This is a genomic window from Halorubrum sp. Ea1 (assembly GCF_002252965.1).
Taxonomy (GTDB): domain Archaea; phylum Halobacteriota; class Halobacteria; order Halobacteriales; family Haloferacaceae; genus Halorubrum.
Genome location: NZ_NHPG01000130.1, coordinates 1 through 57671, shown reverse-complemented (window position 1 = coordinate 57671; position 57671 = coordinate 1). Strand labels below are relative to the sequence as shown.

The 57671-nt window shown below is 67.7% G+C and carries 46 protein-coding genes and 1 tRNA gene (1 of these 47 running past the window's edge); 18 read left to right on the top strand and 29 right to left on the bottom strand.

Features of this window, described 5'->3' with window-relative positions; translation table 11 throughout:
* The 3 genes from gdhB to DJ73_RS16275 form a co-directional block, all read right to left on the bottom strand.
* Positions 1 to 491, bottom strand: partial view of a glutamate dehydrogenase GdhB gene (gdhB, locus tag DJ73_RS16280; RefSeq protein WP_394338327.1) — the 5' portion only. 853 nt of this gene lie to the left of the window's left edge; 491 of the gene's 1344 nt are visible here — the first part of the coding sequence; its start codon is at positions 489 to 491; its stop codon lies beyond the left edge, outside the window.
* Positions 488 to 631 (bottom strand): rubrerythrin-like domain-containing protein, encoded by a 144-nt coding sequence (locus DJ73_RS19935; protein WP_141212022.1) that lies wholly within the window; start codon positions 629 to 631, stop codon positions 488 to 490. The genes gdhB and DJ73_RS19935 overlap by 4 nt, the downstream gene beginning before the upstream one ends.
* 149 nt (positions 632 to 780) lie before the next feature.
* Positions 781 to 3654, bottom strand: a complete 2874-nt coding sequence (locus DJ73_RS16275) for a bacterio-opsin activator domain-containing protein (protein WP_094558486.1) — start codon at positions 3652 to 3654, stop codon at positions 781 to 783.
* Between the two features lie 197 nt (positions 3655 to 3851).
* On the opposite strand from DJ73_RS16275, the gene DJ73_RS16270 reads away from it, so the two are divergent.
* On the top strand, positions 3852 to 4556 hold the full coding sequence (locus DJ73_RS16270) for a DUF1405 domain-containing protein (RefSeq protein WP_094558485.1): 705 nt from the start codon (positions 3852 to 3854) through the stop codon (positions 4554 to 4556).
* 108 nt (positions 4557 to 4664) lie between these two features.
* Here the strand turns inward: DJ73_RS16270 and DJ73_RS16265 are convergent, their stop codons facing one another.
* A complete protein-coding gene (locus tag DJ73_RS16265) occupies positions 4665 to 5939 on the bottom strand; it encodes an RNA-guided endonuclease TnpB family protein (RefSeq protein WP_094558491.1) in 1275 nt (424 codons plus the stop codon).
* A 318-nt stretch (positions 5940 to 6257) separates the two neighbouring features.
* Here DJ73_RS16265 and DJ73_RS16260 point away from each other — a divergent pair, with 318 nt between their 5' ends.
* Positions 6258 to 7502 (top strand): nitrate/nitrite transporter, encoded by a 1245-nt coding sequence (locus DJ73_RS16260; RefSeq protein ID WP_241881496.1) that lies wholly within the window; start codon positions 6258 to 6260, stop codon positions 7500 to 7502.
* 415 nt (positions 7503 to 7917) lie between these two features.
* Here the strand turns inward: DJ73_RS16260 and DJ73_RS16255 are convergent.
* Together DJ73_RS16255 and DJ73_RS16250 are read right to left on the bottom strand one after the other, a co-directional pair.
* Positions 7918 to 7990, bottom strand: a tRNA-Arg gene (locus DJ73_RS16255).
* 53 nt (positions 7991 to 8043) lie between these two features.
* The gene (locus tag DJ73_RS16250; RefSeq protein WP_094526592.1) at positions 8044 to 8325 is read right to left on the bottom strand and encodes a twin-arginine translocase TatA/TatE family subunit; all 282 of its coding nucleotides are present in this window, start codon (positions 8323 to 8325) and stop codon (positions 8044 to 8046) included.
* A gap of 160 nt (positions 8326 to 8485) precedes the next feature.
* On the opposite strand from DJ73_RS16250, the gene DJ73_RS16245 reads away from it, so the two are divergent.
* Positions 8486 to 8953 carry a redoxin domain-containing protein gene (locus DJ73_RS16245; RefSeq protein WP_094526593.1) on the top strand — a complete coding sequence of 156 codons (468 nt, stop codon included), beginning with the start codon at positions 8486 to 8488 and terminating at the stop codon, positions 8951 to 8953.
* A 6-nt stretch (positions 8954 to 8959) separates the two neighbouring features.
* Here DJ73_RS16245 and DJ73_RS16240 read toward each other — a convergent pair whose 3' ends face one another.
* The 4 genes from DJ73_RS16240 to DJ73_RS16225 form a co-directional block, all read right to left on the bottom strand.
* On the bottom strand, positions 8960 to 11038 hold the full coding sequence (locus tag DJ73_RS16240) for an AMP-binding protein (RefSeq protein WP_094558490.1): 2079 nt from the start codon (positions 11036 to 11038) through the stop codon (positions 8960 to 8962).
* A 256-nt stretch (positions 11039 to 11294) separates the two neighbouring features.
* Positions 11295 to 13811 (bottom strand): DNA gyrase subunit A, encoded by a 2517-nt coding sequence (gene gyrA, locus DJ73_RS16235; protein WP_094524534.1) that lies wholly within the window; start codon positions 13809 to 13811, stop codon positions 11295 to 11297.
* Positions 13808 to 15748: a DNA topoisomerase (ATP-hydrolyzing) subunit B gene (gene gyrB, locus DJ73_RS16230; protein WP_094558484.1), complete on the bottom strand. Its 1941-nt coding sequence runs from the start codon at positions 15746 to 15748 to the stop codon at positions 13808 to 13810. The genes gyrA and gyrB overlap by 4 nt, the downstream gene beginning before the upstream one ends.
* Positions 15749 to 15947: 199 nt before the next feature.
* Positions 15948 to 17273: an RNA-guided endonuclease TnpB family protein gene (locus DJ73_RS16225; RefSeq protein WP_094558483.1), complete on the bottom strand. Its 1326-nt coding sequence runs from the start codon at positions 17271 to 17273 to the stop codon at positions 15948 to 15950.
* 38 nt (positions 17274 to 17311) lie between these two features.
* On the opposite strand from DJ73_RS16225, the gene DJ73_RS20485 reads away from it, so the two are divergent.
* Complete coding sequence (locus DJ73_RS20485; RefSeq protein WP_176451153.1) at positions 17312 to 17455, top strand: hypothetical protein; 144 nt, start codon at positions 17312 to 17314, stop codon at positions 17453 to 17455.
* 70 nt (positions 17456 to 17525) lie between these two features.
* On the opposite strand, the gene DJ73_RS16220 is transcribed toward DJ73_RS20485, so the two are convergent.
* A complete protein-coding gene (locus tag DJ73_RS16220; RefSeq protein WP_094558482.1) occupies positions 17526 to 18512 on the bottom strand; it encodes a hypothetical protein in 987 nt (328 codons plus the stop codon).
* A gap of 153 nt (positions 18513 to 18665) precedes the next feature.
* Between DJ73_RS16220 and DJ73_RS16215 the strand changes: the two genes are divergently transcribed.
* Entirely contained in the window at positions 18666 to 19877 is a 1212-nt protein-coding gene (locus DJ73_RS16215; RefSeq protein WP_094558481.1) for an iron-containing alcohol dehydrogenase family protein, read from the top strand.
* Between the two features lie 66 nt (positions 19878 to 19943).
* Here the strand turns inward: DJ73_RS16215 and DJ73_RS16210 are convergent, their stop codons facing one another.
* Positions 19944 to 21185 carry a carboxypeptidase-like regulatory domain-containing protein gene (locus DJ73_RS16210; protein ID WP_094526598.1) on the bottom strand — a complete coding sequence of 414 codons (1242 nt, stop codon included), beginning with the start codon at positions 21183 to 21185 and terminating at the stop codon, positions 19944 to 19946.
* Between the two features lie 216 nt (positions 21186 to 21401).
* Between DJ73_RS16210 and ileS the strand changes: the two genes are divergently transcribed.
* From ileS to DJ73_RS16195, 3 genes are all read left to right on the top strand, one after another.
* On the top strand, positions 21402 to 24551 hold the full coding sequence (gene ileS, locus DJ73_RS16205) for an isoleucine--tRNA ligase (protein WP_094558480.1): 3150 nt from the start codon (positions 21402 to 21404) through the stop codon (positions 24549 to 24551).
* A 144-nt stretch (positions 24552 to 24695) separates the two neighbouring features.
* A complete protein-coding gene (locus DJ73_RS16200) occupies positions 24696 to 25166 on the top strand; it encodes a GNAT family N-acetyltransferase (protein ID WP_094524541.1) in 471 nt (156 codons plus the stop codon).
* 53 nt (positions 25167 to 25219) lie between these two features.
* Complete coding sequence (locus DJ73_RS16195; protein WP_094526600.1) at positions 25220 to 25714, top strand: hypothetical protein; 495 nt, start codon at positions 25220 to 25222, stop codon at positions 25712 to 25714.
* Positions 25715 to 25752: 38 nt separating this feature from the next.
* Here the strand turns inward: DJ73_RS16195 and lrpA1 are convergent, their stop codons facing one another.
* The 3 genes from lrpA1 to DJ73_RS16180 form a co-directional block, all read right to left on the bottom strand.
* Entirely contained in the window at positions 25753 to 26181 is a 429-nt protein-coding gene (gene lrpA1, locus DJ73_RS16190; protein WP_094524543.1) for an HTH-type transcriptional regulator LrpA1, read from the bottom strand.
* A gap of 107 nt (positions 26182 to 26288) precedes the next feature.
* Positions 26289 to 27227, bottom strand: a complete 939-nt coding sequence (locus tag DJ73_RS16185) for a thiamine pyrophosphate-dependent enzyme (protein WP_094558479.1) — start codon at positions 27225 to 27227, stop codon at positions 26289 to 26291.
* A gap of 3 nt (positions 27228 to 27230) precedes the next feature.
* A complete protein-coding gene (locus DJ73_RS16180; protein WP_094526602.1) occupies positions 27231 to 29126 on the bottom strand; it encodes a 2-oxoacid:acceptor oxidoreductase subunit alpha in 1896 nt (631 codons plus the stop codon).
* A 172-nt stretch (positions 29127 to 29298) separates the two neighbouring features.
* On the opposite strand from DJ73_RS16180, the gene dph5 reads away from it, so the two are divergent.
* Together dph5 and DJ73_RS16170 are read left to right on the top strand one after the other, a co-directional pair.
* Complete coding sequence (dph5, locus tag DJ73_RS16175) at positions 29299 to 30096, top strand: diphthine synthase (protein ID WP_094558478.1); 798 nt, start codon at positions 29299 to 29301, stop codon at positions 30094 to 30096.
* A 59-nt stretch (positions 30097 to 30155) separates the two neighbouring features.
* Entirely contained in the window at positions 30156 to 30539 is a 384-nt protein-coding gene (locus DJ73_RS16170; protein ID WP_094526604.1) for a CBS domain-containing protein, read from the top strand.
* 80 nt (positions 30540 to 30619) lie between these two features.
* On the opposite strand, the gene DJ73_RS16165 is transcribed toward DJ73_RS16170, so the two are convergent.
* Both DJ73_RS16165 and DJ73_RS16160 read right to left on the bottom strand, forming a co-directional pair.
* A complete protein-coding gene (locus DJ73_RS16165) occupies positions 30620 to 30847 on the bottom strand; it encodes a hypothetical protein (RefSeq protein ID WP_094524548.1) in 228 nt (75 codons plus the stop codon).
* Positions 30837 to 31094, bottom strand: coding sequence for a hypothetical protein (locus DJ73_RS16160; protein ID WP_094524549.1), 258 nt, complete (start codon positions 31092 to 31094; stop codon positions 30837 to 30839). Before DJ73_RS16160 ends, DJ73_RS16165 begins: the two co-directional genes overlap by 11 nt.
* A gap of 149 nt (positions 31095 to 31243) precedes the next feature.
* Here DJ73_RS16160 and DJ73_RS16155 point away from each other — a divergent pair, with 149 nt between their 5' ends.
* Positions 31244 to 31618, top strand: coding sequence for a CBS domain-containing protein (locus DJ73_RS16155; protein ID WP_094524550.1), 375 nt, complete (start codon positions 31244 to 31246; stop codon positions 31616 to 31618).
* 34 nt (positions 31619 to 31652) lie between these two features.
* Here the strand turns inward: DJ73_RS16155 and DJ73_RS16150 are convergent, their stop codons facing one another.
* The 9 genes from DJ73_RS16150 to DJ73_RS16110 all read right to left on the bottom strand — a co-directional run bounded on the left by DJ73_RS16150 (position 31653) and on the right by DJ73_RS16110 (position 40601).
* Positions 31653 to 32900: an MgtC/SapB family protein gene (locus DJ73_RS16150; protein ID WP_094524551.1), complete on the bottom strand. Its 1248-nt coding sequence runs from the start codon at positions 32898 to 32900 to the stop codon at positions 31653 to 31655.
* A 200-nt stretch (positions 32901 to 33100) separates the two neighbouring features.
* A complete protein-coding gene (gene artA / locus DJ73_RS16145; RefSeq protein WP_094558477.1) occupies positions 33101 to 34063 on the bottom strand; it encodes an archaeosortase A in 963 nt (320 codons plus the stop codon).
* 136 nt (positions 34064 to 34199) lie between these two features.
* Positions 34200 to 34652, bottom strand: coding sequence for a transcription elongation factor Spt5 (locus DJ73_RS16140; protein WP_094558476.1), 453 nt, complete (start codon positions 34650 to 34652; stop codon positions 34200 to 34202).
* Positions 34652 to 34828 carry a protein translocase SEC61 complex subunit gamma gene (locus tag DJ73_RS16135; RefSeq protein WP_092566712.1) on the bottom strand — a complete coding sequence of 59 codons (177 nt, stop codon included), beginning with the start codon at positions 34826 to 34828 and terminating at the stop codon, positions 34652 to 34654. The genes DJ73_RS16140 and DJ73_RS16135 overlap by 1 nt, the downstream gene beginning before the upstream one ends.
* A gap of 112 nt (positions 34829 to 34940) precedes the next feature.
* Positions 34941 to 36095 carry a cell division protein FtsZ gene (ftsZ, locus tag DJ73_RS16130; protein WP_094524554.1) on the bottom strand — a complete coding sequence of 385 codons (1155 nt, stop codon included), beginning with the start codon at positions 36093 to 36095 and terminating at the stop codon, positions 34941 to 34943.
* A gap of 101 nt (positions 36096 to 36196) precedes the next feature.
* A complete protein-coding gene (locus tag DJ73_RS16125; RefSeq protein WP_094558475.1) occupies positions 36197 to 37765 on the bottom strand; it encodes a D-aminoacyl-tRNA deacylase in 1569 nt (522 codons plus the stop codon).
* A 560-nt stretch (positions 37766 to 38325) separates the two neighbouring features.
* Positions 38326 to 39276, bottom strand: coding sequence for a calcium/sodium antiporter (locus DJ73_RS16120; protein WP_094558474.1), 951 nt, complete (start codon positions 39274 to 39276; stop codon positions 38326 to 38328).
* A 79-nt stretch (positions 39277 to 39355) separates the two neighbouring features.
* Positions 39356 to 39550 carry a hypothetical protein gene (locus DJ73_RS16115; protein ID WP_094524557.1) on the bottom strand — a complete coding sequence of 65 codons (195 nt, stop codon included), beginning with the start codon at positions 39548 to 39550 and terminating at the stop codon, positions 39356 to 39358.
* Positions 39551 to 39683: 133 nt separating this feature from the next.
* A complete protein-coding gene (locus DJ73_RS16110; RefSeq protein ID WP_094558473.1) occupies positions 39684 to 40601 on the bottom strand; it encodes a PhzF family phenazine biosynthesis protein in 918 nt (305 codons plus the stop codon).
* A gap of 89 nt (positions 40602 to 40690) precedes the next feature.
* On the opposite strand from DJ73_RS16110, the gene DJ73_RS16105 reads away from it, so the two are divergent.
* The gene (locus DJ73_RS16105) at positions 40691 to 42037 is read left to right on the top strand and encodes an alkaline phosphatase family protein (RefSeq protein ID WP_094524559.1); all 1347 of its coding nucleotides are present in this window, start codon (positions 40691 to 40693) and stop codon (positions 42035 to 42037) included.
* A 1-nt stretch (position 42038) separates the two neighbouring features.
* Complete coding sequence (locus DJ73_RS16100) at positions 42039 to 42614, top strand: hypothetical protein (protein WP_094526609.1); 576 nt, start codon at positions 42039 to 42041, stop codon at positions 42612 to 42614.
* 79 nt (positions 42615 to 42693) lie between these two features.
* On the opposite strand, the gene DJ73_RS16095 is transcribed toward DJ73_RS16100, so the two are convergent.
* On the bottom strand, positions 42694 to 43200 hold the full coding sequence (locus DJ73_RS16095; RefSeq protein ID WP_094524561.1) for a peroxiredoxin: 507 nt from the start codon (positions 43198 to 43200) through the stop codon (positions 42694 to 42696).
* Between the two features lie 202 nt (positions 43201 to 43402).
* Positions 43403 to 44143, bottom strand: a complete 741-nt coding sequence (locus tag DJ73_RS16090; RefSeq protein WP_094524597.1) for a hypothetical protein — start codon at positions 44141 to 44143, stop codon at positions 43403 to 43405.
* Positions 44144 to 44341: 198 nt separating this feature from the next.
* Between DJ73_RS16090 and DJ73_RS16085 the strand changes: the two genes are divergently transcribed.
* The 4 genes from DJ73_RS16085 (at position 44342) to gltB (ending at position 53716) form a co-directional block, all read left to right on the top strand.
* On the top strand, positions 44342 to 45010 hold the full coding sequence (locus DJ73_RS16085) for a DUF6517 family protein (RefSeq protein ID WP_094526610.1): 669 nt from the start codon (positions 44342 to 44344) through the stop codon (positions 45008 to 45010).
* A gap of 259 nt (positions 45011 to 45269) precedes the next feature.
* Positions 45270 to 48536, top strand: a complete 3267-nt coding sequence (locus tag DJ73_RS21085) for a PGF-CTERM sorting domain-containing protein (RefSeq protein ID WP_254921689.1) — start codon at positions 45270 to 45272, stop codon at positions 48534 to 48536.
* Positions 48537 to 48597: 61 nt separating this feature from the next.
* Positions 48598 to 48765, top strand: a complete 168-nt coding sequence (locus DJ73_RS20480) for an HEWD family protein (RefSeq protein ID WP_170938259.1) — start codon at positions 48598 to 48600, stop codon at positions 48763 to 48765.
* A gap of 286 nt (positions 48766 to 49051) precedes the next feature.
* On the top strand, positions 49052 to 53716 hold the full coding sequence (gltB, locus tag DJ73_RS16075) for a glutamate synthase large subunit (RefSeq protein WP_094558471.1): 4665 nt from the start codon (positions 49052 to 49054) through the stop codon (positions 53714 to 53716).
* A 51-nt stretch (positions 53717 to 53767) separates the two neighbouring features.
* On the opposite strand, the gene DJ73_RS16070 is transcribed toward gltB, so the two are convergent.
* Entirely contained in the window at positions 53768 to 55846 is a 2079-nt protein-coding gene (locus DJ73_RS16070; protein ID WP_094558470.1) for an ABC transporter ATP-binding protein, read from the bottom strand.
* A gap of 168 nt (positions 55847 to 56014) precedes the next feature.
* On the opposite strand from DJ73_RS16070, the gene DJ73_RS16065 reads away from it, so the two are divergent.
* Complete coding sequence (locus tag DJ73_RS16065; protein ID WP_094558469.1) at positions 56015 to 57172, top strand: HAMP domain-containing sensor histidine kinase; 1158 nt, start codon at positions 56015 to 56017, stop codon at positions 57170 to 57172.
* Positions 57173 to 57671: the final 499 nt, after the last annotated feature.

The window sequence follows — 57671 nt, the reverse complement described above, 5'->3', positions numbered from 1 at the left end:
CGGATCTCGTCCGTGAACCGGCGCGTCAGCCGTTCCGTCTCCTCGTCGGTCAGGTCCTTCGGATTCACCGCGATACCGCCTTTCGCACCGCCGAACGGGATGTCCATCACGGCGCACTTCCACGTCATCCACATCCCGAGGCCGACGCACTCCTCGCGCGTCACGTCGGGGTGATACCGGAGCCCGCCCTTATACGGGCCGCGGACGCTGTCGTGTTGCGCGCGGTACCCGGTGTACACCGCCACGTCCCCGTCCTCGCGTTCGATCGGGACGGTGACCTCGTGGACCCGCTTAGGGTGTTTGAGCCGTTCGACCACGTTCGGATCGATATCCAGGTGATCGGCGGCGTGCTGAAGCTGTCGGCGCGCCGTCTTCAGCGCCGATTCCGGCCCGTTCGGTTCAGGGTCGTTCGGTTCAGGGTCGTTCGGTTCCGATCGGGTCTCCGCTCGCGGCCCGTCGCCGGCCGTCGTCGATGTCGGACCCATCGTCACTCGAGCGGGGTGTGTCGGTTCCGTATCTCGCCCCCGCAGTCGGGACACTGACCGGGATTGTTCTCGGCGAGCACGACGTGTCCGCAGTCGAAACACTCGTAGGGCGATTCCTCGGCCGATTTCTGGTCGACGTCCCTCATTGGTGGTCGTGAGTTCCGGCGCGTCTGCGCGGGACTCTACAAGGGCATATTGGGGATATAAGGATATATTCAGTAGTTGCTCATCCAACCACGCCTCGAACGGAGTAGTTTATAATTAAACCTTACCGTGGCAGAGCAGGGGACCGGGATCAGCGGTCGACGTGGCCGGCGGCCACCGGCGCGTGGTCGTCGATCAGCGCCGCGAACAGCTTCCGCTGGGCCGTTCTGATGTGCTGGTAGAACGCCTGCGGAGAGATGTCGAGCGAGTCCGCGACGACCTCGCCGGTCGCCTTCCGCGGCGACTCGAAGAACCCGCTGTAGTACGCGGTCTCTAAGACCTCGAGCTGTCTGTCGGTCAGCCTGTCGAGCACCGACGCGTAGAACCCGTGTTCGGACGCCTGTTCGCGCGACTGCTTCGACGAGAGGTCGACGTCGGCGAACCGGTCGCGGACGAGCCGCGTGACGTGTCTGTGTTCGCCCCCGCCGGGAACGTCGATGACCAACTCCGCCCCTTCGGCCGTCGCCGTCGCGCTCCGGAGGACGGCGCCGTGTTCCGCCAGATCCGCGGCGAGGAAGGGCTCGGCCAGTCGGAGTCGCACCACCCCTCCGGCGTCGCCGCCCCGGATCCGCCGAACGGCCTCGACGGCCACGAGCTCCTCGGTCGCGTCGACGACCGCGTCGAGCGGCGCGTCCTCGACGGTGAGGAACACGTCGTTGCCGCTCACGGTCTGTCGAACGCCGCCCTCGTAAGAGACCGTGCAGCCGGCGGTCTCGGCCAGTTGCGAGAGCACGAACGACGGGTCGCGGACCGCGTACTCGACGCGGGTCATCGAGGTCGTGAGCAGCGCGCGCTTGCGCTCGCCGGCGCTGATCGCGGCGGCGATCGTCTCTCCGAGCTCCGCGAGCACGGCCTGTACGGTCTCGTCGAACGCGTCCGGCGCCTCCGCGTACACGGTCAACACGCCGTACGAGAGGTCGTTGTACACCAGCGGGACGCTCAACACCGAGAGCAGATCGCGGGAGATCGCGTCCGAACGCCACGGCGCCGCGCGGATGTCGGCCGCGACGTTCGAGACGTGGGTCACCTCCCCGGTCGCCGCCGTCCGGCCCGCCGGTTCGACGCTCTCGGGAGCGACGGGGAACGTCCGCGCGTCGAGGTAGCCCCGATCGGTCCCCGCCCACGCCCGCGGCGTCACCGCGTCGCCGGCGTCGTCGCGGGCGCCGATCCACGCGAGCCGGAAGCGCCCGTCCGCGGTGAGCCGTTCGCAGACGGTGTGGTCGATCTCCTCGCGGGTCTCGGCCTGCACGATCCCGTGGTCGATCTCGCGGATCGTCTCGTTGATCCGGTCGAGCGCCGAGAGCCGGTCGTTTCGGCGCTGGAGCTCGCGGTCCTGCTCGCGGAGCTGGGACTCCCGGTCGACCCGGTCGAGCGCCGCCTCGGCGGTCGCCGCGAGGAGGTCGGCCAGCTCCCGCCTGACGTCGTCGAAGGCGCCGACGTCGGTCGAGCCGGCGACGAACACGCCGTGGTTCCCGAGGGGGATGTACGCCGCGCTCCGGAGGCCCGTGGCGCGGTCCGTGAGGCGGTCCGAGTCGTGCACGTCGTCGAAGAACAGCGCCTCGTTCTCGACGAAGCTGTGACTCGTGAGGTCGCGACCGTCCGCGTGCACGGCCGGCAGCGGGCCGTGGACGTTCCGCATCGCCTGCGAGCGGGCGGCTGGCCGGAGTCGGGTGTCGTCGGCGTCGAAGAGGTAGACGGCGCCGGCGTCGAGACCGAGCACGTCCGGGGTGTCGTCGACGACGTGACGGGCGATCTCGCGGTGGGTCTCGGCGTAGAGGAAGTCCCGAGCGGTCTCTTGGAGGGTGGCGAGCGCCCGCTCGCGCTGCTTGCGCTTCGTGACGTCCCGGCAGCTGTACAGCAGCGTACCGTCCTCGATGGACGCCTCGCGGACGTTCACCAACAGCGTGTGCTCGTGGCCGGCCTTGTCCGTGGCCGTGGTCTCGATGTTCTTCAGGACGCCCTCCTCGGCGAGCGCCTCTCGGTCGAAGAGGTCCTTCCCGAGCAGGTCCTCGATGGTTCCCAGCTCGCGGATCTCCTCGGCGGTGTACCCGAAGATGAAGTGAACGTTCGGGCAGACGTAGGTGTACTCCCCGTCCTCGTCGGTTATCAGGACGGTGTCGGTCATGTTGTTGAGCGTGACGCGGTGGAGCTTCTCCGACCGCCGGAGCTCCCGCTCGAGGGCGACCCGGTCGGTGATGTCCGCGCTGTCCACGACGATCGAAGAGAGGTCCCCGCGCTCGTCGGTGACCGGCCGGACGGAGAGCTCCAGCACCCGGTCGTCGGTCGCGTCCCGGACGACGACGGCGTGGGCGAACTCCCCGCCCCGCGCGGCGTCGACGAGCCGGCGGATGTCCTCGCGCGGACGGTCGCCCTCGGACCACCACGGGAGGGTCCAGAACGGGTCGCCGACGACGGCGTCGGCGTCGGCGTCGATCATATCCAGGGCGGCCTGGTTGACGCGCGTGAGCCGCCCGTCCGGGTCGAGCACCCACGTCGCCGACCTGGCGTCTCGGAAGGAGGCGTCGAACTGCCGCGCGCGCTCGCGTCGCGTCACCGACCGGCGGGCCTCCCGGACGGCCCGCTCCGTCCGCCGAATCGCGTCGTCGACCGCGTCCGGCAGCGGGTCGTCGATCGCGAGGTAGTCGGTCACGCCGGCGCCGATCGCCTCGCTGGCGATCGCCTCGCTCCCCGCGGTCGTTCCCAGGACGACCGGCAGCGAGGCCGTCCGGTCGCGTATCCGGCGAGCGAGTTCGACGCCCGTGGTCCCCGGGAGCTCGTAGTCGGTCACCACGCAGTCGACCGCCGACGCTCCGAGGGCGTCCAGCGCCGCCGCCGCCGTCGGGACGACCCGGACGCTCGCGTCGGACCGATCTCGGAGGGCGTCGACGTAGGCGTTCGACCACGCCGTCTCGCCGACCACGACGATATCGGCGGCGTCGAGAACGCCGCGGGATGTGGAACTCATGTGAAACGCGACGGCACCGGCCGCGTACCGGAACGCGACGCGGCGCGTCGATACCGCGGGCTACTCGTCGGACGAGCAAAATCCCTGTTGTTTACTATTCAACCCGGGGCAGTTCGTCGGCCGCCGCGCTCGGCCCGGACCCGGCCGCGGCCGAACGGAGAGCGGGCCTTTAGTTCGTCGGGGTCGAAGCGGACGGTGTGACACGCTCCGACGCCCCCGACGGGCTGCGGTCCCTCGGGCGGCTCCGACGGGCGCCCGTCCGGCGGCGCGTCCGCGAGGCGGTCGCCGAGGAGCTGCTCGGCACCCCCCGGAGCCTCGGCGTCGTGCTCGCGTTCGTCGCGTTCATGCTCGCGGTCGGCGCCGGCTACTACGCCCCGACGGCCGGCGACGTGCCGGTTCCGCTGTGGCCGCTGTACGCGGACTCGGCGGTCGCGGTCGCGCTCGGCGGGGCGGTCCTGCTGACGCTCGTGCCGACGGTGCTTTCCGGCGGGAGCGTGGCCGCCGACGCTCCCGCGTCGCGGCCGCTGGCGTACCTCCACACGCTCGCGTTCGTCTGGCTGGTCACGTTCGGCCTCTGGCCGCTGGTCTCACTGAACCTCGCCTTCTCGCAGTACGTCGCGGCCCCCGACGCGTGGATCTACTACTGGGGCGTGCTCGGCACGCACCTCTGTTTCGTCGGGCTCGCGCTGCTGTTCCCGGCGTTCGGGCGGACGAGCCGCGGGGCGCTCGGACTCGCACTCGCGCTGGCCGTCGGGAACGTCGCGCTCGACTACGGGGTCGGCTACCACCCGCCCCTCCTGTACGAGCCCGGGCCGCTGCTGGCGGGCGCGACGCTCGCGATCGCCGTCTTCTCTGTGTGGCTCGCGTGGCGGTCGTTCCCGCGGCTGGACGAGACTGGGTAAGTGTCACTCGTCGTCGGCTTTCGCGAATTCGCGGGGGGTCCGTCGTTGACATCCTCCCGCGCCTGAAGACGCGGGAATCCCACGGTACCGCGCCGCTGAGTTGGGATATTAGGGTTCGCGGTTCACGACCTGTTCTCGTGGGGCGAAAACACCCTCACTACGGTCAAACAGGTGAACCGCTGGCTGTGCCAACCAGCCGTTATCCCTATCACCGCCATCCGTGGCGAGACTCGGGAGTACCTTTTGCCGAATGTTCTCCGCACCGTTCACGTCTGCGTTCGCAACCGTGTCGCACTCCTCACACACGTACAGGCCACGTTCTACACGCTGGTCATCATCGGTGTAACCACACGCCGAACACGACTTCGATGTATCGCGTTCAGACACCAACTCCACGTCGATACCCTCGGCTTCCGCCTTGTAGTCAAGTAGCGTCGTGAAACGGTCGAACGCCCACCCGTGCAAGTCGAAATTGCCGTGGTCGCCCCAGTTGCGTGATTCGCCGTTCTCGTCATCTTCTCGGATGCCGCCAAGGTCGCCAACGACAAGCGTACCGACACTCCGTTCGGCGCATTCCTCGACAATCGTTTTCGAGAGCGCGTGCAAGAAGTGCGTCCGACGACTCGTTCGCTTGCGGTCAAGACGAGTGGCCTCTCGGGACGAGGAATCATCGCAGTTAGCTTTCTTTTTGACGAAGTAGTATTCGTCCTCTTTGAGTGCGCCACCGGGATACAACACCGACTCGCCGCCGAACGAGACGGCGGCGAAGTTGCATATCCCGAGGTCAACACCTGCCACGTCATCGCCCGGCGGTTCCGGGTCGATGGTAGTGCGACAGACGAATTGAAGCCGCCACTCGTCGCGTTTGTAGACGGCCCGAACCTGTTGAATGTCCCACTCTGTCAGGTCAACATCCGGGCGCGTCTGGTACTCGCACAGGATGAAGTCTGAGCGGTGTTTTTTGAGGTTGCGACCTTTTGAGAGGCGGACGCGGGTGAACTGTGCGTCGTGCTTGAAGCCAGCCGCTTTGAACGACACGGTTGAACGCGGGTGGGAATCTCCGTGTTTGCGGTAGCCGGGCGGTCGGGCGCGGTCGTCGCCGTTCCGACGCTTGCCGAACCAGCCGTTGAACGCTTCAGCGAGTTCTTCGAGAACGCGCTGACTGGATTGAGAATGCAAGTCCGTGTAGCGTTCGTGGCCTTTGAGTTCGGTCTTGAGTTCTCCGTCATCGGGAATCTCGCCCGTTTCGTCCCACTGTTCTTGTGCGTAGTAGCGACCGACGTTCCAGAGTTTTGAGGCGGCCCATCCGAGTTGGTCGAGGTCGTCACAAACCTGTTGCTGGTTCGTGATGGTGGCCTCGAAGGTTCGGATGGTTCGACTCATTTCTGGCTTCATAACTGGTTATGCGTACCGTTCTGTTAATAGTGTCGGTTGGCGTGGAACATCCGGCCGTGCTATCGACGGTTGATTGCGTAGGAGTTGTCGGATTCATCCTGCGTCTAAAGGCGCAGGTATTCTCCTCGAATCTCTATAACCGGTAGTGTCGAAGCGGTCGGTCTCCCCGGCCGATCCGGCGTCTGCGGGATACGACGCGAACGGTCTGCGCCGCAAACGGACACCGGCGGCTCAGCGACACCACCGCTCGACGCGTTGTATCACCACCAATAGGATTATTTCCAAACACTGTCAATCGAGACCGTCTTGCATACCAAGCTGACCGGAGGCGGTGACCTCGTCGGAGACTCGGCGTGGCGGGTCGTAACTATCGCGGCCGCGTGGTTGCTGCTCCTGTTCGTCGGTGCGTACCTGATCACCCCGGCCAGTATCCTCACGCTGATGATGACCGATCTCGACATCACCGAGACCACGGCCGCCGCACTCGTCTCGATGCCACAGGTGGCCGCGACGGTGATCGGTATTCCCGTTGGGATCTATCTCGATCGCGTCGAGACCCGTGCGGTTATCCCCGCGGCGGCGGCCGTCCTCCTCGTCGGCAGCGTCGGCGACTGGTTCGCCGCGAGCGAGGGGACCGTCTCGCTGCTGATCGCGTCGCGACTGTTCGCAGGCGTCGGAATGTTCGTTCTCTGGGTCGTCAGTATCAACGTCGGGTCGAGGACGTTCCCACCCGACAGGCGGGCGACGGCGACGTCGGTGATCATCTCGGGATATCCCGCCGGGTACGCGCTCGGACAACTCGGTGCGCCGCGCCTCGCCGAGGTCGTCGCTTGGCCGGGGGTGTTCCCCGTCTTCGGCGGCGCGGTCTTCGCGATGTCGCTCGCGCTCTCCGTCGCGGTCGGGCGGGTCGGCGGGTTCCGGGCGGCCACGGCCCCGGACCCGATAACACTGGTCGGCTTCAAGCGGGTGCTGAGAAACCGGAACGTGTGGATGATCGTCGCCGTCACGGGCCTCGGCTACTCGCTGTATATGGTGTTTAACTCGTGGATGCCGACGTACATCACCCGTCAGTTCGGTGTGTCGCTGGCGGAGAGCGGCGCGTTCGTCGCGCTGTTTCCCGCGGTCGGGATCCTCGCTCGGCCGACGGGCGGATGGCTGTCGGACACGGTGTTCGCCCGGCGACGGCGGCCCGTCTTCGCCGCCTCGTTCGTCGGCGCCACCGTGCTCTCGGTCCTCATGTACTACAGCACGACTATCGCGGTACTCGTCGCGACGCTCGTCCTCGCAGGGGTGTTCCTCCAACTGCAGATCGGGCTCATGTACCAGTCAATTCAGGAGTTCGTTGCCCCGAGCGCCGCCGGAACGGCCGTTTCGATCGCGAGCGTGGCCGGGTGGGCGGCGTCGTTCGTCGCGCCCGTCGTGGCCGGCAAACTGATCGCCACCGCGGGCACCGACGCCGTCCTGTTCGCGCTCGCGGTCGGCCTCGGCGTGACGGGAGCGCTCACCGTCTGGCGGATGGCCGAGTCCGGCACCGCCGCGACGCCGGTCTGATTACGTCCTTCGCGTTCGGCAGTCGATTTTGATCGGTTCCGAATCGGTCAGAACAGGGACCGCGAGATACGACGCGCGGAGACGAATCGTTCGATAGAATCCGCCTCCGCACCCGAAATCAGGGGGTTAACAAATGCGGACGATGCGTTTTGATCGGCAAAACGGCCCGATAATCGCCACATTGCGCCGGTGTGGGTGGAGCGGTATAGAGTGCTATCGAGTAGAATGTGGTGCGTTTCTCGTGGAGATCGAGTTCCGTCTTTCCGGCGTGCTTCGCCGCCACGTTGGCGGACGGGATCATGTGTACTCAGACACGGTCAAGCGAAGCGAAGGAACGGGCGCGACGGGATCCTCGCGAGCGAAACGAAGTGAGCGAGCGAGGGTCAGCCGTGCCCGTATCGGACGCAGTGAGATACGGGCACGGCGGGATTCGAACCCGCGATCGAGAGGTTAGGAACCTCTCGCCCTGTCCGCTAGGCCACGCGCCCAACGCGGCGGAGAAAACGTCGCAGCGGGGATCGGTCGGCGTCGCCGAGCAGGTCTACGCGCTCGTCTCTTTCTCGGTTTCGAGGTCCTCGAGGTCCTCGTCCTCGTCGACCGTCGAGTCCGCGCTAACGGTCGACTCCTCGTCGTCTCCCTGCATCTGTTTCAGTTCGTCCTCGACCTCCTCGCGTCCCTTCTTGAACTCGCCCATCGCTTGGCCGGTCGACCGAGCGAGCTTCGGAATCTTGTTCGCCCCGAACAGAAGGACCAGCACGAGCAGGATGATGAGGAGCTCCGGGCCCGCCGGGATGCCGCCGATCAGTGGAGTCGGAATTGCCATCTCTGTCCCGGAGTAACCCTCTTGCGACTATAGTCTTTTTGCCTCGGTGAGCCGACGCCGAGTCGTCGCTGGCCGGGCAACGCGCCCATAATCCCGCCTTCGCGGGAAGTCGGTCGACGAACGCCGAAACCGTGATACCCGCGCGGCGCAACCGGGAGGTATGACGACAGTCGGCGACGACGCCCCCGACTTCACCGCCCCGCTCGTTGACGGCGACATCGAATCGTTCCGGCTTGGCGACCGCCTCGGCGACGAGCCCGTGGTGCTCGCCTTCTTCCCGGCCGCCTTCTCGAACACCTGCACCGACGAGATGGAAGCGCTCCGGGACGGCTTCGACCGCGACGACTGCACCCTGCTCGGCGTGAGCACCGACCTCCCGCACGCGCTCGCGGCCTATCGGACGCAGTACGACCTCCCGTTCGCGCTCGTGGGCGACCCCGACCACCGCGCGATCGAGGCGTACGACGTGGTCGAGTCGTTCGACCGCTACGGCGTTGACGCGGTCGCGCAGCGGGCCGTCTTCGTGATCGACGGCGACGGCGTCGTGACCTACCGCTGGCTCGCGGAGCACGCGGGACAGGAGCCGGACTACGACGCGCTCGACGAGGCGGTCGCCGAGGCGGCGTAGGTTACCTCAGACCGCGTCGCGGAGGTCCGCCAGCGCCTCCGGGTTCTCCATCGAGGAGAGGTCGCCGGGGTCCTCGTCGTTATAAACCGACTCGATCGCGCGCCGGATGATCTTCCCGGACTGCGTCTTCGGGAAGGCGTCGACGAAGAGCAGTTCGCGCGGCCGGAACGGTTTCCCGTGTTCCTCGCCGACCAGCTCGCGAAGCTCCTCGCGGAGCCCGTCGCCCGGTTCGACGTCGGGTTCGAGGACGACGTAGGCGACCACCGCGGTGCCGGTCGTGTCGTCCGGGACGCCCACCGCGGCCGCTTGATTGACGGCGTCGTGGTCGATGAGCACGCCCTCGATCTCGGCCGGGCCGACCTTCCGCCCGGCGACGTTCAGGGCGTCGTCGGCGCGGCCGTGGAGGAACCAGAACCCGTCGTCGTCCTTCTGCGCGAAGTCGCCGTGGTCCCAGAGGTCGTCCCACGTCGACCAGTACTCGTTCAGGTAGCGCTCGTCGCCGGACCACAGCGACTTCGTCATCGACGGGCAGGAGTCGCGGGCGACGAGGTAGCCGCGCTCCCCCTCGTCCCGGACCGACTCGCCGGTCTCGTCGACGATGTCGATGTCCATCCCGAGCCCCGGTCCCCCGAGCGTGCAGGGCTTCAGCGGCTGGTTCGGCATCGGCATCAGGAAGCAGCCGCAGATCTCGGTGCCGCCGGAGATGTTGATTATCGGGCAGTCGCCGCCGCCGACCGCGTCGTAGAACCAGCGCCACGACTCCGGGTCCCACGGCTCGCCGGTGGAGCCTAAGATTCGGAGCGATGAGAGGTCGTGGCCCTCGACCCACTCGTCTCCGTGCTTGCGGAGCGCGCGGATCGCGGTCGGCGAGATGCCGAACTGCGTGATCGAGTGCCGGTCGATCAGCTCCCAGAAGCGGTCCGGCTCGGGATGGTCGGGCGCGCCCTCGTACATCACCACGGTCCCGCCGAACGCGTGGTTCCCGATCAGCGTCCACGGCCCCATCATCCAGCCGATGTCGGAGACCCAGAAGAACCGGTCCGCCGGCTTCTGGTCGAAGCCGAAGTGGATCTCCTTGGCGCACTGGGTGAGGACGCCCGCGTGGGTGTGAACGATCCCCTTCGGCTCGCCCGTCGTCCCCGAGGAGTACAGCAGCATGGACTCCTGGTCGCTCGGGAGCCGCTTCGTCTCGTAGTCGGTCGATCGCGACGCGACCGCCTCCCCCCAGGTGACGTCGCGGTCGGCGTCCCACGGGACCGGCTCGACGCCACCGCCGTCGCCCCCCGCCGACTCGGCCGCCGGCGTCGCGCCCAATCGGTCGTACACCACGGTGTGTTCGACGTGGCCCGCGTCCGCGATCGCCTCGTCGGCGGTCCCCTTCAGCCGGACCTCGCTCCCGCGGCGGTAGAAGCCGTCGCCGGTGAACAGGACCGACGGCTCCGCGTCGGCGATCCGGGTCGCCGTCGCCTCGGTCCCGAACCCGGAGAAGATCGGCACCGCGATCGCGCCGACTTTCAGGCAGCCGTAGAGGATCGAGACGACCTCGGGCACCATCGGCATGTACAGGGCCACGGTGTCCCCGGTCTCGACGCCGACCGACTCCAAGTAGTTGGCGACGCGGTCGGTCTGGCGGGCCAGCTCGTGGAAGGTGACCTCCCGGACGTCGCCGGGCTCGCCCTCCCAGATCAGCGCGACCCGGTTCCGGTTCGGCGAGTCGACCGCGGCGTGTCTGTCGACGACGTTGTGCGCGACGTTGATCTCGCCGCCGGGGTACCAGTCGGTGAACTGGGGGCCGTCGCTGTCGTCACCGGACTGCATCCGGTTGCCCGCGGAGCTCCGCTCCGCGCTGCCACGAACCGCGTCGTACTCCGTGTAGAAGTCGATGTCGAGGTAGTCGACGACCTCGTCCCAGAACCAGTCGACGCCGGACGCCGGTTCGCCCGGGAGCTCCGAGGTGGTGCGTTCGATGAGCGCCTCGTAGTCGTCGATGTCGTACTCGCGCATGAACGCGGCGACGTTCGTCGACTCCGCGAACGCCTCGCTCGGCTCGTGCACGACCTCGTCTATCCCCTCGTACTCGTCCATCTCGTCCGGCCGTTTTCGCGGTAACGGTAAGTAATTTTCCTGAAATTCGCGCCACCGCGGTTCCACGCACTCGCCCGCGACCGCCGCCGTGGTCGCTGTCGCGGTCGTCGCCGCGAGGAGTTCGCGTCGGCGCATGAGAACGCGATCGGCGCCGCGAGAGTTGAACCCCGGACACGCGAGCGTCGGGAGGCCCTGCGGGCTCTGACAGAGGGAGAAGCGGTCGACCCCGGTCGACGCGGCCGGGAAGATCGGGGACCTACTCGGTCTCGACCGGGACGTCGGCGACGGGATCGGCCTCGTCCGCGGCGGCCTCCGCGTCGGCGTACACCGACTTGGGAACGATGTCCACGGAGGCGACCTCGTCGTCCGGGTCCAGGTTCATCACGATAACGCCCTTCGTGTTTCGGCTCACGGTGGATATCTCCTCGACGCGGGTCCGCATGATCTGGCCGTCGCCGCTCATCGCGACCAGGTGGTCGCCGTAGGTGACCGCCTCGATGGCGACGACCTCGCCGTTGCGGTCGCCGGTCTTGATGTCGATCAGCCCCTTCCCGTTGCGGGACTGGAGGCGGTACTCGTCGAGGTCGGAGCGCTTCCCGTAGCCGTTCTCCGTGACGGTGAGCACCCAGTTGTGGTACGCGTCGTCGATGGCGGCCACGCCGGCGACCGCGTCGCCCTCGCGGAGGTCGATCCCGATCACGCCGCGGGCGGTCCGGCCCATCGCCCGGGCCTCCGACTCGTCGAAGCGGATCGCCATCCCGTTCCGGCTCCCGATGACGATGTCCGTGTCGCCGTCGGTCACCTCGACGTCGACGAGCTCGTCGCCGTCCTCCAGCCGGATCGCGCGGATCCCCGTCGACCTGATGTTCCCGAACTCGTCGACGGCGGTCCGCTTGATGTACCCGTCGCGGGTGACCATCGTGAGGAACTCGTCGTCGTCGAGGTCGTCGGTGTTCACCACCGCCTCGATCTCCTCGCCGCCGTCGAGGTCGAGGAGGTTGACCGCGGACTTCCCCCGGGCGGTCCGGGACATCTCCGGGATTTCGTACGTCTTCAGCTCGTAGATCTGTCCGCGGTTGGTGAAGACGAGCAGGTAGTCGTGGGAGTTCGCGGCGAACACGGAGGAGACCCTGTCGCCCTCCTTCAGGCCGGTGCCGATGATCCCCTTACCCCCGCGGTTCTGCGCCCGGAAGGTGTCGAGCGACATGCGCTTGATGTAGTCGTCCTCGCTCATCACGACGACGCACTCCTCCTCCGGAATGAGGTCCTCGTGGGTGACGTCGCCGACGTCCTCGATGAAGCTCGTGCGGCGCTCGTCGCCGTACTCCGCCTTCATGTCGTTCAGCTCGTCGACGATCACGGCGTCGAGCTCGTCGGGGTCGGCGAGGATCGTCTCCAGCCGCTCGATGCGGGCGGTGACATCCTCGTACTCCGACTCGATCTCCTGCGTCTCCATCGAGGTGAGCGAGCCGAGCTGCATGCGGACGATGTGCGCCGCCTGGGCTTCGCTGAACTCGTACTCCGCCTCCAGCGCGGCCTTCGCGGCGTCGCGGTCGTCGGAGTTCTGGATCGTCTCGACCACGTCGTCGACCTGTTCGAGCGCCTTCAGTCGGCCTTCGAGGATGTGCGCGCGGTCCTCTCGCTCCGCGAGCTCGTGCTCTGAGCGGCGGCGCACCACCTCGCGGCGGTGCTCGACGTAGTGTTCGAGCGTCTCCTTCAGGTCCAGCACCTGCGGCGAGCCGTCGACCAGCGCGAGGTTGATGACGCCGAAGGTGCGTTCGAGGTGGCTCTCTAACAGCTGGTTCTTGACGACCTCCGCCATCGCGTCGCGCTTGAGCTCGACGACGATGCGCATCCCGTCGCGGTCGGACTCGTCGCGGAGGTCGCGGATCCCCTCGATCGCGCCCTCGTTGACGTCCTCGGCGATGCGCTCGACGAGCCGGGACTTGTTCTGCTGGAATGGGAGCTCCGAGATGACGATCCGGCCCTCCTCCTCCATGACCTCGAACTCGGCGCGGACGCGAACGCGACCGCGACCCGTCTTGTACGCCTTATGAACCGCGTTCCGCCCGACGATGTTCGCGCCGGTCGGGAAGTCCGGTCCCTTGACGTGTTCCATCAGGTCCTCGACGGCCGACTCCGGGTTCTCGATCAGTTCGACCGTCGCGTCGACGACCTCGCCGAGGTTGTGCGGCGGGATGTTCGTCGACATCCCCACCGCGATCCCCGAGGAGCCGTTGACGAGGAGGTGCGGCACCGCCGACGGCAGCACCTCCGGCTCTTCGAGCCGGTCGTCGTAGTTGGCGGTGAAGTCGACCGTGTCGCGCTCGATGTCGGCCAGCAGCTCCTCGGCGATGGGGGCCATCCGGGCCTCCGTGTACCGCATCGCCGCCGGCGGGTCGCCGTCGACGGAGCCGAAGTTCCCCTGCCCGTCGACGAGGGGGTACCGCATCGAGAAGTCCTGGGCCATCCGCGCGAGCGTGTCGTAGATGGCGCTGTCGCCGTGCGGGTGGTAGTCACCCATCGTCTCGCCGACGATGGAGGAGGACTTCCGGTGCGAGGAGTTGCTCGTGACGCCCGCCTCGTGCATCGCGAAGAGGATGCGCCGGTGGACGGGTTTGAGCCCGTCGCGGACGTCGGGGAGCGCGCGGCCGGCGATGACCGACATCGCGTAGTCGATGTACGACTGCTCCATCTCGTCCTCGATGCGGGCGTTCGTCACCTGTGCGGCGCGGACGTCGTCGGGGTTCGCGTCGGGTACGTCGGAGCTCATATGTCCACCCACTCGGCCTCTGTCGCGTGTTCCTTGATGAACTGCTTCCGCGGCTCGACCGCGTCGCCCATCAGCACGTTGAACATGCGGTCCGCCGCGGCCGCGTCGTCGATGTTGATCTGTTTGAGGATGCGATTTTCCGGGTCCATCGTCGTGTCCCACAGCTGGTCGGGGTTCATCTCGCCGAGGCCCTTGAACCGCTGGACCTGATCCGGGTCGCCGTCGCACTTCTCCTCGACGATCCGGTCGCGCTCCGCCTCCGTCATCGCGTCGTACGTCTCGCCGCGGTAGCGGACGCGGTAGAGGGGCGGCTGGGCGGCGTACACGTAGCCCGCCTCCAGCAGGGGCTTCATGTGGCGGTAGAGGAGCGTAAGGAGCAGGGTCCGGATGTGTGCGCCGTCGACGTCGGCGTCAGTCATCAGGATGATCTTGTTGTACCGCGCGTCCTCGATGTCGAACTCCTCGCCGATCCCCGCGCCGATCGCGGTGATCAGCGCGCGGATCTCGTCGTTCTCAAGGATGCGGTCGAGCCGGTGTTTCTCGACGTTGAGGATCTTCCCCTTGAGCGGGAGGATCGCCTGGTTCTCGCGGTTCCGGCCCTGCTTGGCCGACCCGCCCGCGGAGTCGCCCTCGACCACGAACAGCTCGGCCTCGGTGGGGTCTCGGGTCTGGCAGTCGGCGAGCTTCCCGGGCAGCGCGGTCGACTCCAGCGCCGACTTCCGGCGGGTGAGCTCCTCGGCCTTCTTCGCCGCCTTGCGCGCCCGCGCGGCCTCCGCGGCCTTGTGGACGACCTTCCGGGCGGTGTCGGGGTTCTCCTCGAAGAACGTGCCGAGCTTCTCGTGGGTCGCGGACTCGACGATGCCGCGGACCTCGCTGTTGCCGAGCTTCGTCTTCGTCTGCCCCTCGAACTGCGGGTCGGGGTGTTTCACGGAGATGACCGCGGTGAGCCCCTCGCGGACGTCCTCGCCCTTGAGGTTCGCGTCGAGGTCGTTGACGAGCCCGTGCTCGTTGGCGTAGTCGTTGACGGTCCGGGTGAGGGCCGTCTTGAACCCCGTGAGGTGGGTGCCCCCCTCGCGGGTGTTGATGTTGTTCGCGAACGCGTGGACGGAACCCTGCAGCTCCTCGGTCGCCTGCATCGCGACCTCGACGTGGATGTCCTGGTCCTCGTCCGCGAAGTAGATAACCTCGTCGTGGATCGGCGTCCGCGCCTCGTTGAGGTAGCCGACGAACTCGCGGATGCCGCCGTCGTAGAGGAACGTCTGCTCGTCGCCCGCGTCGGCGGCGTCGCCGTCCGCGTCGCGCTCGTCCGCGAGCGTGATGGCGACGCCGGAGTTGAGGAACGCCAGCTCGCGCAGGCGGCTGGCGAGCGTCGAGAACTCGAAGTCGCCCGTCTCGAAGATGTCGCCGTCGGGCCAGAAGCGGATGTACGTCCCCGTGTCCTCGCCCTCGTCCATGTTGCGGACGCGCTCGAACGCGCCCTCGACGGGCTCGCCGCGGGCGAACTCGTGGCGGTAGACGCCGCCGTCGCGTTTTACCTCGACTTCCAGCCGCTCCGAGAGGGCGTTGACGACGCTGACGCCGACCCCGTGGAGGCCGCCGGAGACCTGGTAGGACTTGGAGTCGAACTTCCCGCCGGCGTGGAGGACGGTCATGATCACTTCGAGCGCCGGCCGGTCGTACTTCTCGTGGGTGTCGACGGGGATGCCCCGCCCGTCGTCGCTGACGCTGACGGAGCCGTCCCCGTGGATCGTGACGGTGATCTCGTCGCAGTAGCCCGCGAGGGCCTCGTCGATAGAGTTGTCGACGACCTCGTAGACGAGATGGTGCAATCCTCGACCGTCCGTGGATCCGATATACATCGCCGGACGTTTACGGACGGCCTGGAGGCCTTCGAGGACCTGTATCTGGCCGGCTCCGTATTCACTCTGCTCTGACATAGAACTTGCCTGATTTAGTCAGTGCCGGCTTATAAACCCGGCGCACGCGCACGCGGGCGTGCAGGAGGCGACGGGCGCGGACGAGAGTCAAGGCGGTCCGGTGCGTGCGCACGGGTCACTCCGCCCCGCCAGCCCCGCCGGGACGCGTTTGACTTCCTCCCCGCCCTGAAGGGCGAGGATTCCTCCGGTGGGATGTTGGCTATGCCGTACCCACGGAGGCAACTTTCCCGTTGCCGGTACTCTGGTTTGTGCGCTCCTCGTTGGGACTTTCCCTCTCGGGAGAGTGTGGTGTCTCTGACCAGTTGTGGTCGTCCCACTTGAGGCGCACGGGCCGAGCCATCGACCCAACTTCGAGTTCGCAAGCCTGCTGTTCGAGGAATGTCCGGGACGCACACAGATCGGCGTGTGCTTCGTGGCCGCACGGACATCGGAACACGTCGCCGTCGCGATCGGTACCCTCTTGTTCGCCACACACCGGGCACGTTCGGGTTGTATTGGCTTCTGACTGCACCTCAATACTGATGCCGTATTCCTCGGCTGTGTACGATAAGCGATCGATGAACGCCCGAAAGGCCCAGAACTGGTGAGTCTTTGCGTTCACTTCAGCACACCAGTGCGCCGAGAGAACATCCGTGAGGTCGCCGACGTACACTGTCTTGACACCGTCGGCGTAGAGCTGTTCCATCAGGTCCCGGGCTAGTGCCTCCTGTGCGTGGTCGCGCCGCCGTGTCCGTTTCTGATACAGCTGCCGAATTCGGTTGCTACTGTATCGCCCCTCACGGAGCTTCGACTGTAATCGGGCAATTTCGTCGGTCGTCTCGCGGAAGCGATCAAACAGGTCGCGGCCCTCGTAGAGGTACTGCTGGCCGGTCGTCGTTGTACAGGCGATGAGATTGTTTGCGCCCACGTCCAGTGCGGCTTCTTCCGAAGCCAGTGGTGAATCCTGTTGTGAATCAGGTACGGTAACAGGCTGAAAAGCCCTGAACGTGTCGTCTATCTCGTCGTACTGTATCTCCAAACGACCTTGTTCGCCGTCCCACTTCGGGTCGCCAGCGACTTCAAGACGGAGGCGACCAGTGTGGTCGTATTCGTCCTTCAGAGCGGACCCGACTGGGATCTCGATTCGTGACCGATCGCCGGTTTCCAGTGTATACAAGTCGTTCCGGATGAACGTGCGTAGTTCTCGTCCATCATCTTCGTTGCCCCAGTATCCGGGGGGCGAGGGACGTTCATTACGGTCGCCGTTGTGCCAGTCGTCTAGGGCGGCAAAAAACGAGTTCCACGCAGACTTGTTTTTCCGGATCACTTGCTGTGCGGTTCCAGAGCCGGTCACATCGACATACTGCTTGCGGTAGTCAGCAGTGTCCCACACTGATTCGCCGTCGAAGAATTGCTGGCGACGCTCGTAATTGAGCTCGTTCCACAGGCTCGCAGAGGCGTCCAACAGATCCAACAGTAGCCGCTCGTCGTCGTCGGAGAGCGGGCGTACCGCGAACGTGTTGGTTCGCCTCACGACAACAGACATTTGTAGTCCTACGTCTATATGTCTTTTGGACACAAACAATGCGACCGAATATCAACATTTCACACACCCTGAACGGCCGCGTGAAAGACTACGCTGAAGATCAAGACGTGAGTCTTGAAGAAGCCTACCGAGAAATTATCGAAGCAGGATTGGAAGCGGTGGAACATCCAGACGAATCGTAGCACGTCGGTTGTGGCATTGTGCTGTCGCTTGGACCCCGCCCTGAAGGGCGAGGCTTCCGCTTGCTATCCGTCAGCGCTCGTCGAGGAACGCGCTCGCGCGCTCGACGACGGACGCGCGGAACCGGGCGACGTCGACTCCGGCCGGACCGCTCTCGCCGTCCCCGAACCGGAGGGGCGTCTCCCGGGCGACCGCCTCGACGGTCAGGTCCGCGAGCCGGTCGACCGTCGCCGGCTCTCCGCGCCGTTCGAGGGCCGCGACGACCCGGTCGAACCGCTCCCGTCCGGCGTGGACCGCGGCGAGTTCGTCGGGGTCGGGAGGGTCCGTGGCCCGGTCGCCTCTCGCGCGGCCGTCTCCCGCGCCGTCGCCGTCGTCGCTCGGCCCCCTCGAGATCTTCACGCGTCCGCCGCGCTTGTTCCGGACGACGACGCCGGCCGCCGGGCCGTCGCGCCACTCCGACGCCGGGACCGCGTATCCCTCGGGGTCGAAGTCGCGCGCGTTCACCTCGCGCGCCACCGCGTTTACCGGGGCGAGCCCGACCCCCTCGAAGATCGCCGCGGCGGCGTCCGGCGGCCGGAACGCCCCGTCCTCCTGACTCTCTCCGTTCCCCTCGCGCTCTCTGTCACCCCCACTCTCTCCGTTCCCCCCGCGCTCTCTGTCACCCCCACTCTCTCCGTTCCCCTCGCGCTCTCCGTCCGCGCCCGTCCACACGTCGGTGCCGAGGAACGGCGGGATCCGGTCCCAGTCGTAGTCGGTCCCGCAGCGGTGGGTGGCGACCCCGAAGAACGTCACGCCGGCGGGGTCGGCGACGGCCCGCCGGAGCGCCTCGCGGTCGAACCGATCGCGGGCGTGCCGGACCGCGGGTCGGACCGCGGGCGGGACCGCGTCGAGGTCGTCGTACACCGCCTCCGGACCGCCGAACCGGAGGAGTCCGGACTCGTCCATGCGGAACCGGAGCCCCGTTCCGTCGATCAGTTCGAGGAGCCAGAGGTGGCCCTCGAGGAGGCCGTCGGGCGGGTCCGCGTCGTCGAGGTCCGGGAGCGGTGGGAACCGGCGCATGGTGTGTCGGGCGGGCGACCGGCCTGAGACTCCGACCCGCAGCGGGTTGGCTCTTTGGGAGACCGCGAGGGGCGCCGTCGGTCCGTCGCCGACCCCGCCGGCGCGTCGCCCGGGCCCACAGCTACAAGCGGCCGCCTGCCGTACCGACTCGCGATGCTACCGATCGCGGACTCCTTCGAGCACGACTACCGCGGCTGTGAGATCCTGTACGGACGCGGTCGCGCGAGCGAGCTGAGCGCGGTCCTCGCCGACCGGGGGCTGGGGGACGCGCTCGTCGTCTGCGGCGCCAACGTCGGCGCCAACGACGACCTGATGGACCGGATCCGCGGGGGGCTCGACGACCGACTCGCCGGCGTCTTCGACGGGACGACCCCCGACAAGCGCGTCGAGACGGCGTACGACCTCCTCGACAAGCGGGCCGAGGTGGGCGCGGATACCCTCGTCGCGGTCGGCGGCGGCAGCAGCCTCGATATCGCCCGGCAGGCGGCGCTACTCGACGTCGACGACCGCGACCTCGCCGAGCTCCGCGACGACGCGGCGGAAGGCCCCGACGCGCTCGGGTCGCTCGCGCCCGGGTCCGACCCCTTGCTCCCGGTCGTGGTGATCCCGACGACGTTCGCCGGCGCGGACCTCTCGACGGGCGGCTCGCTGGAGGTGCTCCCGGCCGACGAGTCGCCCACGGGCCAGCCGCTGACCGTCAGCGGCGACGGACCGATGCCGGTCGTCGACCTCGCCGACCCGGCGCTGTTCGAGACGACGCCGTCGTCGGCGCTCGCGGGGTCGGCGATGAACGGCTTCGACAAGGGGATCGAGACGCCGTACGCGCGGGACGCGACGCCCGTGAGCGACGCGGCCGCGGTCCACGGGCTACGGCTCCTCTCCGACTCGCTCCCGCGGGTCGCCGGCGATCGGCCGGAGACCGAGGCCGCCGCGGACCGGGCCGTGGTCGGCGCGCTGCTCGTCCAGCTCGACCGCCGGATCTCGGTGATACACGCGTTCGGCCACGGGTTCGCGCGCCGCTACGACGTCCAGCAGGGCGACGTCCACGCGGCCGTCGCCCCCCACGTCCTCGCGTACCTCTTCGACGAGGTCGACGCGAGCCGCCGAGCGCTCGCCGCCGGGTTCGGCGTCGACGTCGACGGGCGCGACGACGACGCGATCGCGGAGGACGTCGTCGACGCCGTCGCCGCGATCCGCGGCGCGCTACCGGTGCCCGAGCGCCTCCGCGATCTGCCGGCGACGGCGGAGGGCGATCTCCCCGCGATCGCCGAGTACGTCGCCGACGACTGGTGTATGGACCGGGCGCCCGAGGAACTCGACGCGACGCCGGAGGCGATCGAGGGCGTGTTGCGCTCGGCGTGGTGACCGGGCGGAGGGCCCGATTTCGGCCGGCCTGACCGCGGCCGGAGGGTTCGGCGTGTCTCTCCCCGCTCAGCGACCGCGATACCGACCCGCGGCGACGGCCGCGGCGAGGAGCGCGAGGACCGCGGCGACGACGCCGAAGCCGGGAGCGCCGTCGTCGGTGTCGCCGGAGCCGTCGTCTCCGGTATCGTTCGAACCGTTCGCGCTCGGATCGGCCTCGTCCGCGGTCTCGACGCCCTCGACCGTCGCCGGGTCGGACTCGACGCCCCCGTCGCTCGCGACGATCGTCCGGTCTCCGGCGGACGAGATCGGCACCTCGATCTCCCCGCGGGCGTCGGTCTCGCCGACGTCCTCGCCGTCGACCTCGACCGTGGCGCCGGCCACCGGCTCGTCGTACGCGTTCAGCACGGTCACGCGCGTCGTCTCGCCGACGAGCACGCGGTCGTTCGCCGGGGTGACGGACAGCGCGGGGGTCCGCTGGGCCGTGGCGTTCACGCTCCTCGGGGACTCTCGCACCCGGACTCGCTCGGGCGAGGGGTCGTACCCGTCCGTGACGACCTCGACCGTGTACGCCGCGTTCACGGGCACGTTGAGCGAGGCCGTTCCCTCGGTCACGGTCACCTCCCCTTCGAACACCGACGATGTCACCCGGACCGACCCGCTCTCGATCGGCTCGGGCGGGTCGAAGTGGTCGTCGAGGGCGCGGACGTCGAGCGTCACGGTCCCCCGCTCGATCGCGATCGTCGTCTCCGTGTTCAGCGACACCGTGACCTCGCGCTCCGTCTCGTAGTACCCCGGCTTCACGACCGTGACGTTGTACGTGCCCCGCTCGAGGCGAGCCGTCTCGTAGGTCCCGTCCGATCCGGTCTCGCCGCGGTCGACGGACCGCCCGTCCTCGCGGACGGTCACCCTCGCGTCGGCCTGCGATCGATTCTGGTCGTCGAGGACCGTCACCGTCGCGGTCCCGCTCCGGGTGACGCCGAGGTCGATCTCCGCCGCGCTCGCGTTCTCGACCTCGAGCGGCCTGTTTCTGACGTAGGTGTCGTCGTCCACGTCCAGCTCCACGCTCGATCCCTCGGGGACGTCGAGGAGCACGTTCCCGTTGCTCGCCGTCGTGCCCGTCGCGGTCCCCGTCTCTCCCGAGTCGGTCTCCCACTCGGCCTCGACGGTCGCCCCGCCGACTGCGTCGCCGTCCTGGTCGGCGACCGAGACGGTGAGCGTCACCTGATCCTGACCGACCGCGCCGCCGGTGGCGACGACCGCGACGAGCAGTACCGCGGCTCCGACGAGGACCAAGCGTGCGACGTTCATGTACGACATACTAAACATTGCCGTCATATATTGGTATGGGCCGCTTACCGGTTTCTGACCGCGGACGTGTGCCCGATTTCGAGGGGACTCCCCGCTTCTGACCGACGAGCGAGGTCGCGGTGCCTCGCGCCGGTCGAGCCGGGAGTGACGTCGCGGACGGACCGCCCGCGACCCCGACTCCGCCGTATTCAAATACGCGCGCGAAGACCAACGGATATGGAGCAGATCGACGACCAGTACGCGCCCGCGGACGTCGAGTCGGCGGTCGACGACTACTGGGACGACGTGGACGCCTACGAGGCGGCGAAGGAGGCGCACGCCGACGACCCGCCCTTCTTCTTCGTGGACGGGCCGCCGTACACCTCCGGGCAGATGCACCTCGGCACGGCGTGGAACAAGACGCTGAAGGACGCGATCATCCGCCACAAGCGGATGACCGGCCACCGCGTCACCGACCGACCGGGCTACGACATGCACGGGCTCCCGATCGAGGTGAAAGTCGAGGAGGAGCTCGGCTTCGAGAACAAGCGGGACATCGAGGAGTACGGGATGGAGGCGTTCATCGAGAAGTGCAAGGAGTTCGCCTTAGAGAACCGCGCGGCGATGGACGAGGACTTCAAGTCCATCGGCGTCTGGATGGACTGGGAGGACCCGTACGAGACCATCTCGCCGGAGTACATGGAGGCCGCGTGGTGGGCGTTCTCCGAGGTCGCCGACAACGGGCTCGTCGAGCAGGGGAAACGCTCCATCTCGCAGTGCCCGCGGTGCGAGACCGGGCTCGCCAACAACGAGGTCGAGTACGAGGACGTCGAGGACCCCTCCATCTACGTGAAGTTCCCGCTCGCCGACCGCGAGGGGAGCCTCGTCATCTGGACGACGACGCCGTGGACGATCCCCGCGAACACCTTCGTCGCCGTCGACGAGGAGCTCGCGTACAACGCCGTCCGCGCCGAGAAGGACGGCGAGGAGGAGCTGCTCTACGTCGCCGAAGAGTGCGTCGAGGACGTGCTCGGAGAGGGGCGCTACGAGGAGTACGAGGTCGAGGCCGAGCTGACGGGCGAGGATCTCGTCGGCTGGGCGTACGATCACCCGCTCGCCGACCACGTCGCCGAGTACCCCGACTCCGAGGGCGCCGGGCGGGTGTACGCCGCCGACTACGTGGAGGCCGACCGCACCGGGCTCGTCCACTCCGCGCCGGGCCACGGTGAGGAGGACTTCCACCGCGGCACGGAGCTGGGACTCGATATCTACTGTCCGGTCGGCCCCAACGGCGAGTTCACCGAGGCGGCCGGCGAGTACGCGGGCCAGTTCGTGCGCGACGCCAACGACGACATCGTCGCGGACCTCGTCGCCGACGGCCACATGCTCGCGCACGGCACCGTCGACCACAGCTACGGCCACTGCTGGCGCTGTGACACCGGGATCATCCAGCTGGTCACCGACCAGTGGTTCATCTCGATCACGGACGTGAAAGAGGACCTCCTCGACAACATGGAGGAGTCCGAGTGGCACCCGCAGTGGGCGCGGGACAACCGGTTCCGCGACTTCATCGAGGACGCCCCCGACTGGAACGTCTCCCGCCAGCGCTACTGGGGGGTCCCGATCCCCATCTGGGTGCCCGACGACGCCGAGGCGGGGAACCTCGACGAGGACATGATCGTGGTCGGCACCCGCGAGGAGCTCGCCGAGCGCGTCGAGGAGGACGTCGACCCCGGGGCGATCGACCTCCACCGCCCCGCTGTCGACGACCTGACCATCGTCGAGGACGGCGTCACGTACCGCCGCGTCGAGGACGTGTTCGACGTGTGGCTCGACTCGTCGGTCGCCAGCTGGGGCACGCTCGGCTACCCGTCCGAGGAGGAGGCCCACGACGAGCTGTGGCCCGCCGACCTCATCGTCGAGGCGCACGACCAGACCCGCGGCTGGTTCTGGTCGCAGCTCGGCATGGGCACCGCCGCTGTCGGCGAGATCCCCTACGAGGAGGTGCTGATGCACGGCTTCGCAAACGACGAGGACGGGCGCAAGATGTCGAAGTCGGTCGGCAACATCGTCACCCCGGAAGAGGCGATCGAGCGCGCCGGTCGCGACCCGCTCCGCACCTACCTGCTCTCCCACGACCAGCAGGGGGTCGACCTCGCGTTCGAGTGGGACGGGCTCGGCGAGCTGCAGGGGAAGCTCAACATCCTCTGGAACGTGTTCCGCTTCCCGCTGGAGTACATGGAGCTCGACGGCTACGACCCCGCCGAGGCCGACCTCGCCGACGGCGAGCTGGAGCTCGTCGACGAGTGGGTGCTCTCCCGGCTCCAGTCGGTCGAGACCGAGGTGACCGAGGCGTGGGCCGACTACCGCGTCAGCGACGCGGTCAACGCGGTGATCGAGTTCGTCACCCAAGACGTCTCGCGCTTCTACGTGAAGGCCGTCCGCGACCGGATGTGGGAGGAGGCGGACTCCGCCTCGAAGCGGGGCGCCTACGCGACGCTCGCGACCGTCCTCGACGAGGTGATCCGGCTGCTCGCGCCGATCGCGCCGTACCTGACCGAGCGGATGTACCAGACGCTCGACGGCTCGGCGACCACGGTCCACCAGCTCGACTACCCCGAGCCCGACGACGGGCTCCGCGACCCCGAGCTGGAGCGCGACGTGGCCGTCCTCCGCGACGTCGAGGAGGCCGCCGCGAACGCCCGCCAGCAGGCGGGCCGGAAGCTCCGGTGGCCCGTGCCGCGCGTCGTCGTCGAGAGCGGCGACGACGAGGTGACCGCCGCCGTCGAGCGTCTGTCCGACCTGATCGGCGAGCGCGTCAACGCCCGCGAGGTGACCGTCACCGACGCGTTCGACGAGCTCGTCGAGACCGCCGAGCCGCAGATGGCCGAGATCGGTCCCGCCTTCGGCGCCGACGCCCAGAAGGTGATGGACGCGGTGCAGGGCGCGACGCGCGCGGCGGTCGAGGGCGGCGCGGTGGCCGTCGACGGCGAGCCCGTCGACCTCGACGACGCGATGGTCGAGTACGTCGCCGAACCCCCGGATAACGTCTCCGGCGTCGACTTCGACGGCGGCACCGTCTACGTCGACACCTCGCTCACCCCCGAGATCGAGTCGGAGGGGTACGCCCGCGACGTGATCCGTCGGATTCAGGAGATGCGCAAGGAGCTCGACCTCGACGTCGAGGCCCGGATCCGGGTCGGCGTCGCCGTCGACGACGACCGGATCGCCGGCTTCGTCGACGAGCACGCCGACCTGATCGCCGGCGAGGTGCGCGCCGACGAGTGGCTCGACGAGCCGAGCGACGCCGCCGAGACCGACGGGCTCGTCGAGGAGTGGGACGTCGAGGACGTCGTCGTGACGATCGGAATAGAGCCGGTCGCGTAGGGGAACTGCCGGTTTCGAGCCCGTCAGTCGCGCGGCAGACGGACCGGCCGCGGAACTGATCGCGCTTTTCGTTCGTCCCGCCGTTGGCGTGGTATCAATTCACATCCCGAAACCTATAGGTGAGTTCTTTACTTATGGTTATCTATGCATGTCCGGGCGGCCCGGCCCGACGACGCGGAGGCGCTGCGAACGGCGGTCTCGCGAGCGCGCGAGGCGACCGTCTTCGACGACATCGGATCCCCGCTCTTGGACGTGTCCGCCGCCGGCGTCCGCGAGGCCGCCGCCGAGGCGGAGTGGTCGTTCCTGATGGAGAACGACGACGGCCCCGTCGGCGTCGCCATCGCGCACCCCGACGCGCAGGGGCCCGAAGCCGAGCTGCTCGCGCTGTGGGTCCACCCGAGCCACGCCGGAGAGGGCGTCGCCGCCGAGCTCCTTTCGCGGGTCGCGTCCTCGCTGGGTCGCCACGACGTCGACACGCTTCGGGCGAGCGTCCCCGCCGACAGCCCGGGCGCACAGGAGTTCTTCGCCGCCCACGGGTTCAGTCCCCGAGGCACTCGCCGCGGCCCCGCCGGCGACGAGTCGGTCGTCGTCGCCGACGCGGGCGAGCTGGCGTGACGCCGGCGGCGCGGAACTAAGTGGTCTCCGCACCCGTTTCGAGTCGTCACTGAATGCCCTCCGTCGACCCCGGTCTGATTACCCTCGCCGCGCTCGGTGTCGCGTTCGCGCTCGTCGCCCTCGCCAGCCTCCGGCCCGCGAGCCGGTTCCGTCGCCTGTACGGGGTGGACGACGCCGACAATGCGGGCGCGCGGGCCAACGCCGCCGTGCTCGGGGGCACCGGGGCGTTCCTCGTCGCCCTCGCCGCGGCGATCGCGCTGGGCGTTCCCGATCGGACCGTCGCGGTCGGCGCGCTCGGCGTCGCCGCCGTCGGAACGGTCGCGCTCGGGTGGCTCGTCCGCTACCGCGACCGGCGCGACCTCCTGACGACGCCGGACGTGAGCCGCGAGCGAGCCCGGCGGCTCGGCGGCGCGGCGATATGGGCCGGCCTCCTGCTCTGTCTCCCGCTCGTCGGGGTACTCCTCGGAGCCAGCGAGGCGTCGATCGTCGTCGCGGCGCTGGGCGGGAGCGTCGTAACGCTCCTCCTCGTCGCGCTCGCGTATCGGTAGCGTCGGCCGCGGTGCCGCGACGGCCGCCCGGTCCGGAGCTACTTCAGACGTTCCTGCAGGAAGGAGGGGTGCGCGGCGGTGACGCCGTCGATCGCCAACAGCTTCTCGGAGATGACGTCGCCGAGCTCGTCGCCGTCGCGGGCGCGGACCTCGGCCATCAGCATGTGGTCACCGGAGGAGGTGTACAGCGCCTGCACCTCGTCGAGCTCTTTCAGCTCGCGGGTCGCGCCGACGTACTTGCCGGAGTCGACGTCCATCCCGACCATGGCGATCGACTGCGACGAGAGCTTCTTCGGGTCGATCTCCGCCGAGTAGCCGACGATCACGCCTTTCTCTTCGAGGCGGTCGATGTACTTCCGCACCGTCGGCTTCGAGACGTCGGCTCGGTCGGCGATCTCCGCGCAGGAGGCCTGTGCGTCCTCCTCTAACACCGACAGGATCCGTTCTTCGGTCGATACCGTACTCATACCCGACTCTTTGTCACCACGGAAAAAATACCTTGCGAACCGAAAAACGAGACGAACGGACGACGAACTACGGCCAAATCGGCCGTAGGAACCTGTCTACGACCGATTCAGGCGTGCTTGTCGAGGAACTGGTCGTGCGAGCGCTCCCACTCGTACTCGTCGTCCCAGTAGCGCTCCGCCAGCGGCTCCTCGGGCATCTCGCCGATCGCCTGCTTCTCCGCGCCGTAGGACGGGCGGTCCTCGTCGACGTAGTACCGGCCGGTGAGGACCTTCCCCTCGTGCAGCGACTCCTCGGTCTCGCGCATCATCTCCGCGGCCTCGACGCGGTCGGTCCGGTCGAAGTCGTAGTCGTCGGACTCGTTGACGTCGATGTACGGGACGTACTGGCGCGCGTCCTTGTTCCAGGTCGGACACTGGGTGAGGAAGTCGACGTGCGCGAAGCCGTCGTGCTCGATCGCCTCGATGATGATCTCCTTCGCCTGGTTGGGGTTGACCGCGGCCGTGCGGGCGACGTAGGAGGCGCCGGCGTTCAGCGACATCGAAAGCGGCTTGAGCGGCTCCTTGGCGCTGCCGGACGGCTGCGTCTTCGACTTGTGGCCCTTCGGGCTGGTGGGCGAGGTCTGGCCCTTCGTGAGCCCGAAGATCTCGTTGTTGAAGACGATGTACGTCATGTCGTGGTTCTCCCGGGCCGTGTGGATGAAGTGGTTCCCGCCGATCCCGTAGCCGTCGCCGTCGCCGCCGGCGGCGATGACTTCGAGGTCGGGGTTCGCGAGCTTCGCGGCGCGGGCCACGGGCAGGGAACGCCCGTGGATCGTGTGGAACCCGTACGTGTCGAGGTAGCTGTTCAGCTTGCCCGAACAGCCGATCCCGGTGCACAGCAGGGTCTCCTCGGGCGTGCGCCCGACCTCCGGAAGCGCCTGCTTGAGCGCCTTCAGGACGCTGAAGTCACCGCAGCCCGGACACCAGGTCGGCTGCGGCTCCACGCCGGGGGTGTACTCGTCGCGGTCGATCTCTCGCTCCTCTCCGATCGCTGAAAACGTGCTCATTGGTTAGTCACCTGCGGCTGGGACGAAGGTGGTCTGATGGCTGGACGCGTCGCCGTCGCCCTCGACGATCGCTGCCTCGAACCCGTCGACGATCTCCGCCGGCTCGAACGGGTTCCCGTTGTACTTCAGCAGACTCGACAGCCGCTCGCCGTAGCGGCCGAGGTGCTTCTGGATGAGCCCGCGGAACTGTCCCGAGGCGGTCATCTCGACGACGAGCACCTCGTCGACGCTCTGGACGAACTCCTCGACCTGGTCGGTCGGGAACGGAAGCATGTCGGAGACGCCGTACGATTTCACCGATATACCGGCGTCGTTGAGGCGACCGACGGCCTCCTCGACGGTGCCCTGCTGGCTCCCGAAGGTGAGGATGCCGTACTGGGCGTCGTCGGGGCCGGCGTACGAGCCCGTGTCGACCGTGTCGAGGTCGGCGCGGATCGCCTCCAGCTTCTGGGTCCGGCGGTCGATCTGCGCGACGCGGTTGTCCGGCGACTCGGCGATGTGCCCGGTCGGGTCGTGTTCGTTGCCGGTCGCGAGGAAGCGACCGCCCTTCTGGCCGGGGATCGACCGCGGGGAGACGCCGTCCTCGACGTCGTGCTGGAACCGGTGGAACTTCCCGTCGGCCGAGTGCGGCTCCTCCGCCAGCGCGTCCTCGCTCAGGGTCTTCCCGAGCGTCGGGTTCGGCTCGCGGTCGAAGTGGCTCTTGGGGACGTTCGTCATCTCGCCGCCGAGCTTCTGGTCGTACAGCAGGATCGACGGGATCTGGTACTCGTAGGCCAGCCGGAAGGCGATCCGCGACTGCTCGTACGCCTCCTCGACCGTCCCCGGCGCGAGGACGACGCGCTGGGAGTCGCCCTGCGAGGTGTACAGGACGTGTTCGAGGTCGGACTGCTCGGGCTTCGTCGGCATCCCGGTCGAGGGCCCGGCGCGCATGGCCTCGACGAGGACGACGGGCGTCTCCGTCATCTCAGCGAGCCCGAGTGGCTCGGACATCAGCGCGAACCCGCCGCCGGAGGAGCCGGACATGGCCTTCACGCCGGCGTGCGAGGCGCCGACCGCGAGCGCGGCCGCCGCGATCTCGTCTTCGACCTGCTCGGAGATCCCGCCGAGCTTCGGCAGGTTGTTGCTCATGATGGTGAACACCTCGGTCCACGGCGTCATCGGGTAGCCGGCGATGAACCGACAGCCCTCGTCGATGGCGCCGTAGGAGATGGCGTCCGACCCGGACATGAGCAGCTGCGTCTCGTCGTGTTCGCCGGTCGGGACGCTGACGTCGGGTGCGTCGACGTCGTACTCCTCTCGCACCTGGTCGTAGGCGGTCTGGAGGATCTCCAGGTTCGGGTCGAGGATCTTCTCCGGCATCGCGTCGCGCATGAGGTCCTGGACGTGGTCGAGGTCCATGCCGGTCAGCGCGCAGGTGGCGCCGACGCCGGCGGTGTTGCGCATGACCTCGCGACCCATGTCGCGGGCGAGCCCGCGGAGGTCGAGGGGGTATACGTGCCAGTCGTTCTCCTCGGCCCGCTCGTCGAAGTTCGGGATCTCGGAGGCGTCTAACAGCCCCTCGTCGTAGACGATGACGCCGCCCTCGCGGAGTTCGTCCAGGTTCTCCGAGAGCGGTTTGATCTCTTCGTTCCCGTAGACGGCCTCCTCCTGCGGGTTCCGGGCGAACGAGTCGCCGAGCGCCAGCAGGAAGTTATAGCCGTCGCCGCGGGACCGCACCGGGTCCGCCGACGCGCGGACCTCGGTGTACGTGTGGCCGCCGCGGATACGGGACGGATAGTGGCGATGCGTGAACACGTTGAGCCCCGATCGCATCAAGGCCTTTGCGAAGTTCTGGCTCGTCGAAGCGATCCCGTCGCCGGATCCCCCCGATATCCGCCAGATGAGTTCGTCGTCAGTCATAGTGGTATGGTAGCCCGTGAGGGCCTCGTGCTCTGTGGTTGTGGTGGTTACCTCTTAGGGCTTGCTATGGAATCACAAGCAACAATCATGAAAGACCTTTAGGTCGGGGGGAGGCGGACTCGCGAGACTTCGGTTCCGCGCCCTTTTACTCGCCGCCCGCCTGACGGCGGACATGCTCACGTTCATCGGGCTCGGACTCTACGACGAACGGTCGGTCACCGTCGAGGGGCGCGGGGCGCTGCGCGCCGCCGACCGCGTCTTCGCCGAGTTCTACACCAGCCGGCTGGTCGGCGCCGACGTCGGTGAGTTGGAGGCGTACCACGACGTCGAGATCGAGGTCCGGCCGCGGGAGGGGGTCGAGCGCGACCCGGAGGCGATCCTCTCGGCCGCCGCCGAGGGCGACGTCGCCTTCTGTACCGCCGGCGACACGATGATCTCGACGACGCACACGGACCTCCGGCTGCGAGCCGAGGAGCGGGGGATCGAGACGCGCGTGATCCACGGGGTGACCGCTCAGTCGGCCGCGTCGAGTCTCACCGGGCTCCAGAACTACCGGTTCGGGAAGGCGACGACGCTCCCGTTCCCGTACGCTCACGGCGGCGACGACGTCCCCGGGAGCGTGGTCGAGACGATCGAGGCGAACCGCGAGAGCGGCCTCCACACCGTCGTCTACCTCGACATCAAGGTGGGCACCGGGCCGACCGGCCCCGACCCGGACCACGAGGAGTACATGACCGCCGACGTCGCCGCCGGGCTGCTCGCAGACGGCTGGCGCGACGAACTGGCCGTCGTCGTCGCTCGCGCGGGCTCGCCCGAACCGGTGGTCGCCGCCGACCGGCTGAGCGCGCTTTCCGAGCGGGAGTTCGGCGACCCGCTCCACCTCCTCGTGATCCCCGGCGACCTCCACCACGTCGAGGCCGACGCGCTGGCCGGGCTCGCCGGCGCCTCGCCGGAGCTCGTCGAGGAGTGAGCGGGGTCGCCGTCCGCCGACCGGTCGTTTGATATTCCTGTCCCGCGTTATCAAAGATCATGACAGACGTGCCCGCCGAGCGGCTCATGTCGACCGAACTCGTCACGATCCCCCGAGGAGCGGCCGCCGCGGACGCGGCGAAGCGCATGTTGGAGACGGGAGTGAGCTCCGTGCTCGTCGTCGACGACGGGCGCCTCGCGGGGCTGATCACCGCGACTGACTTCGTCTCGCTCGTCCGTCGGAACGACCCGGAGGACGAGACCTCCGTTGAGACGTTCATGACGACGGACGTCGTCACCGTCTCGCCCGACGACTCCGTCGAGGAGCTCGCCGACCCGACGAGCCGGGGGTACACGCACTTACCGGTGGTCGACGGGGACGACCGGTTGGTCGGGATGCTCTCGACGACCGACCTCACGGCGTACCTTTCGGAACGACGGTGAGCCCCGAGGCGAGGCGTCGCTCGGTCAGTGAGCGACTCGGTGGCTCGGTCAGTGAGCGGCTCGGCCGCTCGGCCGGCCGGCTAGCGACCCGACGCCTTCACCTGGTCGTCGTACGTCGCCCCCGCCGCGATCAGGAAGCCGATTATCGCGGTGACGAGCGCGACGCTCCCGATGGCGACGACGGCGACGGAGAACAGATCGCCCGGGAGGACCTGTGCGGACGTCAGCAGCGAGACCGCCGTGACGAACCCGATGAGCAACAGGAGACGCCCGAACCGCGCGGCGTCGATCCCGTCGTCACTTGACATAAGCTCTGATCTCGTTGATGACGCCGTCGTATCCGTCCTCGTTCGCCTCCGAGCCGAGCGAGTGGATCGACTGGCAGATCCACATTCCCGCGGTGAAGTTCAACAGCGCGACGAACGACACCAGCCCGAGCTGCGAGTCCACGGTGAGACCGATCAGGAACCCCACCGGGAGCGTCACCGACATGATGGCGTGGATAAGCAGCGACCGCGTCCCGAAGTCCCTCAACGAACTGAGAATACCCGACATATGATCAATGTGGGCGCGAACGCGTATATATGCTCGTTCGAACGCGCTCGCGTTTCCCGGACGCGCCGACGCCCGTCCCGGAGACCGTCGAACGGGGGAGCGGAGATCGCACCGGAAGAGTAATCAGATCTGGTAGCACACGACACGGTATGGATCTGAACGACCGGACCCGCGTCAGTGAGGTCATGTCGACGCCGCTAGAGACGATCGGGGGGACCGAGCCGCTCCGTGAGGCCGCGCGCCGGATGGCGGACGACGACATCAGCGCGCTCGTCGTGACGACGGGGGGCGGCTGTATCATCACGCAGAGCGACATCGTCGGCGCCGTCGCGGCCGGCCGCGACCTAGACGAATCCGTCGTTCGCGACGTGATGACCGAGAACGTGGAAACGGTGACGCCGGACCTCATGATGGAGGAGGTCGCGGCGATGATGACGATGTACGGGGTCAAACACCTCCCCGTCGTCGACGATGACTACGTCGGCATGGTCTCGTCGACCGACGTGGCGGCGCAGCTCTCGTGAGTCGAGGGACGCTCGGAAACCGCCGCGCGCCGATTTAAAACAGGAGCAGGGGAACACCGACCGCGACGCCGACCGCGATCAGCACGAGGTTCCAGATCAGCACCGGGCGGACCAGATCCCGGGCGATGCTCGCCGCGAACGCGGTCTTGACGAAGATGCTCGCGGCCGTGCCGGCGACGACCCCCGTGACCGCGGTGTCGACCGTTATCTGTCCGGTCCCGAGCAGCGAGACGGCGGTCGTCGTCGCGGTCCCGGAGGAGACGAGCCCGGCGAGGAACGAGGTGGCGACGAATCCGGCCGCGCCGAAGGCCCGTTCCGCGCCGGCGGAGGCGAGCAGCACCGCGAGGAACAGCGCGCCGAACGTCAGGGCGTTCCGCAGGCTGAAGGGGGAGGTGAGCTCCGCCTCCATCGTCGTCCGCCAGTCGCTGCGCCACACGGCGATCAGGACGCCGGCGACGGTGACCGCGCCGAGCGGCGCACCGACCACCAAAGCGGCCTCCGGGACGAAGGCGGCGACGACCGCGGCGTTCCGGAGCGCCATCGCGGCGTTCGCCAGCAGGATCGACCCGACCGCGAGGTCGAGCAGGTCCGCCCGCCCCTTCGCGCGCTTCGCCATCTCCGCGACCACCGCCGTCGAGTTCACGAGCCCGCCGAAGAAGCCGGTCACCGCGTAGCCGCGCCCCTGGTACCGCTTCACGAGCACGTAGTTGACGAAGCCGATGGCGCTGACCGCGACGACGAGCGACCAGATGAGTCGCGGCTGAACCGCCCCCCACGGGTCGATCGTCTCGGCCGGGAGCAGGGGGAAGACGACGAACGCGAGGATGGTGAACTCCACCGCGCTGCGGACCTCCTCGCGGGAGAGCCCCCACGCGAACTGGTGGAGCTCCCGCTTCAACACGAGGAGCAGCGAGGAGAGCACCGCCACCGTCACCGCCTCGATGAAGAGCGCTTGAGCGACGAGGACGCCCACCCCGTACGTGACGAGCATCGACACTGACGTGGTGAGCGAGAGGCTGTCGACCTTCTCCTCGACGAAGCTCCGAACCGCCAGGAGAACCGCGCTGGCGACGATCAGCGCCCCACCGACGACGAGTAGCCCCGGCTCGCCCAGCACCGAGAACACCGCCGCCGCGAGGCTGATCAGTGAGAACGTCCGGATGCCCGCCGACTTCTGCGACCACTCGCGCTCCAGCCCGAGGAACATCCCGAGGAGGGTCGCCAAGACGAGCTTCGCGACGTTGCTCTGGAGGTAGGGCGACGGATCGACCGGGTCGATCACGACCGACCACCTCGCCGATCAGGTCGCCGCCGCACCCGCCGGTCCCGTCGTTTCATACGGCGGGATATATCGTGAGTACGGCTATAGTTTGCTATATATTAGTATATATGTCGGCGGGACGCGCCGCCGGTCCGGCCGGCGCCGCAGTGCCGATCCCGACGTCGACGGCGGGAGAGCGTCGGCGTCGGCGGGTCGTCGGCTCAGCGGTTCGTCGGCTCCCGCGGCAGGTCCAGCGACTCCGTCAGGTCGTGTTCCTCCCCCGTGAGGAGGTAGAGCACGTCCTCGAGGATGACGGCCAGCTCCGGGAGCTCCCGCACCGCGAGGAACGTGATCCCGATCAGCGCGACGACAGCGAGGAGCTGGCTCATGATCCGGTCGGAGATGAGGAAGGAGACCCGGTACGGGTCGGTCGCGCCGAACATCGCGAGCACGAGGTCGGTCTGCCACTGCATGTACTGGTTGCCCGCGACGACGGAGATGAACGTCGTCCGGAAGATGTTGAGCACGTAGATGAGCGGGATCGACACCGCGAGCGCCCGGAGCTTGCGCGAGAGCGGCGCCCGCACGGCGGCGACGAGACCGCCGAAGATGGCCATGCTGCCGAGCCCCGTACACGCCAGGACGACGTGGATAGTGACCGTGTGACCGTCGGGGAGCGTCCACGCGTACGCCGCGTCGTACCCCTCGTAGCTCGTCACGCGCTCCGGCGCGTAGCCGAGGAGGTCGATGAGGAACCCGGTCTGGGTGGCGACGGCCTCGATGAGGACCCGACGCGGCTCGGGGAACGCGACGCCGGCGAGCGAGAACGCCGGGATGGTCTCGAACGGGAGGTAGATGAACAGCATGAGCGAGATGGCCCGCGTGAGCGTGAACAGCGAGGCGCGGCCGTTGTACAGCAGGTAGCCGGCGTAGATGCACGCCGGGACGCCGACGAGCGCCAGGATCGACTCGACGTAGCTCTGGTGCTCGAACGCGAAGTACGGCACCGTCGTCAGCCAGAAGAGCCCGAACAGCGCCCAGGTGCCCGCCGCGAGCGACCGACCGGCGGCCAGCCCGCGGCTGTCGAGCAGCCACGACGCGGCGAAGAGGATCGCGACGAGCCACGCGAACGCGAACGTGTCGGGGACCAGGCTCAGGATCGCCGGCACGCCGGGACCGAACATGACCGAACGGTCGGTCGTCGTCGAATAAAGCCCTTGTCGTTGCCGACGGACCGTCGGGAAGTCGGGGACCGAAAAGGGGGAGGAGAGCGGCGAAGAGTGAGAGGAGAGCTGGGTAAAGCGAGCGCGACCCGGCCGGTCAGCGCTCGTCGGAGTCGAGCACCCGGATCTGGTCGCCGCGGACGGTGACCGGGATCGGGACCGTCGCCTCGTACAGCTCGACGGTCACCTGGTCTTTCCCCTCGTCGATGCGCTGGACGCGGGCCTTCTCGCCTTTAAACGGCCCGGCGATCAGCTCGACGATGTCGCCCTCGGCGATCCCCTCGACGTCGGGGGTCGGCGAGAGGAAGTGCTCCACCTCGGAGAAGGGGCTCTTTGCCGGTCCGTCGCCGCCCTGGATGACGCCGCGGGCGTGGGGGATCTCGTCGAGGATCCGGGCGAACACGCTGCCGTCCGTCGCCTCGACCATCACGTAGCTCGTGAGCTGGTCGGGAGCGATGACCGCCTGGATCTCCGGCATCTCCTTCTCCGCGAGCATGTCCGCGACGGTGCGCTCCTGACTCGCTGTGGTCTTGACCGAGAAGATCGGCATCAGACGCCGACCCCCGGCAGAAGGCTCATGATCGCGAACATCAGGAAGCCGATGAAGCCGACGAGGAGGATGCCGGCGCCGGCGATCTTCGACACCTGGAGGAACTCGTCGGTGCTCGGCGTGCTCGCGAGTTTCAGCACGCGAACGTAGCTGTTGAGGTCGTACGGAACGTCCATGTTACGACGGGGTTTGAGTCGAGACGGTTTTTACCTTTTGATGCGGGGCGATCCGCCGGGATCGCGGGAAACCGCGAGAAGGAACGCTATCGGGACTGGACGCGGCGACGCGTCACTCCACGTAGTCGATGTCTTCCATCTCCGCCGCCGCTCCCTCCGGCGGCTCGCCGTTCCGACCGTAGATCTGCGGCGACTCGACGCCGGTCACGACGATCATGGTGCGCATCTCGCCCTCCAGCTCGTCGTCGACGGAGGTACCCCAGATGATCCGCGCGTCGGGGTCGATCCGGTCGTAGATCTCCTCGACGACGCCCTCGGCCTCCTCGATGGACATGTCGGTGCCGCCCGTGACGTTGACCAGCGCGGAGTTCGCGCCGGAGATGTCGACGTCGAGCAGCGGCGACCGGAGCGCGGACTTCACGGAGTCCTGCGCCTTCGAGTCGGAGTCGGACTCGCCGAGGCCGATCATCGCGACGCCGCCCTTCTCCATGACCGTGCGGACGTCGGCGAAGTCGAGGTTGACCAGGCCGGGCATCGTGATGAGCTCCGTGATCCCCTTCACCGAGCGCATGAGGACCTCGTCGGACACCTTGAACGCCTGTCGGACCGGGAGCTTCCCGACCGCGTCGAGCAGGCGGTCGTTGGGGACGACGATGACCGTGTCACTCACGTCGCGGAGGCGTTCGAGGCCCGCCTCGGCGTTCGTCCGGCGGACTTCGCCCTCGGCGGTGAACGGGGTCGTGACGATGGCGATGGTGAGCGCGCCCGACTCGCGGGCGGCCTTCGCGACGACGGGGGCGGAGCCCGTGCCGGTGCCCCCGCCGAGCCCGGCGGTGACGAACACCATGTCGGAGCCGTCGATCGCGTCCTGGATCTCCTCTTGCGACTCGATAGCGGCCTCCTCGCCGACCTGCGGAAGGGAGCCGGCGCCGCGCCCCTGGGTCTTCTGCTGGCCCATCAGGATCTTCGTGTCCGCCTCGATGTTGACGAGGTGTTGGACGTCGGTGTTGGCCGCGACCAGCTTCGCCCCGTGGATCCCCTCCTCGGTCATTCGGTTGACCGTGTTGCCCCCGGCCCCGCCGCAGCCGACGACCGTGATGTTCGTCTGGAGGTCCTGTAAGACGTCCTGCAGCTCGTCGTCGGTCATCGTTCCGGACTGCGGCGGAGCACCGGCGGTGGCATCGTTCGCGCCGGCGCCGGTCTCTCCGGCGTCGTCCGCCGGAGATTCCTCGGCTTCGTCGATGGCGTCCTCCACGATAGAATCCATTATGTGGTGTGGTTGCGACCCGGACGTATTTATTTTTGCCCGATCGTCTGACGCGAGTCAGACGGCGAGAGACCGGCGCGAGCGCGCGGGAGCCGTCGGCTTCACTCCTCTGCGTCCGCGAACTCTGCTACGTCCGCGACGTCGATCGGGAACCGCTCCGTCCGCGACCGCGACACCTCGTCCGGGGTCACCGTCTCGCCGTCGACCGCGACCGACTCGCCGTCGGCGAGCCGACCGAACGCCGGTCCCTCCGGGACGCCGCGGTCCCGCGCCAGTTCGGGGTCGAAGGCGGTCTCGCGGGCGACGACCGCGTCGTCCGCCACCTCGACGGCGTCGTACCCCTCCCCGAGCACCGCCGCGAGGTCGGCGACGAGGTCGGCGTAGGCGGGGGTGTCCGCGCGGTCGGCGAAGGCGGCCGCCCCCGCCGCGCGAGTGCCGGCCTGCTCCGTGTCGAAGGCGACGGCGTTCGCCGCCACGGCCTCTCGGGTCGCCTCCGGGTCGATCCCCTGCGCCCGCGACAGGAGTTCCGCGGGGAGCTCGCGGACCGAGACCGCGTCGGCGTCCGACGCCGCGGGGGAGACGTCCCCGAACCGGAGTCCCTCGTCGACGGTCGCGAGGTCGGTCTCCAACCGCTCGACCAGCGGGAGCGGGCGGTCCCCCACCTCCCGGACCCACGTCTCGCTCACGACGCGGTGTCCGAGCCCCTCCACGACGGCCGCGACCTCGGGCCTGTCGCCCTCGATCACGGCGCGGTCCGCGCGGCTGCGCTCGAACGCCTGCTCGATCGTCTCGCGGTTCGCCTCGGGCGCGCCCATCTCGCCGAGCGCCCAGTCGGCGCCGACGTGGCCCACGGCCCACTCGGTCTCGCGGACGATCCGGGTGAACCGGGGCGCATAGTGGCCGCCGCCGAAGCCGACGACGTGGCGGGGCGGAGCGTCGGCCGGGTCGGCCGCGTCGGTCGCACCGTCGGTCGCATCAGCCGTACCGTCGATCACGTCAGCCGCACCGTCGCTCGCGCGGGCGTCATCGTCGCCCGTGAGGTCCGGCCCGGTCCCGCGGAGGTCGAGCACCGCCCGTGCGACCGCCTCTGCCGCCTCCCGGTCCTCCCACTGGGGCTCGTCGGAGCCGAGTTCGACGAACAGCGAGGGGACGGAGGCGCTCGTCGGCCCGTGGTGGGTGCACTCGATGCCGACGTCATACCCCTCGGGGGCGTGCGCCGCCAGCGCCTCGACGACGCGCTTCTCCGCACCGGGGGCGGCGTTCGCGAGCGTCTCCGGCTCGCCGCCGCACGGCGCCGGCCCGAAGTTGCCGGTGACGTGGGCGGTCAGCAGCTCCCCCGTCTCCCCGGAGTGCCTAGAGACGAAGACGAGGAAGTCGGGATTGGCGTCGCCTGTGTCGCCCGCCTCGCCTTTGTCATCGGCATCATCGACATCGCCTGTGTCATCGGCGTCGTCGGCGTCGCTCCCGAACGCGGCGGCCGGGTCGTCCAGCTCGATGTGGAGGTCGTCGAACTCCCGGAGCTCGAACCCGTCGGTCCGGTAGTAGGTCCCGCCGCCCGCGGCGTCGGGGCGAGTCTCGTCCTCGCGCTCCTCCCAGTCGCCGACCGCGAGCAGGCGCTCGCCGATGTGTTCGGACGCGCTGTCGGCCCGGCTGACGACGATCGCTATCACGGGCGTCGGTCGGGACCGGGCCGCCGAATAGGCGTCGGTTCGAACGCGATAGGACGTTGTGTGATCTGTGTCGGGCGCGTCTGCGGTCACGGCCGATTGTTCATACGCGATCGGATTAGCGGCCAATTCTTCCGAATGTCGGACTAGTTATTTATAAACGACTGACAGCGAATCGGCGGTGGACACTCTCAAAGCCCCAGCCGCTCGGTCATACATCATCGCGGTCGATAGATCCGAAAACACCTCCAAAGCCCCAGTCGCGAGGACGGCGCACGCTCGTTACGCTCCTCGGTCGCTCGCGTTGCTCGCTCCCTGCGGTGCTTAGGTCGCCTGCGCCGTCCTCGCGACTGCCCCTTTGAGTCCCGCCCCGCACAGCACCGCAGCCTCACGCCTCCCCAGCCTCGTCGCTGGCGCCGTCGGCGCCAGCGACTCCCTCGCACGCGCTCCTTCGCGCCCTCCGGGCGCTCGGAGGCGCGCGCCGATGCGGGGGATGTGATATCTCTTCTACTTATAGATAGCGCCGCTCCTCCGCCACCGGTCCGGTGGGGTTCCCACCGTGTTCACGGGAACAGCAGGTACGCGAACACGCCGTAGCCGGCGACGAGGACCGCGCCGTCGACCCGGGTGATCCGATCGCCGCGATACATGATCCCGACGAGCCCGACGGTGAACGCGAGCAGCGCGGGGAACTCGAAGCCGCGGACGCCGGGGCTCACGCCGATCGGCTGAATGACCGCGATGATCCCGATGACTGCGAGGACGTTGTAGATGTTCGATCCGACGATGTTGCCGACGCTGAACTCCGCCTCGCCGCGCACGGCGGCGACGACGCTCGCCGCCAGCTCGGGGAGCGAGGTACCCAGCGCGAGCACCGTGAGCCCGATGAAGATGTCGGAGAAGCCGGCCGCGGAGAGCAGCGACTCCCCGCCGTCGATCAGCCACCGCGACCCGAGCACCAGCGCGGCGATCCCGCCGACCACAGCGGTGACGTCGCGGAGGCTGGCGTCCGGCATCTCCGCGCGCTCCGCGGTGGAGATGCCGGACTGGGTCTGCCGGATCCGGCGCATGACCACGACGGTGAACGCCACGAGCGTCCCGAGCAGGAGGAGTCCGCCCGGTCGGCCGATGCGCCCGTTCCAGCCGAGCCCCACGAGCAGCAGCGCGGCGAGCAGCATGAAGGGAACGTGGCGCTCGAACACCGTCTCGGAGACGTTGAGGGGCCGGATCAGCGCGGAGACCCCCAACACGAGCCCGATGTTCGCGATGTTCGACCCGAGGATCGTCCCGAGCCCCACGTCCGTCGACACGGTGACGGCGCCGAGGAGGGAGACGAACAGCTCGGGGGCGGTCGTCGCGAACGCGATGACGGTGACCCCGACCGTCGACGCCTTCAGGCCGACGGCGAGCGCCAGGTCGCTGGCGCCCTTGACGAGGAGTTCGGCGCCAGCGTACAGGAGGGCGGCGCCCCCGACGAGGAGCAGCAGTTCCGTGAGCGGCGACCCGAGCAACACGGCTCTCGGTAGTCGGTCGCGTTTTAAAAAGCGCCGTGGTTCGGGGCGGCCGGGCCCGGACTCGGATCGGTCCGCCGGCTCAGGCCCGCGTCGCGCGGAACTCGCCGTGTTTCATTCCGACGACGAACGCGATGGCGCCGAAGACGAGCATCGACGGGAGAACCATCATCAGCGTCGTCTGGAACCCCATCGGCGTCCCGACGGCGACGCCGGCGGTGCCGAGGGCGACGATCAACACGACGATACCGGCCGCGCGGGGCAGGTCGAACTCCATGCCCGCGGTACGGTTCGCGCGAACCTAAGGGTTCGGCTCCCGGTCGGCCCGGCGTCGCCGGGCCGATCGCTCCGTCCGACGCCCCCGAAACGGATTCCCGGACCCGTTTCCCGGAACGGCGCCCCCTCGCGGCTCACGCCTCGATGATATCGTCCTCGCGTTCCGCCGGCAGCGTCAGCTCCCCCTCGGTCGAGACGACCGCGCGGCCGCCGACCCGGACCTCGTCGCCCTCGACTCGCACCCTGACGTGCCCGGGGCGGTCGACGAAGTGCCCCTGCTCGAACCGGATCTCATCGGGGAAGTCGCCGTCGAACGCGTCGACGGACCGGAGGTACGCCCCGACCGCGCCGCTGGCCGTGCCCGTCACGGGGTCCTCGGCGACGCCGACGGCGGGCGCGAACGCCCGGCCGTGGAGGGTCGACGCCGCGTCGATCGCGTCGAACGTGAACGCGTAGATCCCGGCGGCGTCGTGGGCGTTCGAGATGTCCTCGACGGCGGCCGCGTCGGGCTCCGCCTCCCCGAGGCGTTCGAGGAAGTTGACGGGGACGACGAGCCACGGGAGCCCGGTCGAGGCGACGGCGACGGGGAGGTCGGCCCCCACGTCCCGGAGGGCCGCGGGGTCGATCCCGAGCGCGTCGCCGAGCCGGTCGGCGTCGAGTTCCGTCTCGTCCACCGCCTCGACAGTCGGCGAGTTCTGCCGCATCCAGACGGTGCCGTCGTCGTCGACGCGGATAGAGAGGTCGCCGACGTTCGTCCGGAGCGTTCGCTCGCCGGCGTCGATCTCCCCCGCGGCGTACAGCGCGGCGTAGCTCGCGATCGTGGCGTGGCCGCAGAGATCGACCTCCGTGGAGGGGGTGAAGTAGCGGAGCCGCTCGTCGGCGCCGTCGCCCGCCTCGAAGCGGAACGCGGTCTCGGAGGCGCCGAGCTCGGCGGCGACTCGCCCCATCCGATCGTCGCTCAGTCCCGCGGCGTCCGGGAGGACGCCGGCGACGTTCCCGGCAAGCGGTTCGTCCGTGAACGCGTCGACGAGCAGCGCGCGTCGCGTCTCCATGCGTCACCCTCGTGGGGGGGCCTCAAAAGGGTCCCGAGCCGACTGGGGGCGATGTCAACCCTTTTGCCCTCCACGCCGGATGTACCCCTATGGGCCTCTTCGACCGGTTACGCGGGAACGACACCCCGCGCGTGGCGTTCATCGGGATCGACGGTCTCCCGTACGGTCTCGTCGCCGACAACCCGGACACGTTCCCGACGCTGTCGGCGATCGCCGACGACGGCGACGGCGGAGCGATCGACAGCGCCGTGCCGCCGGAGTCGAGCGCGTGCTGGCCCGTCCTGACCAGCGGCCAGAACCCCGGCGAAACCGGCGTGTTCGGGTTTCAGGACCGAGAGATCGGGTCCTACGACACCTACGTGCCGATGGGCCGGGACGTCCAGTCGACCCGCGTGTGGGACCGCGCCACCGACGCCGGACTCGACGCGACGGTGATGAACGTCCCCGTCACGTTCCCGCCCCAGCGGACGGTTCAGCGGATGGTGTCGGGCTACCTCTCGCCCGACGTGGACAAGGCCGCCCACCCCGACGAGCTCCGGGAGTACCTCACCGAGAGCGACTACCGGCTGTCGGTGAACGCGAAGCTGGGGCACAAGGCGGACAAATCGGAGTTCGTCGAGCACGCGCGGGAGACGCTCGACGCCCGCGCCGCCGCTTTCTCCCGGTACGTCGAGCGCGACGACTGGGACCTGTTCGTCGGCGTGTTCACGGCGCCGGACCGGATCAACCACTTCCTGTGGGGCGATTACGCGGAGGACGGGGCGTACCGCGAGGAGCTCCTGGAGTTCTACGCCGCGCTCGACGAGCACATCGGCGCGATCCGGAAGGCGATCCCCGACGACGTCCGCCTCGTCGTGGGCTCGACCCACGGGTTCGCGCGGCTCCGCTACGACGTCTACTGCAACGAGTGGCTGGAGCGAGAGGGCTGGCTCTCGTACGGCGACGACGACCACGGCGCGTTGACCGACATCGACGAGGACACCCGCGCCTACTCGCTCGTTCCCGGTCGGTTCTACCTCAACTTGGAGGGGCGCGAACCGGAAGGAGTCGTGCCCGAGTCGGAGTACGAGTCCGTGCGCGCCGAGCTACAGGATGCTCTCAAGGCGTGGGAGGGTCCCGACGGGAAGCCGGTCGCGAAGCGCGTCGTCGAGCGCGAGACCGTCTTCCGCGGCGACCACGACGAGATCGCCCCGGACCTCGTCGTCATCCCGAACGAGGGGTTCGACCTCAAGTCCGGCTTCCGCTCCCACGACGAGGTGTTCGACCCGGACGGCCCGCGGACGGGGATGCACACGTTCGAGGACGCCGCCCTGTTCATCGACCACCCGGACTCGAACATCGAGGACGCGGACCTCCTCGACGTCGCGCCGACCCTCCTGCGGCTGCTCGACGTCGACTACGGACGGACCGACCTCGACGGCGCGAGCCTGATCTGAGATGGAACGGACGCCGGACGGGACCCCGGTCGGCGTCGACGACCCGTACGCGGTCGCCGGCGTCTGCGACCACCTGACCGACGACGGTCGCTGTCGGTTCGCGCTGACGCGCGCCGGCGACGACCCGGCGTTCGCCGCGGCCCGCCGCGCAGACGGCTACGCCTGCCACGTCGGTCCCGACGGCGCCTGGCGCCGATGTCCCCACTACCGCTCGACGACCGACGGTCGCGAGTGTCACCGCTGCGGGCTCGAAGAGGTGCGTATCGCCCACGACGACGAGCGACCGCTGGTTGAGGAACACCACCTCTCGTACGGGAGCGCGGGCGGCGGCGAGGCGGGTAACGGGAACGCCGACGGCGACGAGGAGGGCGAGGCCGGCCCCCACGAGATAACGGTCGCGCTGTGTCGCTGGTGCCACACGAAGGTCCACAAGTCGTTCGCGCGGATCGACGACGACGCGAGTCCGGATCCCGAGGCGATCGCGGAGCGAGAGAGCCGCAACGGTCGTCAACAGGAGGAACTCTCGTTCGGGACCGCCGCCGAACGGTTCGACCCCGACGCCGACGACGAGACCTGATCGGCGTGAACAAGCGCTTCCGGTTCCGAAGCGAGAGCGTGATCGCATCGTCCACCGGTCGAAAGGACCGATGTAGCAGTTACCCGTCGAACGGATCGGCGAAGTCCCCACGGATGAAGTAGCGCACGAAGTTACCGTAAGTCCGATCGCCCGGGTGGTCGGCGACCTGTTCGTACCGGACGTTACCGTCGCCGTCGATCACGTACGTCGCGGCGATTCCCGTGGTCCCCCTGCCGGTCTCTTCGGTCCCGCTGTACTGCGACGCGACCTCGCCGCCGGGGTCGCTAAGCAACTGAACGTCGAGATCGTACCGGTCGCGCATCTCTGTGAGCGGCCCGATCGAATCGGTCACGACAGGGAGGATGTCCACGCCGTCGTTGAACCAGAGGTCGTAGGAGACCTCGCTGAAGGTCTGGAGCTGTTCCGCACAGAAACTACACCAGTGCCCGCGGTTGATCAGCACGACACTCGGACCGTCCTCCAAAGTATCAGAAAGAGTTACTTTCTCGCCGGCCGTGGATTCGAGCGTGAAATCGGGTGCCTGAGAGCGTTCGAGTGACACGCCTGCGATTGAACGGTCACCCATTTTACTCTGGCGTGGACTGGTAGCGGCACCGCACGGTCGCCACGCGTGCCCACCTCGCGGGGGACCGGCGGCGGCCGGTGTCGACGCCGGTCCGATTCCGGAGCCGATCTCGGGCGGCGGGAGCAAGGAAAAGCACGCCTGAGGCGCCTTCGAGCGGACAAGTGGGCGCTTCGACCGCGACGGGTGTCGACCAGTGCGGGATTCAGGCGTCGGACTGCGGCCGGATCAGGTTCGCGAGCGAGACGAGCACGCCGAGGAACCACCCGAGCGGGACGGAGATGCCCAGCCACATCAGGACGTAGCCCAGGCCGGCGACGCCCCACTGGTCGCCGAACGTCTCCAAGTCGAAGGCGCCGCGGAGCGTCTCGTTGATCCCGCCGACGGCGAGGAACGTGTCGAGGATCCAGACCGCGAGGTCGTAGCTCGGATCGAGCACCAAGTTCGAGATAGAGGGCGTGAGGAGCCCGGCGACCACCGGCGGGAGGAAGATGGCCGTCATCGCGAACGGGTACGCGAGGAGGACGCTGACGAACCGTCCGCCGACCTTCGAGAACCCGGCGGCCGCGCCCGCGGAGACGACCGCGACGACGCTGGCGCCGCCGATCCCGAGCATCACCTCGGTCGGTAGTTGAAAGTGCGCGAGGAGTGTGAGCGACCCCCAGACCAGCGTCGCGACGAGGACGGCGCCGAGCACGCCGAAGCGGGCCACCGCCGAGTCGAGTTTCGCGGCGTAGAACCGCGTGGCGAATCCGACGAGCAGGAGCGGGTACGCGACCGCGACGAGCGGTCCGCCGAGTATCGCCCAGAGGTAATAGCCGACCGTCTGGACGGCGGTCTCCGGTTTCCACTTCCCCAGCACCGCGCTCGGATCGAGCTGTCTCGGGAAGACGACCTCCATCCACGTCTCGTGGAGTCGAACCACGTCAAGGAGGAGCGCTTCCACCAGCCCTGTCTGTCCTCGGCGTTCCATTTGGCTCACCTCGCGCACGCCACACCGTGAACTTTGTGCCTTCGTTCGCGGGGCTGACACCAAACGCGGGTTCTTGGTTCGTTGGCCTGACACCAAACCTGCGCCGTCGATTATCAGACAGGAAACCTCACGCCGATACGCTTAAGCGTTACAGCGGGCCTAACACTGCTCATGCACAGACGTGGACTGCTCGCGGCGATTGCCGCATCGACGTCCGTCGCCGTCGCCGGCTGCGCCGGGGGCGAGGACGGGAGCTACGAGTACGACGCGGACCCGGCTCGGGTCCCGTCGGAAGCGGCCTCGGATGCGGGATACGAAGGCGAGGAGCCGGAGTCGTTCACCATCGAGCAGGAGTTCGACGTGGCCGGCGTGAACGCCCAGGTGTCGGCGACGACCTGGGTCGCCGGGTACGAGAACCAAGAGAACGGGTCGGCGCTGTTCGTGGCGAGTACGCCGGACGCGGCGGTCGGTGGCCAGTCGGTCAATCCTCTCGTCAGCGCGGACGACGCGGAGCTGATCCGCCGGCTGTTAGAACAGGCCGACCAGCGCGGAATCGGCGGCGAGGGCACCGACGTGGAGGCCGAGGACATCGAGAACCGCGGCTCCGAGACGCGGACCGTCCTCGGACAGGAGACCGAGGTGTCGGTCCTCGAAACCACGATAAACGCGGCGGTCGAGACCGGGAACAACCAGAGCGGGAGTACCGAGGACGTCCCGGCGTTCCTCTACGTCGCGACCGTCCAACACGACGGGGACGTGGTCGCGCTCGTCGGCGTTCACCCGACCGCGGTCGACGCCCGGGACACCCTCCTCTCGCTGATGGAACAGGTCGAACACTAGCCCGACCGCCAGCGCGCCAGTCCCGTCTTTTCGAGCGCTCTAGCGACGCAGAGCGGCCGCTCGGATAGCCAGACGCAGGCCGGTTCACTCACCGTCATTTCCGCGATGAGAAACTTCTGTGTCCGTTAATCCTTTAATAAACAATCAACCGAGTGAGCGTGTTCCACAAAGGCCAGCCGACGGCAGCGTTGCGAGCTCGTCGATTCCCACGGCTCGGGCGCCCTCCTAGCCGCGGCTCTGTCGATTGTGGTTCGTCACGATGGATCGAGTAAACTCAACCCAACGCCGGCCGGAGATCATTCTTGCCATCTGTATTGTTGTTATTTCAGTTTTCGCGATAGTGACTGGTTCAATACCAGTAACTGGTTTTCTTTGGAATGTTGATAAAATAGACAATATTTCAGTAGGTAATGATGAGAACCAGACAATTAGGGGGATCAAGGTATATAGTGAGGACGATCCAGTCAAGATACGAGTGGGAAGTGTTGTTGACTCAGGTGCTAAGTTTGATGATGACCGCACATCATATAGGATAAAGAACGGACAAACGGCAAGAGATTCGGAAGTCTTTATCAAGAATCCAAATACGACAGACGCAACACTTGTTATAAATTCCTCTGCTTTGAATAGCACGACCTCATTTGATGTTGAAATAGAGAATATAGACACAACTAATATGAGCAAGTTCAATAAAAAAGGTCAAGAGATAAATAAGGAATTTGAGTATATTACAACACAAGCCGGTGAGTCAGATCATTCTACATTTTCTGTCCAGACATCTGCGAACGTTTCTATAAATACAAAAAATTATAATGATAGTTCAAGTATGATTAGCTTTGATAACCTTAGTTTAGTCAACAACTCAACTGACCAAATAGTAGTCTGGGAAAAATCATCAGAAGGAGATCTTTCTAAGAGGATTGCAACTTTCCAAGGCGGACGAGAATCTATCTCAATTGATAATAATTCTATCAAAGGTGAAAAAGAAATCGCAGTTACAGTTCAGCCTGAGTCAACAAATTCTACCGAAGTGATCTACGCAGTAGACCATGCAACTATTGAAGCACCCATCACAACAGAATTACTACAAGAACCCATATACTATCCGGAGAATGATCGCTTAGACAGACAGTATTCTGAATCGATCTATTTCAAGTTCAATACGAATATAAGACACGACCGGGGCGATATATACGTCAATTATTTTGACGGAACTACACATAGGGTTCCAGTTCAAAATAAATCAAATAATGTGACTGTCCTTGATGAGGATTTGTATATTTCTCTTAATTCTACAAGTAATACTCAAAATTATATACAGAATGTTACCGTTGATGGACTAGTATCAGAATATGGGGGAGAAGAATTTTCTCAAGGTGTTTCTGAAATAAACCGGGCAGGAGATTTCATCTCAAGTAGAACAAACACAACGGTCTCACAAGGAACAAAAGTAGCAGTTACATCAAATGAGTCCGAAACCATTCAAATCTTTTCAGAAAATAGATCGATTAATCCCAGTGAGATAGAAGATAATAATCACAATAAGATTATACACACTTCAGACATTCCTACAGGAGAATACAAGATAGAATCTGAATCAGAAACCAACGCTAGTCGGATTAATATAACAGAAGCAACACTGTCTCCTAAAATACCAACAGCCAACAAGTCGACAGGAATACTGATCAATTTTGAATCATCCGCTTTAGATCGGCAGATCATGGTTAGAGTTCAAAACGAAAACAATACATCAATATCTGAAAAAGTAGTTGAAATAAAACAACATAAAACAGAGAACCAATCGATTATGATAAACGAATGGGGAGAATACTTCATAGAGTTCAGAGATATACGGTCTGGAGATACCATCAGACGATCAGTGGATATTTTGAAAAACAGAGATTCAGATCTCATTTTTGATTCGGATCAAAATGGAAGTGATGTGGGCACAAAACACGTTTTAGAACTTAATTCCAGCTATAACAGATCTAGATTAGAACTAATAAATAAATCTAGCAGGGTAACACTCGCAACTGCTAATCTCTCCACACCGTCGTCCGGACGCACTTCGGTCGGTCTCAACACGTACGCGCTCGGTAACGAATCACTGACGGACAGCCTCGTCACCGCGGGACCGGGGGCGACCGTCGAATCGGTCGACACATCAGTGTCGAACGGGACGCTCCCGCCGGGAGAGTACCGGATCGAGGTCCGTTCCGCACAGGGGCTCGCCGAGACGAGCGACGAGGCGACTGTCACGGTCGGGAATCGGTCGACGAGCGGGCTGAACGCCTACGCGACGACCACCCTCGATCGGGACGCTCTCGGGACGGCCGGCGCGGTGCGCCGAGCGATCGAGGACGGAACGCTCTCGCCGACGTCGACCGTCACCGCAGACGACACCGTGGTGTACGCCGTCAACGCCACGGGACTGACCGGGTTGCCGGCCGCGCGGAACGCGACCACGGAGTCGGGCGCCGACCTGGCCCGGCTCGACGGACTCGCGTTCGGCGTGCGGTCGAACGCGTCGACGCTCTCGGCGGCGACGGGTGACGACCGAACCGGCGCGGTGGGAGCGGCTCCGAAGAACTCCTCCGTTCACATCGACGACGAGGGACTCTACCTCATCGCAGAGGGCGACGACGCCCTCGCGACCGACGAGACGCCCGCGGGCGGGGAGGACTTCACCGCGGAGTTCCGGGTGACCGACGAACGACTGCGCGAAGCCGCGTCGGACTCGGCGAGCGATCACAGCGCGTCGACGACGCTGACGTTCGAGGTACCGCCGCCGGACGAGGCGGACGGCGACTCAGAGGGTGGCGACTCGCTCGGAGGCGGTGGTAGCGTGGGCGGTGGTAGCGCGGGCGGGCCGGAGGGCGGAGGACCGGTCGGCGAACCGACCGGCGGCGGCACGTCCGGCGGGGGCCCATCGACAGGCGGAGGCGGAACTACCGGCGGCGGGCCGACCGGGTCGCCACCCGAGACGGGCTCCCAACCGAGCGGCGGCAAGGCGGAGGCGCCGGGGGACGCGACCGGTACCGGGCCGCGGCCCGATCTCCGAGTGAGCGGGGGCCAGTTCGGCGTCCGTCCGCTCGCCGACGTCCGGCCGATCGCGCGCGAGAATCATACCGGATCGCCCGCGTCCGTCTCGCGTACGTCGGTGCCCGTCGATACGGGCGCCGCCCCGTCGGGAGGTGAAATCGCGCGCTCCGAAACGGGCGCGGACCGCGGTGGCGCCGGCACGACCGGTGCGGACGCGGGGAGCGACGAGGCCGCCGGTACCGACGGGGTATCCGGTACCGACGAGGCCGCGGGGACGAATGCGGGCGACTCGCGATCGCGCGGGGGCTCAGATTCGACGGCGAAATCGGACGCGGCGGACGCGGAACCCCAGACCCCGACCTACGACGACGCGCCGATCCGGACGACCGCCGACGACGTCCCCGGGTTCGGTCCGCTCGTCACCGTGGTCGCGTTCCTGCTCGCCGGGCGGCTCGCCGCGCGCCGACGGGGTCGGGAGCCGTGAGGCGACGCCGCGACGCCCTCGCGGCGGTATCCTTTTGCTGGATCGCCTCCTCCCGTCGGGTATGAGCGTGACCATCACCCCGCCGCAGGAACGCGAGTGCGAGCTGTGCGGTCGCCGGGAGCGGTGGGACGATGAGGCCACCGGCTGGCAGATCGCCGACGAACCGGGCGAGGTCTACTGCATCCACGAGTGGGACATCAACGGGACGTTCACACCGCTTCGCGAGTGACCACGCGTTTTGAGTCGACGACCGATCCGGTCACGGCCGGCGATGCCGCACCGTCGCCGATTGACGATAGCGGATCGATCTCCGGAAACTAACTCGGTCTCGGCGCGGTCAGCGTCGACTCGAACGGAGTTTCTCCCCTCAGTTCGGATATAAGTGATCGAACCGTGATCGTATCGAGTGTTATTCACCCCTGATGAATAATTACCTTATATTCCCTAATGTGTGTACGATGGATCCTACCCGTATCAGGGTTATACCTTTAAGTGATAATCTGTGAGTGGTGTACATGACCGAGCCACGTAGTGACACCCGGGGGGAGTCGGAACCCTCGGGCCACGGTGGGGGGCTTGCGGACGTATCAGACGAACGGTCGAACTGCGGGATCGGCGGGATCGTCGACCTGGACGGAGACCCGAACCACGAGACCGTGACCGACGCGGTCCGGTTGCTGGAGAACCTCGAGCACCGCGGGACCACGGGCGCAGAGGAGAACACCGGCGACGGGGCCGGCATCATGGTCGCGCGCCCGGACGGCTTCTTCCGCGACGTCGTCGACGCCGACCTGCCCGACGAGTACGCGGTCGGCTCCGTCTTCATGCCGACCGAGGGGAGCGTCCAAGCCGAGATCCACGACGTCATCGCCGAGGTGTTCTCCGTCTACGGGCTGGAAGTGCTCGCGTGGCGCTCCGTGCCGACGGACAACGCGGACCTCGGCGCGACCGCGCTCGACTCCGAGCCGGAGATCGCCCAGCTGTTCGCCGCGCCCGTCGAGGGGGCCGGCCTCGCCGAGCGGTTCACCAGCGAGGAGACCCGCCCCGACGACGTCGACCCGGAGCTCCTCGGCTTCGACCGCGCGCTCTACGCCGCCCGACGCGAGATCGAGAACGCGGTCGCCGACGTCGACGGCGCCGGCCGGTTCTACGTCTGCTCGCTCGACCGCCAGCGCGTCGTCTACAAGGGCCTGCTGAAGGGCTCGCAGCTCGCCGGCTACTACCCGGACCTGACCGACGAGCGCTTCGCCAGCCACGTCGCCTTGGTCCACGCGCGGTTCTCGACGAACACGCTCGGGGCGTGGCACCTCGCGCACCCGTACCGTAACATCGTCCACAACGGCGAGTTCAACACGATCCGCGGGAACGTAAACTGGATGCGCGCCCGCGAGAACGACCTCGACCACCCGGCGTTCGGCGCCGAGCTCGACACGATCAAGCCGGTGATCGACGACCCGAACCAGTCCGACACCGCGAGCGTCGACAACGCGGTCGAACTCCTCCTGCAGGCCGGCCGGGACCTCCCGCACACCCTCCGGATGCTGATCCCGGAGGCCTTCCGCGACGACGACCTGATGGACGCGGCCCGCACCGACTTCTACGACTACCACGCCTCGCTCGTCGAGCCGTGGGACGGCCCCGCCCTCGTCATCGGCTTCGACGGCGACCGCGTGGCCGGCGTCCTCGACCGCAACGGGCTCCGCCCGTGCCGGTACGAGGTGACCGACGACAACCGGCTCGTCGTCGGGAGCGAGGTCGGCGCGCTGCCGACCGACCCCGCCGACGTCCGGCGCCGCGGGCGGCTCCAGCCCGGCGAAATCTTCGTCGCCGACCCCGAGGAGGGGCGGATCGTCCCGGACGACGAGGTGTTCGACGAGCTCACCGACGAGAAGTACGGCGAGTGGGTCGACGAGCGTCAGATCGGCCTCAACGAGGTCACGGCCGAGGTCGGTAGCGGAGACAACGTCGAGAGCGACGAGGGACGCGGAGTCGACGCCGAGAGCGACGACGAGATGACCGTCCGGTCCCACCAGGCCGCGTTCGGCTACACCACCGACTCGCTGAACCACCTCGTCGAGCCGATGGCGAAAGACGGGAAGGATCCGGTCGGGTCGATGGGCGACGACACGCCGCTGTCGGTGCTCGCCGACGTCGACCGCCCCCTGTTCACCTATTTCAAGCAGCTGTTCGCGCAGGTGTCGAACCCGCCGATTGACTACATCCGCGAGGAGCTCGTCACCTCGCTGGAGACCCGGATCGGGAACCAGCGGAACCTGCTCGACGAGACCCCCGAGCACGCCGAGCAGATCGTCTCGGAGTCGGCGATACTCACCGACGCCGACACGGCCGCGCTGAAGGCGTTGGACGGCGAGCCCGTCGACGGCGAGGGCCCGGCGTTCTCCTCGGCGACGGTCGATATCACGTACGATCGGGAGGCGTCGCTCGTCGACGCCGTGACGGAGATCCGCAACGAGGTCGCGGCCGCGATCAGAGACGGCACCGACGTGGTCGTCCTCTCGGACCGCGCGGTCGGCCCCGACCGGCTCGCCGTCCCGAGCCTGCTGGCAACCGGCGCGGCCCACCACCACCTCGTTCGGAACGGGCTGCGGAACCGCGCCGGCATCGTCGTCGAGTCGGGCGAGCCGCACGAGGTACACCACGTCGCGACGCTCGTCGGCTACGGCGCCGACGCGGTCGACCCGTACCTCGCGTACGACTCCATCTCCGACGTCGTCGCGGGGCCCGACGGGGCCGACGAGGCGGAGGCGCTCGCGGCGTACCGGGGCGCTCTGGAGGACGGGCTGCTCAAGACGATGGCGAAGATGGGCATCTCGACGATGGAGTCGTACCAGGGCGCCCAGATCTTCGAGGCGGTCGGACTCAGCTCCGAGTTCGTCGGCGAGTACTTCGAGGGGACCGAGATCCGCACCGAGGGGATCGGGATCGGGGAGATCGAAGACGACCTCCGGACGCGCCACGCGATGGCGTTCGGCGCCGACCCCGAACTGGAGACCACCGGCGAGTACGAGCACCGCTCGTCGGGGATCAAACACGGCTGGAACCCGCAGACGGTCGGGACGCTCCAGCAGGCGGTCCGGGGCGGCGACTACGAGCAGTATCAGGAGTTCGCGGAGCTGGTGAACGACCAGTCCGAAGCGCTGCAGACGCTTCGCGGACTCCTCGAGTTCGAGTCGGACCGCGACCCGGTGCCGGTCGACGAGGTCGAGCCGGTCGAGTCGGTCGTCGAGCGCTTCTCGACGGCCGCGATGAGCCTCGGGAGCATCTCGCCGGAGGCCCACGAGAACAACGCGATCGCGATGAACCGGATCGGTGCGAAGTCGAACACCGGCGAGGGCGGCGAGCCGCCGGAGCGGTTCGGCACCGAGAAGGCGTGTTCGGTCAAGCAGGTCGCCTCCGGCCGGTTCGGCGTCACCGCCGACTACCTCGCGAGCGCGGACGAGCTGCAGATCAAGATGGCGCAGGGGTCCAAGCCCGGCGAGGGCGGCCACCTCCCCGGCGAGAAGGTCAACGAGATGATCGCGCACGTCCGGTGTTCGACGCCGGGCGTCGGGCTCATCTCGCCGCCGCCGCAACACGACATCTACTCGATCGAGGACCTCAAGCAGCTCATCTTCGACTTGAAGGCCGCGAGCCCCGACGCCGACGTCAACGTGAAGCTGGTGTCTGAGGCCGGCATCGGCACCATCGCGGCGGGCGTCGCGAAGGCGAACGCGGACGTCGTCCACGTCTCCGGGCACTCCGGCGGGACGGGCGCGTCTCCGAAGACCTCCATCAAGAACGCGGGGCTCCCGTGGGAGCTCGGGCTCGCCGAGACGAACCAGATGCTCCGCGCGACCGGCCTGCGCGACCGCATCCGCGTCACCGCGGACGGCGGGCTCAAGACCGGCCGCGACGTCGCGGTCGCGGCCGCGCTGGGCGCGGAGGAGTACGTGTTCGGCACGGCGTCGCTCGTCACGTCCGGCTGCGTGATGGCCCGGCAGTGCCACGAGAACACCTGTCCGGTCGGCGTCGCGACCCAGCGGGAGGACCTCCGCCAGCGCTTCCCCGGCCAGCCGGACCACGTCATCAACTACATGACGTTCATCGCCCAGGAGCTCCGCGAACTCATGGCGGAGCTCGGCTACACCGAGGTCGAGGAGTTCATCGGGCGCCCCGAGCTGCTCTCGCAGCGCGAGACGGACCACGAGAAGGCGAAGCACCTCGACCTGTCGTCGGTGATCGCCGAGCCCGCGGGCGACGCCCGGACCAAGACGCGCGAGCAGGACGACGCCGACATCGAGGCGCTGCTCGACTGGGACCTCATCGACGAGGCGGCCCCGGCTATCGAGGACGGTGCGCCCGTCGCGCTCACCCGCGACGTGGAGAACGTCGACCGCGCGGTCGGCGCGACGCTCTCGAACCGCGTCGTCAGCGAACACGGCGGCGACGGGCTCCCGGACGACACCATCAGCTGCCGGTTCGACGGCTACGCCGGCCAGAGCTTCGGCGCGTTCCTCGCGTCCGGCGTCACCCTCGAGCTGACCGGCGCCGCCAACGACTACCTCGGAAAGGGGCTCTCGGGCGGTCGGATCGTGGTCAACACCCCCGAGGAGGCCGGCTACGACCCGGCCGAGAACGTCGTCGCCGGCAACGTCGGCCTCTACGGCGCCACGGACGGCGAGGTGTACGTCAACGGCGTCGCCGGCGAGCGGTTCGGCGTCCGCAACTCCGGCGTACGGGCGGTCGTCGAGGGCGTCGGCGACCACGGCTGCGAGTACATGACCGGCGGCGTCGTCGCCGTGCTCGGCGACACGGGCCGGAATTTCGCGGCCGGGATGTCCGGCGGCGTCGCCTACGTGCACGACCCCGACGACCGGTTCGACGAGCGCGTGAACCGCGGGATGGTCTCCGTCTCGGCGACGCTCGACGACTCGGACGAGCGCATGCTGCGCCGGCTCGTGGAGAACCACCGCGCGTACACCGGCAGCGACCGCGCGGCCGAGCTGCTCGACGACTGGGCGGCGACGCTGAACGACTTCGTCCGCGTCTTCCCCGACGCGTACGCCGACGTCATCGCCGAGGGCAAGGGCGCCGACGTGCGCGACGAGCCCCCGGAGCCGGCCGAGGCCGTCCCGGGCGCCGTCAGCGATCCGACCGAGCAGGCGTCAGGCGACGACTGAGGCGGTCGGCAGCTCTCACCCGATCGGTTCGGTCGACCGTGCTTTTTTCGTTCAGTCGTCGAGCGTCTCGCTCTCGACCGCCTCCTGACCGATCGCCCGCTCGACCGCGCGGTCGACGTGGCGCTCGCGGGCGCGGTCGACGAACGCCTCCGGCAGCTCCTCGATCTCGCCGGCCTGCACCCCCCAGAGCTTCGCGTAGAGCCCGTCGGCCGCCAGCAGGTCGTCGTGGGTCCCGCGCTCGACGACCTCCCCGTCCTCCAACACGAGGGTCGTGTCGGCGTCGGTCACCGTCGAGAGGCGGTGCGCGATGACGAACGTGGTTCGGTCGGCCGCGAGCTCGTCGAGCGAGCGCTGGATCAGCATCTCCGTCTCGGTGTCGACAGCGGAGGTCGCCTCGTCGAGGATGAGGATGGCGGGGTCCTGCAGGACGACCCGAGCGATGGCGGCGCGCTGGCGCTGGCCGCCCGAGAGCTTCACGCCCTGCTCGCCGATCCGGGTGTCGTACCCGTTCGGGAGCGAGTCGATGAACTCGTGGGCCTCGGCGGCCTTGGCGGCCTCGATCACCCGCTCGCGGACCGCGTCGCTCTCGACGTCGTCGTCGACGCCCGTGAACCGCCCGTACCGGACGTTCTCGGCGATGGTGCCGTCGAACAGCGTGGTGTCCTGCGCGACGTAGCCGACCGCGGAGCGCAGGCTCTCGACGGCGACGTCGCGCACGTCGTGCCCGTCGACCCGGACCGCGCCGTCGGTGACGTCGTAGAGGCGCAAGAGGAGCTTCAGGAGCGTCGACTTCCCGGCGCCGGTCGGCCCCACGAGGGCGACGGTGTCGCCCGGATCGGCGGCGAAGGAGACGTCGGTGATGACCTCCTCCTCCGCGTCGGCTGGGTCGACAAGCGCGTTCTCGGGGTAGGCGAACGAGACGTCGTCGTACTCGACCGCGCCGGCGACGCCGCCGTGGGTGTGGGCGTCGCCGTCACCGGGACCTCCGTCGCCGTCGGTTCCGTGGGCGCTCCCGCTCTCGCCGCCGAGCGCGACCGCGTCGCCGTCGTCCGTGATCCGGATCGGGATGTCGCGGAGGCCGAACACGCGCTCGCAGGACGCCTTCGCGTTCTCGTACTGGTCGATGATGTTCGACACCTCGGCGAGCGGCGCGACGAACTGCTGGGTGAGCAGGACGAACGTGACGAACGTCCCCACCGTGAGCGTCGTCGTGAACGGCCCCGGCGGCCCGGCCGAGAGCCAGTAGCCGCCGACCGCGAATGTGGCGGCGAACGCGAGGCCGGCGAACAGCTCCATCCCGGGGCGGTAGACGTAGTTGAGTCGGAGGATCGACATCGTCCGCTCGAAGTACTGGTGGGAGGCCGTCTCGACGCGCTCGCTCTCGTACGGCTCGGTGTTGGAGGTCTTCACCAGCTCGACGCCCGAGAGCGCGTTCTCCAGAGCGGTGTTGAGGTCGCCGACCACGGAGCGCTGGGCGACGTACCGCGGCTCCACGGCCCGCATGAACCAGAGCGTGAAGAGGATCATCAGGGGAATCGCCGAGAGGGTGATTAAGGCGAGCTCCCAGTTGTAGTAGAAGAGGACGCCGGCGATGCCGGCGACCATCACGCCGAGCCGCGCCGAGTTCTGGAGGGCGTTGTCGAGGAAGACCTCGAGGTTGGAGGCGTCGTTGTTGAGGACGCTCATCACCTCGCCCGTCTGCTTGTCGTCGAAGAAGGTCATGTCGAGCCGCTGCATCCGGTCGAAGGAGTCGGTTCGGACCGCGTGCATCACGCGGTGCGCGAAGTTGTTCGCGGCGATCCCGTAGATCCACGTGAAGACGCCGGTGACGAGGAAGGAGCCGACGATGAGGACGACCGAGAGGCGGAACTGCGCCGGCCCCGCGGTCGGGAGCCACGCGTCGGGGACGATCGGGAGGGTGTAGGGGCCGTCGCCCGTGAACACGGCGTCGATGGCGACGCCGAGCACGACCGGCGGGACCAGTCCGGCGACGCGGGCGACGACGTTGGCGGCCATCCCGATCACGAGCCAGTGGGCCTCGCCGGCGCCGTACTCCCGGAACAGCCGGAGGAGCGGACGGTCGACCCGGTCCCGGTACACTTCGAAGGCGTTGCGGTCGTCGGCAGCCATGGGGATAGCAACCGTGCGAGACCCATGTATCCGACGGCTTCGGTCGGTCCGGCCGAATTCGACGAACGCCCGGGTGGCACCGTCCGGTTTAACTCGAACGCCCGGGCCGGCACCGTCCGGTTTAAGCCGAGAGAAGACGGGGATAACACATCGCGGTCGTGATCGACGATGAGTGACGCACTGTCCGAGGGAGACGCCCTCCGCCGCATGTACCGGCTCACCGCCGACCAGGAGCGTCCCTTCGAGGAGAAGCTCCCGGACCTGCTGGATCTCGGTCGCGCGTACCTCGACGTGGAGACCGGCTTCCTCACCGAGATCGACGGCGAGACGCAGGTCATCGTGGACGCGCGCGGCGACCACGAGCTGCTTCAGGCCGGGCGGAGCTGCCCGCTGTCGAAGGCGTACTGCAGGCGGACCGTGGACATGGACGGCGCGCTGACGGTCCAGCACGCCCGCGTGGAGGGGTGGGAGAGCGACGCCGCCTACGAGGAGTTCGGGCTGGAGGCGTACATCGGCGCGAAGGTCGTGGTCAACCGCGAGGTGTACGGGACCTTCTGTTTCGCCGACACGGACGCGCGGGACCGTCCCTTCTCCGAGGACGAGGAGACGTTCGTGGAGCTGTTGGCCCAGTGGGTCGGCTACGAGCTGTTCCGGAAGCAGGCGACCGAACGCATGCAGCGGCAGCGCGACCAGCTGGAGGAGTTCTCTCGCGTCGTCTCGCACGACGTCCGGAACCCGCTCGGGATCGTCGACGGCTACCTCGATCTGGCGGAGGAGACCGGCGATCCGGAGCACTTCGAGCGGTGCCGCGACGCGGTCGACCGGATGGAGTCGCTGATCGACGACCTGCTCTTCCTCACCCGCGAGGGACAGGCGATCGGGGGGCGCGAGGAGGTCGACCTCGCGGCGCTCGCCCGCGAGTCCTGGTCGTTCGTGACCACCGGCGACGCGACGCTGGCGGTCGACACCGACCGGGTCGCCCTCGGCGACTGGAGCCGCCTCCAACAGGTGTTCGAGAACCTGTTCCGGAACAGTGTCGAGCACGGCGGCGACGGCGTGGCGATCCGAGTCGGCGACCTCGCGGACGGGTCGGGGATCTACGTCGAGGACGACGGCGCGGGGATCCCGGAGGCCGAGCGCGACGAGGTGTTCGTCGACGGCTACACCACCGGCGCGTCCGGCACCGGGCTGGGGCTGACGATCATCCAGCAGGTCGTCTCGGCGCACGGCTGGGAGGTCGCCGTGACGGAGAGCGCCGCCGGGGGGGCGCGGTTCGAGATCACCGGGATGGAGTTCGTCGGGGACGGAACGGACGGCGACGAGTAGCCGAGGGGGTCAGTTGTGGTCTCCGTCGGGTGACGCTCCGTCTCGGTTGCGGTCGATACGGACACGGCAGCGAGCGATTGCGGGAGTGAGTGTAGTGCGTCGTGAGAGAAGTCATTTATAAACCCGATCGTGTGTCGCTGTCAGATTTTTATAAGTGATCGACGCTTCCGCGGTGAAGGCCTCCAAAGCCCCAGCCGCTCGTTTTTAAGTAGCTGATCCAATTTTGACGGTGAAGGCCTCCAAAGCCCCAGCCGCTCGTTTTTAAGTAGCTGATCCAATTTTGACGGTGAAGGCCTCCAAAGCCCCAGCCGCGACGACTCGCGCGGCTTGTTGCGCTCCTCGCTCAGTCGCTGACGCTCCTTCGCTGCGGTGCTTACTGCGCCGTGCTTCGTCCTCGCGGCTGCCCCTTTGAGTCCCACCCCGCCCGCACCGCAACCGCACCTCACACCTCCCCAGCCTCGCGGTTCGCGCTCTGCGAGCGCTCACCGCGTCCCTCGCG

Coding starts and splice junctions, on each gene's coding strand:
- DJ73_RS19935 (WP_141212022.1), bottom strand. CDS start 631: ATGAGGGACGTCGACCAGAAATCGGCCGAGGAATCGCCCTACGAGTGT.
- DJ73_RS16275 (WP_094558486.1), bottom strand. CDS start 3,654: ATGAGTTCCACATCCCGCGGCGTTCTCGACGCCGCCGATATCGTCGTG.
- DJ73_RS16265 (WP_094558491.1), bottom strand. CDS start 5,939: ATGAGTCGAACCATCCGAACCTTCGAGGCCACCATCACGAACCAGCAA.
- DJ73_RS16250 (WP_094526592.1), bottom strand. CDS start 8,325: ATGGCAATTCCGACTCCACTGATCGGCGGCATCCCGGCGGGCCCGGAG.
- DJ73_RS16245 (WP_094526593.1), top strand. CDS start 8,486: ATGACGACAGTCGGCGACGACGCCCCCGACTTCACCGCCCCGCTCGTT.
- DJ73_RS16240 (WP_094558490.1), bottom strand. CDS start 11,038: ATGGACGAGTACGAGGGGATAGACGAGGTCGTGCACGAGCCGAGCGAG.
- gyrA (WP_094524534.1), bottom strand. CDS start 13,811: ATGAGCTCCGACGTACCCGACGCGAACCCCGACGACGTCCGCGCCGCA.
- gyrB (WP_094558484.1), bottom strand. CDS start 15,748: ATGTCAGAGCAGAGTGAATACGGAGCCGGCCAGATACAGGTCCTCGAA.
- DJ73_RS16225 (WP_094558483.1), bottom strand. CDS start 17,273: ATGTCTGTTGTCGTGAGGCGAACCAACACGTTCGCGGTACGCCCGCTC.
- DJ73_RS20485 (WP_176451153.1), top strand. CDS start 17,312: ATGCGACCGAATATCAACATTTCACACACCCTGAACGGCCGCGTGAAA.
- DJ73_RS16220 (WP_094558482.1), bottom strand. CDS start 18,512: ATGCGCCGGTTCCCACCGCTCCCGGACCTCGACGACGCGGACCCGCCC.
- DJ73_RS16215 (WP_094558481.1), top strand. CDS start 18,666: ATGCTACCGATCGCGGACTCCTTCGAGCACGACTACCGCGGCTGTGAG.
- DJ73_RS16210 (WP_094526598.1), bottom strand. CDS start 21,185: ATGAACGTCGCACGCTTGGTCCTCGTCGGAGCCGCGGTACTGCTCGTC.
- ileS (WP_094558480.1), top strand. CDS start 21,402: ATGGAGCAGATCGACGACCAGTACGCGCCCGCGGACGTCGAGTCGGCG.
- DJ73_RS16200 (WP_094524541.1), top strand. CDS start 24,696: ATGCATGTCCGGGCGGCCCGGCCCGACGACGCGGAGGCGCTGCGAACG.
- DJ73_RS16195 (WP_094526600.1), top strand. CDS start 25,220: ATGCCCTCCGTCGACCCCGGTCTGATTACCCTCGCCGCGCTCGGTGTC.
- lrpA1 (WP_094524543.1), bottom strand. CDS start 26,181: ATGAGTACGGTATCGACCGAAGAACGGATCCTGTCGGTGTTAGAGGAG.
- DJ73_RS16185 (WP_094558479.1), bottom strand. CDS start 27,227: ATGAGCACGTTTTCAGCGATCGGAGAGGAGCGAGAGATCGACCGCGAC.
- DJ73_RS16180 (WP_094526602.1), bottom strand. CDS start 29,126: ATGACTGACGACGAACTCATCTGGCGGATATCGGGGGGATCCGGCGAC.
- dph5 (WP_094558478.1), top strand. CDS start 29,299: ATGCTCACGTTCATCGGGCTCGGACTCTACGACGAACGGTCGGTCACC.
- DJ73_RS16170 (WP_094526604.1), top strand. CDS start 30,156: ATGACAGACGTGCCCGCCGAGCGGCTCATGTCGACCGAACTCGTCACG.
- DJ73_RS16165 (WP_094524548.1), bottom strand. CDS start 30,847: ATGTCAAGTGACGACGGGATCGACGCCGCGCGGTTCGGGCGTCTCCTG.
- DJ73_RS16160 (WP_094524549.1), bottom strand. CDS start 31,094: ATGTCGGGTATTCTCAGTTCGTTGAGGGACTTCGGGACGCGGTCGCTG.
- DJ73_RS16155 (WP_094524550.1), top strand. CDS start 31,244: ATGGATCTGAACGACCGGACCCGCGTCAGTGAGGTCATGTCGACGCCG.
- artA (WP_094558477.1), bottom strand. CDS start 34,063: ATGTTCGGTCCCGGCGTGCCGGCGATCCTGAGCCTGGTCCCCGACACG.
- DJ73_RS16140 (WP_094558476.1), bottom strand. CDS start 34,652: ATGCCGATCTTCTCGGTCAAGACCACAGCGAGTCAGGAGCGCACCGTC.
- DJ73_RS16135 (WP_092566712.1), bottom strand. CDS start 34,828: ATGGACGTTCCGTACGACCTCAACAGCTACGTTCGCGTGCTGAAACTC.
- ftsZ (WP_094524554.1), bottom strand. CDS start 36,095: ATGGATTCTATCGTGGAGGACGCCATCGACGAAGCCGAGGAATCTCCG.
- DJ73_RS16115 (WP_094524557.1), bottom strand. CDS start 39,550: ATGGAGTTCGACCTGCCCCGCGCGGCCGGTATCGTCGTGTTGATCGTC.
- DJ73_RS16110 (WP_094558473.1), bottom strand. CDS start 40,601: ATGGAGACGCGACGCGCGCTGCTCGTCGACGCGTTCACGGACGAACCG.
- DJ73_RS16105 (WP_094524559.1), top strand. CDS start 40,691: ATGGGCCTCTTCGACCGGTTACGCGGGAACGACACCCCGCGCGTGGCG.
- DJ73_RS16100 (WP_094526609.1), top strand. CDS start 42,039: ATGGAACGGACGCCGGACGGGACCCCGGTCGGCGTCGACGACCCGTAC.
- DJ73_RS16095 (WP_094524561.1), bottom strand. CDS start 43,200: ATGGGTGACCGTTCAATCGCAGGCGTGTCACTCGAACGCTCTCAGGCA.
- DJ73_RS16085 (WP_094526610.1), top strand. CDS start 44,342: ATGCACAGACGTGGACTGCTCGCGGCGATTGCCGCATCGACGTCCGTC.
- DJ73_RS21085 (WP_254921689.1), top strand. CDS start 45,270: ATGGATCGAGTAAACTCAACCCAACGCCGGCCGGAGATCATTCTTGCC.
- DJ73_RS20480 (WP_170938259.1), top strand. CDS start 48,598: ATGAGCGTGACCATCACCCCGCCGCAGGAACGCGAGTGCGAGCTGTGC.
- gltB (WP_094558471.1), top strand. CDS start 49,052: ATGACCGAGCCACGTAGTGACACCCGGGGGGAGTCGGAACCCTCGGGC.
- DJ73_RS16070 (WP_094558470.1), bottom strand. CDS start 55,846: ATGGCTGCCGACGACCGCAACGCCTTCGAAGTGTACCGGGACCGGGTC.
- DJ73_RS16065 (WP_094558469.1), top strand. CDS start 56,015: ATGAGTGACGCACTGTCCGAGGGAGACGCCCTCCGCCGCATGTACCGG.